The sequence below is a fragment of the Solibacillus merdavium genome, assembly GCF_014836935.1.
Taxonomy (GTDB): domain Bacteria; phylum Bacillota; class Bacilli; order Bacillales_A; family Planococcaceae; genus Solibacillus; species Solibacillus ferritrahens.
Window position 1 is genome coordinate 56510 of sequence record NZ_JACSPW010000012.1, and the last position, 57671, is coordinate 114180.

General features: G+C 37.4%; 56 protein-coding genes (2 of these 56 running past the window's edge). 35 read left to right on the top strand and 21 right to left on the bottom strand.

Features of this window, described 5'->3' with window-relative positions:
* The 3 genes in view from H9632_RS13085 to H9632_RS13095 are tightly spaced (at most 19 nt apart) and all read right to left on the bottom strand, a layout consistent with a single transcriptional unit that may run on beyond the window.
* Nucleotides 1-49, bottom strand: the beginning of a protein-coding gene (locus H9632_RS13085) for an LLM class flavin-dependent oxidoreductase (protein WP_191704511.1). The gene continues 1007 nt to the left of window position 1, outside the view; the window shows 49 of its 1056 coding nt (coding positions 1-49); its start codon is at nt 47-49; the stop codon falls past the left edge of the window.
* A 13-nt stretch (nt 50-62) separates the two neighbouring features.
* Nucleotides 63-1001 (bottom strand): ring-cleaving dioxygenase, encoded by a 939-nt coding sequence (locus H9632_RS13090; RefSeq protein ID WP_191704512.1) that lies wholly within the window; start codon nt 999-1001, stop codon nt 63-65.
* 19 nt (nt 1002-1020) lie between these two features.
* Nucleotides 1021-1455, bottom strand: coding sequence for a MarR family winged helix-turn-helix transcriptional regulator (locus H9632_RS13095; RefSeq protein WP_191704513.1), 435 nt, complete (start codon nt 1453-1455; stop codon nt 1021-1023).
* A 134-nt stretch (nt 1456-1589) separates the two neighbouring features.
* On the opposite strand from H9632_RS13095, the gene H9632_RS13100 reads away from it, so the two are divergent.
* The gene (locus H9632_RS13100) at nt 1590-1997 is read left to right on the top strand and encodes a hypothetical protein (RefSeq protein ID WP_191704514.1); all 408 of its coding nucleotides are present in this window, start codon (nt 1590-1592) and stop codon (nt 1995-1997) included.
* On the top strand, nt 1994-3124 hold the full coding sequence (locus H9632_RS13105; RefSeq protein ID WP_225223840.1) for a DUF4362 domain-containing protein: 1131 nt from the start codon (nt 1994-1996) through the stop codon (nt 3122-3124). The genes H9632_RS13100 and H9632_RS13105 overlap by 4 nt, the downstream gene beginning before the upstream one ends.
* A 464-nt stretch (nt 3125-3588) precedes the next feature.
* On the opposite strand, the gene H9632_RS13110 is transcribed toward H9632_RS13105, so the two are convergent.
* The gene (locus H9632_RS13110; protein ID WP_191704515.1) at nt 3589-4752 is read right to left on the bottom strand and encodes an aminotransferase class I/II-fold pyridoxal phosphate-dependent enzyme; all 1164 of its coding nucleotides are present in this window, start codon (nt 4750-4752) and stop codon (nt 3589-3591) included.
* Nucleotides 4749-5864, bottom strand: coding sequence for a methionine biosynthesis PLP-dependent protein (locus tag H9632_RS13115; RefSeq protein WP_191704516.1), 1116 nt, complete (start codon nt 5862-5864; stop codon nt 4749-4751). The genes H9632_RS13110 and H9632_RS13115 overlap by 4 nt, the downstream gene beginning before the upstream one ends.
* 655 nt (nt 5865-6519) lie before the next feature.
* Here H9632_RS13115 and H9632_RS13120 point away from each other — a divergent pair.
* Nucleotides 6520-7005, top strand: coding sequence for a DedA family protein (locus H9632_RS13120; RefSeq protein WP_191704517.1), 486 nt, complete (start codon nt 6520-6522; stop codon nt 7003-7005).
* 110 nt (nt 7006-7115) lie between these two features.
* Here H9632_RS13120 and mscL read toward each other — a convergent pair whose 3' ends face one another.
* Nucleotides 7116-7508, bottom strand: coding sequence for a large conductance mechanosensitive channel protein MscL (gene mscL / locus H9632_RS13125; RefSeq protein ID WP_191704518.1), 393 nt, complete (start codon nt 7506-7508; stop codon nt 7116-7118).
* Between the two features lie 144 nt (nt 7509-7652).
* On the opposite strand from mscL, the gene H9632_RS13130 reads away from it, so the two are divergent.
* Complete coding sequence (locus H9632_RS13130) at nt 7653-8348, top strand: lytic transglycosylase domain-containing protein (protein ID WP_191704519.1); 696 nt, start codon at nt 7653-7655, stop codon at nt 8346-8348.
* 68 nt (nt 8349-8416) lie between these two features.
* Here H9632_RS13130 and H9632_RS13135 read toward each other — a convergent pair whose 3' ends face one another.
* Both H9632_RS13135 and H9632_RS13140 read right to left on the bottom strand, forming a co-directional pair.
* The gene (locus H9632_RS13135; RefSeq protein ID WP_191704520.1) at nt 8417-8674 is read right to left on the bottom strand and encodes a GlsB/YeaQ/YmgE family stress response membrane protein; all 258 of its coding nucleotides are present in this window, start codon (nt 8672-8674) and stop codon (nt 8417-8419) included.
* 103 nt (nt 8675-8777) lie between these two features.
* Complete coding sequence (locus H9632_RS13140) at nt 8778-9320, bottom strand: cysteine hydrolase family protein (protein ID WP_191704582.1); 543 nt, start codon at nt 9318-9320, stop codon at nt 8778-8780.
* A gap of 739 nt (nt 9321-10059) precedes the next feature.
* On the opposite strand from H9632_RS13140, the gene ilvD reads away from it, so the two are divergent.
* The 9 genes from ilvD (at nt 10060) to H9632_RS13185 (ending at nt 21382) form a co-directional block, all read left to right on the top strand.
* Nucleotides 10060-11730, top strand: coding sequence for a dihydroxy-acid dehydratase (ilvD, locus tag H9632_RS13145; RefSeq protein ID WP_191704521.1), 1671 nt, complete (start codon nt 10060-10062; stop codon nt 11728-11730).
* A 447-nt stretch (nt 11731-12177) separates the two neighbouring features.
* Nucleotides 12178-13926, top strand: a complete 1749-nt coding sequence (gene ilvB / locus H9632_RS13150; RefSeq protein WP_191704522.1) for a biosynthetic-type acetolactate synthase large subunit — start codon at nt 12178-12180, stop codon at nt 13924-13926.
* Nucleotides 13923-14438, top strand: coding sequence for an acetolactate synthase small subunit (gene ilvN, locus H9632_RS13155; RefSeq protein WP_191698894.1), 516 nt, complete (start codon nt 13923-13925; stop codon nt 14436-14438). The genes ilvB and ilvN overlap by 4 nt, the downstream gene beginning before the upstream one ends.
* A gap of 85 nt (nt 14439-14523) precedes the next feature.
* Nucleotides 14524-15537 carry a ketol-acid reductoisomerase gene (ilvC, locus tag H9632_RS13160; RefSeq protein WP_191704523.1) on the top strand — a complete coding sequence of 338 codons (1014 nt, stop codon included), beginning with the start codon at nt 14524-14526 and terminating at the stop codon, nt 15535-15537.
* 1 nt (nt 15538) lies between these two features.
* Nucleotides 15539-17083 carry a 2-isopropylmalate synthase gene (locus H9632_RS13165; RefSeq protein ID WP_191704524.1) on the top strand — a complete coding sequence of 515 codons (1545 nt, stop codon included), beginning with the start codon at nt 15539-15541 and terminating at the stop codon, nt 17081-17083.
* 335 nt (nt 17084-17418) lie between these two features.
* Nucleotides 17419-18519 (top strand): 3-isopropylmalate dehydrogenase, encoded by a 1101-nt coding sequence (gene leuB, locus H9632_RS13170; RefSeq protein ID WP_191698897.1) that lies wholly within the window; start codon nt 17419-17421, stop codon nt 18517-18519.
* Between the two features lie 148 nt (nt 18520-18667).
* Nucleotides 18668-20077 carry a 3-isopropylmalate dehydratase large subunit gene (gene leuC / locus H9632_RS13175; protein WP_191704525.1) on the top strand — a complete coding sequence of 470 codons (1410 nt, stop codon included), beginning with the start codon at nt 18668-18670 and terminating at the stop codon, nt 20075-20077.
* A gap of 12 nt (nt 20078-20089) precedes the next feature.
* Nucleotides 20090-20680 (top strand): 3-isopropylmalate dehydratase small subunit, encoded by a 591-nt coding sequence (gene leuD / locus H9632_RS13180; protein ID WP_191704526.1) that lies wholly within the window; start codon nt 20090-20092, stop codon nt 20678-20680.
* A gap of 123 nt (nt 20681-20803) precedes the next feature.
* Complete coding sequence (locus tag H9632_RS13185) at nt 20804-21382, top strand: ABC transporter substrate-binding protein (RefSeq protein WP_191704527.1); 579 nt, start codon at nt 20804-20806, stop codon at nt 21380-21382.
* Nucleotides 21383-21454: 72 nt separating this feature from the next.
* On the opposite strand, the gene H9632_RS13190 is transcribed toward H9632_RS13185, so the two are convergent.
* Nucleotides 21455-23191 (bottom strand): ABC transporter ATP-binding protein, encoded by a 1737-nt coding sequence (locus H9632_RS13190; RefSeq protein ID WP_191704528.1) that lies wholly within the window; start codon nt 23189-23191, stop codon nt 21455-21457.
* 165 nt (nt 23192-23356) lie between these two features.
* Here H9632_RS13190 and H9632_RS13195 point away from each other — a divergent pair, with 165 nt between their 5' ends.
* The 4 genes from H9632_RS13195 (at nt 23357) to H9632_RS13210 (ending at nt 30770) form a co-directional block, all read left to right on the top strand.
* Nucleotides 23357-24754: an ABC transporter permease gene (locus H9632_RS13195; protein WP_191704529.1), complete on the top strand. Its 1398-nt coding sequence runs from the start codon at nt 23357-23359 to the stop codon at nt 24752-24754.
* A 13-nt stretch (nt 24755-24767) separates the two neighbouring features.
* A complete protein-coding gene (locus tag H9632_RS13200) occupies nt 24768-26264 on the top strand; it encodes an ABC transporter permease (RefSeq protein WP_191704530.1) in 1497 nt (498 codons plus the stop codon).
* Nucleotides 26265-26283: 19 nt separating this feature from the next.
* A complete protein-coding gene (locus H9632_RS13205) occupies nt 26284-28092 on the top strand; it encodes an ABC transporter substrate-binding protein (RefSeq protein ID WP_191704531.1) in 1809 nt (602 codons plus the stop codon).
* 869 nt (nt 28093-28961) lie between these two features.
* On the top strand, nt 28962-30770 hold the full coding sequence (locus H9632_RS13210) for an S-layer homology domain-containing protein (protein WP_191704532.1): 1809 nt from the start codon (nt 28962-28964) through the stop codon (nt 30768-30770).
* Between the two features lie 100 nt (nt 30771-30870).
* On the opposite strand, the gene H9632_RS13215 is transcribed toward H9632_RS13210, so the two are convergent.
* The gene (locus H9632_RS13215) at nt 30871-31353 is read right to left on the bottom strand and encodes a YusW family protein (protein WP_191704533.1); all 483 of its coding nucleotides are present in this window, start codon (nt 31351-31353) and stop codon (nt 30871-30873) included.
* A 353-nt stretch (nt 31354-31706) separates the two neighbouring features.
* On the opposite strand from H9632_RS13215, the gene H9632_RS13220 reads away from it, so the two are divergent.
* From H9632_RS13220 to H9632_RS13230, 3 genes are all read left to right on the top strand, one after another.
* Nucleotides 31707-33059, top strand: a complete 1353-nt coding sequence (locus H9632_RS13220; protein ID WP_191704534.1) for a TraB/GumN family protein — start codon at nt 31707-31709, stop codon at nt 33057-33059.
* Between the two features lie 109 nt (nt 33060-33168).
* Nucleotides 33169-33687 (top strand): RNA polymerase sigma factor, encoded by a 519-nt coding sequence (locus H9632_RS13225; RefSeq protein ID WP_318247700.1) that lies wholly within the window; start codon nt 33169-33171, stop codon nt 33685-33687.
* Entirely contained in the window at nt 33674-34921 is a 1248-nt protein-coding gene (locus tag H9632_RS13230; RefSeq protein WP_191704535.1) for a hypothetical protein, read from the top strand. The genes H9632_RS13225 and H9632_RS13230 overlap by 14 nt, the downstream gene beginning before the upstream one ends.
* Nucleotides 34922-34961: 40 nt before the next feature.
* Here H9632_RS13230 and H9632_RS13235 read toward each other — a convergent pair whose 3' ends face one another.
* Nucleotides 34962-35300, bottom strand: coding sequence for a GlpM family protein (locus H9632_RS13235; protein WP_191704536.1), 339 nt, complete (start codon nt 35298-35300; stop codon nt 34962-34964).
* Nucleotides 35301-35565: 265 nt separating this feature from the next.
* Here H9632_RS13235 and H9632_RS13240 point away from each other — a divergent pair, with 265 nt between their 5' ends.
* From H9632_RS13240 to H9632_RS13270, 7 genes are all read left to right on the top strand, one after another.
* Nucleotides 35566-36372 (top strand): AraC family transcriptional regulator, encoded by an 807-nt coding sequence (locus H9632_RS13240; RefSeq protein ID WP_191704537.1) that lies wholly within the window; start codon nt 35566-35568, stop codon nt 36370-36372.
* A 120-nt stretch (nt 36373-36492) separates the two neighbouring features.
* Nucleotides 36493-37491: an ABC transporter substrate-binding protein gene (locus H9632_RS13245; protein ID WP_191704538.1), complete on the top strand. Its 999-nt coding sequence runs from the start codon at nt 36493-36495 to the stop codon at nt 37489-37491.
* A gap of 110 nt (nt 37492-37601) precedes the next feature.
* A complete protein-coding gene (locus H9632_RS13250) occupies nt 37602-38612 on the top strand; it encodes a FecCD family ABC transporter permease (RefSeq protein WP_191704539.1) in 1011 nt (336 codons plus the stop codon).
* Nucleotides 38602-39630, top strand: a complete 1029-nt coding sequence (locus tag H9632_RS13255; protein ID WP_191704540.1) for a FecCD family ABC transporter permease — start codon at nt 38602-38604, stop codon at nt 39628-39630. Before H9632_RS13250 ends, H9632_RS13255 begins: the two co-directional genes overlap by 11 nt.
* A gap of 6 nt (nt 39631-39636) precedes the next feature.
* Nucleotides 39637-40422 carry an ABC transporter ATP-binding protein gene (locus tag H9632_RS13260; RefSeq protein ID WP_191704541.1) on the top strand — a complete coding sequence of 262 codons (786 nt, stop codon included), beginning with the start codon at nt 39637-39639 and terminating at the stop codon, nt 40420-40422.
* A gap of 9 nt (nt 40423-40431) precedes the next feature.
* On the top strand, nt 40432-41166 hold the full coding sequence (locus H9632_RS13265; protein ID WP_191704542.1) for an alpha/beta hydrolase: 735 nt from the start codon (nt 40432-40434) through the stop codon (nt 41164-41166).
* 167 nt (nt 41167-41333) lie between these two features.
* On the top strand, nt 41334-41789 hold the full coding sequence (locus H9632_RS13270) for a hypothetical protein (protein ID WP_225223842.1): 456 nt from the start codon (nt 41334-41336) through the stop codon (nt 41787-41789).
* Between the two features lie 52 nt (nt 41790-41841).
* On the opposite strand, the gene H9632_RS13275 is transcribed toward H9632_RS13270, so the two are convergent.
* From H9632_RS13275 to H9632_RS13300, 6 genes are all read right to left on the bottom strand, one after another.
* Nucleotides 41842-42099, bottom strand: a complete 258-nt coding sequence (locus H9632_RS13275; protein ID WP_191704543.1) for a translation initiation factor 2 — start codon at nt 42097-42099, stop codon at nt 41842-41844.
* Between the two features lie 89 nt (nt 42100-42188).
* A complete protein-coding gene (locus H9632_RS13280) occupies nt 42189-42854 on the bottom strand; it encodes an HAD hydrolase-like protein (RefSeq protein ID WP_191704544.1) in 666 nt (221 codons plus the stop codon).
* A 2-nt stretch (nt 42855-42856) separates the two neighbouring features.
* Nucleotides 42857-43408: a DUF5412 family protein gene (locus H9632_RS13285; protein ID WP_191704545.1), complete on the bottom strand. Its 552-nt coding sequence runs from the start codon at nt 43406-43408 to the stop codon at nt 42857-42859.
* Between the two features lie 109 nt (nt 43409-43517).
* Entirely contained in the window at nt 43518-44045 is a 528-nt protein-coding gene (locus tag H9632_RS13290) for a YceI family protein (protein ID WP_191704546.1), read from the bottom strand.
* 128 nt (nt 44046-44173) lie between these two features.
* Nucleotides 44174-44776 (bottom strand): FMN-binding negative transcriptional regulator, encoded by a 603-nt coding sequence (locus tag H9632_RS13295; RefSeq protein ID WP_191704547.1) that lies wholly within the window; start codon nt 44774-44776, stop codon nt 44174-44176.
* A 10-nt stretch (nt 44777-44786) separates the two neighbouring features.
* Nucleotides 44787-45302: a GNAT family N-acetyltransferase gene (locus H9632_RS13300; RefSeq protein ID WP_191704548.1), complete on the bottom strand. Its 516-nt coding sequence runs from the start codon at nt 45300-45302 to the stop codon at nt 44787-44789.
* A 572-nt stretch (nt 45303-45874) separates the two neighbouring features.
* On the opposite strand from H9632_RS13300, the gene rsgA reads away from it, so the two are divergent.
* From rsgA to H9632_RS13320, 4 genes are all read left to right on the top strand, one after another.
* Nucleotides 45875-46936 carry a ribosome small subunit-dependent GTPase A gene (gene rsgA, locus H9632_RS13305; RefSeq protein ID WP_191704549.1) on the top strand — a complete coding sequence of 354 codons (1062 nt, stop codon included), beginning with the start codon at nt 45875-45877 and terminating at the stop codon, nt 46934-46936.
* Nucleotides 46937-47046: 110 nt separating this feature from the next.
* The gene (locus H9632_RS13310; protein ID WP_191704550.1) at nt 47047-47679 is read left to right on the top strand and encodes a hypothetical protein; all 633 of its coding nucleotides are present in this window, start codon (nt 47047-47049) and stop codon (nt 47677-47679) included.
* Nucleotides 47680-47845: 166 nt separating this feature from the next.
* The gene (gene cls, locus H9632_RS13315; RefSeq protein WP_191704551.1) at nt 47846-49294 is read left to right on the top strand and encodes a cardiolipin synthase; all 1449 of its coding nucleotides are present in this window, start codon (nt 47846-47848) and stop codon (nt 49292-49294) included.
* A gap of 471 nt (nt 49295-49765) precedes the next feature.
* Nucleotides 49766-51562 carry a M3 family oligoendopeptidase gene (locus H9632_RS13320; protein WP_191704552.1) on the top strand — a complete coding sequence of 599 codons (1797 nt, stop codon included), beginning with the start codon at nt 49766-49768 and terminating at the stop codon, nt 51560-51562.
* Nucleotides 51563-51851: 289 nt separating this feature from the next.
* On the opposite strand, the gene H9632_RS13325 is transcribed toward H9632_RS13320, so the two are convergent.
* Entirely contained in the window at nt 51852-52910 is a 1059-nt protein-coding gene (locus tag H9632_RS13325) for a nucleoid-associated protein (RefSeq protein WP_225223843.1), read from the bottom strand.
* A 918-nt stretch (nt 52911-53828) separates the two neighbouring features.
* Between H9632_RS13325 and H9632_RS13330 the strand changes: the two genes are divergently transcribed.
* Nucleotides 53829-54422 carry a YpjP family protein gene (locus tag H9632_RS13330; protein WP_191704553.1) on the top strand — a complete coding sequence of 198 codons (594 nt, stop codon included), beginning with the start codon at nt 53829-53831 and terminating at the stop codon, nt 54420-54422.
* A gap of 85 nt (nt 54423-54507) precedes the next feature.
* Here H9632_RS13330 and H9632_RS13335 read toward each other — a convergent pair whose 3' ends face one another.
* Nucleotides 54508-54969 (bottom strand): DinB family protein, encoded by a 462-nt coding sequence (locus H9632_RS13335; protein ID WP_191704554.1) that lies wholly within the window; start codon nt 54967-54969, stop codon nt 54508-54510.
* 163 nt (nt 54970-55132) lie between these two features.
* On the opposite strand from H9632_RS13335, the gene H9632_RS13340 reads away from it, so the two are divergent.
* The 3 genes from H9632_RS13340 to H9632_RS13350 all read left to right on the top strand — a co-directional run bounded on the left by H9632_RS13340 (nt 55133) and on the right by H9632_RS13350 (nt 56493).
* Nucleotides 55133-55543: a VOC family protein gene (locus H9632_RS13340; RefSeq protein ID WP_191704555.1), complete on the top strand. Its 411-nt coding sequence runs from the start codon at nt 55133-55135 to the stop codon at nt 55541-55543.
* 361 nt (nt 55544-55904) lie between these two features.
* Entirely contained in the window at nt 55905-56129 is a 225-nt protein-coding gene (locus H9632_RS13345) for a transcriptional regulator (protein ID WP_191704556.1), read from the top strand.
* Entirely contained in the window at nt 56122-56493 is a 372-nt protein-coding gene (locus tag H9632_RS13350) for a hypothetical protein (protein WP_191704557.1), read from the top strand. The genes H9632_RS13345 and H9632_RS13350 overlap by 8 nt, the downstream gene beginning before the upstream one ends.
* Before the next feature lie 56 nt (nt 56494-56549).
* Here H9632_RS13350 and H9632_RS13355 read toward each other — a convergent pair whose 3' ends face one another.
* Together H9632_RS13355 and H9632_RS13360 are read right to left on the bottom strand one after the other, a co-directional pair.
* Entirely contained in the window at nt 56550-57269 is a 720-nt protein-coding gene (locus H9632_RS13355) for a hypothetical protein (RefSeq protein ID WP_191704558.1), read from the bottom strand.
* Nucleotides 57270-57506: 237 nt separating this feature from the next.
* Nucleotides 57507-57671: the 3' portion of a translation initiation factor 2 gene (locus H9632_RS13360; RefSeq protein WP_191704559.1), read on the bottom strand. Its footprint extends 90 nt past the window's final position; only the last 165 of its 255 coding nucleotides appear in the window; its start codon lies beyond the right edge, outside the window; its stop codon occupies nt 57507-57509.

Here is a 57671-nt window from a genome sequence, read left to right on the forward strand (position 1 = left end):
ACAACCCAAATTCCATTCCTTTTTTTTCATCAATTCGATATTGTTCCATCATTCATTTCTCCTTAAAAAATTGGTTTTAGTTTTGCAGCAATTTCTTCGCGTTTCTCTTCCAAAAAGTCCGGTAGATCTAGCTGTTCCCCGAGTGTTTCGATATCGCCGTCTCGTAAAAAGCCTGGACCATCAGTTGCTATTTCAAATAAAATTCCGTTCGATTCACGGAAATATAAGCTTTTAAAATAATATCGGTCTACAATGCCTGATGAGGTGAATCCACGTTTTTTTACTTGTTCATCCCAATAGGCGAGTTCTTCGTCATTTTTCACACGAATCGCCAAATGGTGGATGCTACCTCGACCTGGTTTTTCGGAAGGACCATCCTGTTCGTTGATGAAAATCTCACCAAATATTTCACCTTTAACGGATTGGAGAAGGGCAGTGGTTTCTGTCTGTTCCTTTACTTCATAACCGAATATTTCTGTTAATGTATGGATCAGTTTCCCCATACTTTTTACGGTCATTTCTACAGGACCCATACCTTGTATTTGATGTTCAGCCGGTACTACCGACTTTTCATACGTTTCCCAATAGGGCACTTTTGTATTGGGCGCGGCAATTAGTGCCATTCGTAAACCTTCTTCATCCTCAAATAGCACAGCAGGACGGTTCGTAAATGTAGAGCGCCCCTCATGCTTTACACCAAACTCATCAAACCGCTTCACCCAATAGTTCAGGCTCTCTTCGGAAGGGACGATTAAACCGATTTTCGTAATCGCATTCGTACCGCGATGAGTGCGTCCGACTAGTGGAATTTCAAAAAATGATAACTCGGTGCCTGGACTGCCTGTTTTATCTCCGTAGAATAAATGATACATTGAAGTTTCATCTTGATTAACTGTTACTTTTACACGGCGCAACCCTAGAACATCTCGGTAAAATGTATTATTTTGCTGTGCATTTTTCGTAATCATAGAAATGTGGTGATGTCCTGGAATTGTATACATATATGTTTCCTCCTATATTTTACTTACTCCGCTGTTCACTATTTTTTTGAACACGGGAAATCAGTTTATACAATGTTTTTTGTTCTTCTTTTGTTAATGTTTCATCAAAAAAAGAAGATTGAAAGGCGAGCTGGGCTTCAAAAGCATTGTTTAACTTTTCGTTGCCTTTTGGTGTTAATGAGATAAATTTCGTTTTCCAGTCCTGATGTCTTACAATAAGCTGTTCCTGTTCAAGACGTGTAAGCATTCGGGAAATACCACCTTGTGTAACCGTTACTTTCTTTGCAAGCTCGGATTGTGTAATCGGCTCGAATATGGAGATTTGCAAGAGCACATCGAATTGCGCAGTCGTTAAGTCAAACTGTTTTAAAAACTCATTTGAAAGGTTATTACTTTCATGAGTAAAACGCATCATACGAAGCCATATAAGAGAGCCTAAAGTATTTTTCTTCATCGTACACGTCCTTTCTTAATTATCACTTTACTACTCAAATGATAATAATGCAATGAAAATATCTCGAATTCGAAATAAAATAAATTGTAACTTTTTTACTTTTCTTGCGACCAATATAGAAAGGGGGATGACAAATGCGAAAATGGTTTATTTTATGCGTTTTTGTTTTATTAGGTGGCTGTCATTCACCACAGCAATCCGGTTTTATTAAAGCGCTGGAGGAACTGCAAGTACCTGTAAGAGTAATGGAGAAAAAAGAAAAATCGATTTTCACGCAGGATTTAAATGGGGAAAAGCCGAAAACGTATTTACTGAATGATAAATTACTCTCGGTATATACATTTGACCAGAGCAAAGATCGTTCAAAAGCGAAGCAGCTATTTTACGAAAAAACCGCATCACAAAATGTCGTCTCTTATGAACTGTATGAGCTAAATACAATGCTCATTTTTTATGTCCATGAACAAAATTTACATGTTGCCATTCCATACGATGAGCAGATCCGCAAAGCTCTAACACAACTAGGGGAGGACGAAGAATGAAAAGAATACTTGTATTTGCGGTGTTGCTGCTGTTAGTCGGATGTACAGATGAACAGAACGATTCAGGTTTAATTCAGCGCGCGGTAATTGAACGGGTAGTTAGCGATAATAATATTGGGACAGAAGAGATCATGGTTTTTGATCAAGAGGAGCTTGATGACATCCAGGGTTATTTGTCCGAAACAAAATGGCAGCCAAATGTCGAGGCCGAAATGGCAAGGAAAGAAGATGTAGTATTGAGATTATTTATTGAATTGGAGAAAAACTTGCCCGAACGAATTAACACGTACCGCATCTGGTATGAGCAGGATCAGTCCATGACGATTCTAAGTAATGTTGAAACAGAAGGATACGGACGGCTGAATGCTGAATTTGGCAAACCATTTAAAGAGCTGCTTCAGCCATTGATAAATGAAAAAAAGCAGGTCATTGATATCCACGGTCAGCTTGAAAATGAAGAACTGTTTGAACAGTTTTTAAAAGACATCGAAGCAAATAACGAAACATTACTTGAAATGACCCGTTATACAATCGAAGGGGATCCGATTTATTGGACAATAGAATATGACGGACAGCAATTTGCGATTGAAATTGATAACCGGGAAGATGCATTTGGAAGTAAAACGGTTGAAAACTATCAATGCACAAAACTAGATGAGGTTGTGACAGGTTCTTTAATCGATTATAACTTTACAGGGTGTGAAGAAGGCTATGATATTAATTTGCTGTCGGTTGAAAAAACTACAGAGGCATCTACTAAGCTTGAAATTCCAAATATAAACTTCGTAATTGGTGATCAAACAATTAAAACTTATAAAGGGGCATATTCCTGGAGCTCATTTGATGCATCGACCGGAGAAACGACTACAACTATGACAGACCATGCATCGCCCAATCAAATGATGGAGGCAGTTCAGGAAATAGAAGTGAATTTAAATGAACCGGTTGAGATCACTTTTGATAGTGAACCGACAAAGGTAGAATTCAACATTTGGAATGAAGCGGGAATCATCTCAACGTATCATTCATTGGAAGAAATTAAGGAAACAGGGCCTATCATTCTGGAAATTGTAGGCTATTGGAATGAGAGTCGCGCAACGTATGTGACGGCGTTAATAAATGAATAGGGGACAAAAAAGGCGATGGGAAATGAATTCTAGTGAAAGTAGATAAAACAGTTTTCTCACAAATATACAAAAGGCCTCAAGAGTTTGTCTCTCGAGGCTTTTTGTCTTTTTATTATGAATTTAACTAGATGCTTAGCAGAAACAAGTTGTTCACGTTCATTAATTTGAATAGATTAATAATCATTGTAGATATCGTATCTACTTTATTTAAAGCGATGAATAAGTTGATTGGAATGGAGGGACCGTGACTCCACCGGGAACAGCAAAATTTATTTTGCGACGAGTAACCGCAGGAGCACCGCGCGGAAGATCCATTAAATTGTGCCTGCCGTTGTAGGCACAATTTAGTTAGCTGGAGCCGTGCCCGGGGAAAGCTTCGGTCCCGGAATGGAAATCAACGGTTTAATATTAATATAATTTTTAACTAACACTTTTTAAGAGTTTGTCTACAGTCTCAACAATAATTATTTAAATTGACCAGCAATCGCTAATGCTTGTGTGAAATCTTCAATTAAATCATCTTCATTTTCCAAACCGACTGAAAAACGTAGCAAGCCATCTGTTATACCACGCTTCGCACGCTCTTCCGGCTCCATTGCCGCATGACTCATTTTGGCAGGGTACGATAAAATCGATTCGACACCACCAAGACTGACAGCAAAAACGGGAATTTTCATTGCATCAACAAACACTTTGGCAATTTCATAGTTCGGTAAACTAAAGGACAATACCGCACCAGCAGAAGTTGCTTGCGCTGCATGAATTTCATAGCCAGGGTGAGTAGGAAGACCAGGGTAATACACTTTTTCTACTAACGGATGGTCATGTAAAAACTGTGCAATACGCATCGCAACACGTGATTCTTCATTAAAACGGACAGCAGTTGTTTTCATGTTCTGAATTAACGTGTAGCAATCCTGAACACCAAGTACAGACCCAAAAGAATTTTGAATGAAATAAATTTGATTGCCGAGCTCCTCATCCTTCGTTACGACTAGTCCAGCCACAATATCCGAATGTCCCGACAAAAACTTAGTCGCAGAATGAATGACAACATCTACACCCATATCAAGTGGCTTTTGATGCAGTGGTGTCATAAATGTATTATCCAAAAATGTCATGGCACCGTGGTGTTTCGCAATATCGACAACAGCGTGAATATCCGTAATACCTAACGTTGGATTTGATGGTGTTTCCATATAAATTAATTTCGTTTCTGGACGAACTGCTGCTTTCACTGCCTCAATATCCGTAAAGTCTACAAATGTATGGGTAATACCATAGCGAGGCAATACTTTTGTGACAAAACGGTAAGTCCCGCCGTATACATCCTCTGTAATGACAATATGATCACCGGCAGATAAAATCATAAAGCATGCTGATACGGCAGCCATACCTGTTGCAAAGGCGAAACCTCGATTTCCGCCTTCCAGCTCGGCGATTGCTTTTTCCAATGCGGCCCGTGTTGGGTTACCGGAGCGGGCATAATCATATTCGCCAAATTCATCGATCGATTCTTGATGGAAAGTGGAAGATAAGTACATCGGTACATTTACGGCACCTTTTTTATCGGCATAGCCTTCTCGAATGGCTCCGTGAATGAGGGCTGTTTCAATGCGATTTGTCATGCGAACTCACCTCGTAACGTATCGAAAACTTGCTTTAGATCGGCAATTAAATCATCCGCTTCTTCAATTCCTACAGAAAAACGTAGCAATCGGTCACATACACCACGTGCTACTCGCTCGTCATACGGCATATCGGCATGAGTCTGTGTGGCAGGATACGTAATAAAGCTCTCCACACCACCTAGGCTTTCCGCAAATGTAATAAGTTTCATGCCTTTTAAAAATGGATTGACCATTAACGCTTCCTTCACGCGGAATGAAAGCATACCGCCTTTTCCTGTATATAGCACATCTGTAACAAGTGGTTCAGTCTTTAAATAGTCAGCAATTTTTTTCGCATTCGCATCATGCTGCTTCAGACGAAGATGCAACGTCTTCAGTCCACGAATAAGTAGCCATGAATCCATCGGTGCTAACACCATACCGATTCCATTATGATAATAGGCTAGCTTCTCACATAGCTCCGAACCTTTTGCAACGACAAGTCCTGCCAATACATCATTGTGTCCGCCAATATATTTCGTCGCACTATGTAAAACAATATCCGCACCTAATTCAATTGGACGCTGGAAATAAGGTGTATAAAATGTGTTATCCACAATTAAAAGTAATTGATGCTTTTTAGCCAATGCTGCATATTGAACTAAATCAATTTCCTGCATTAAAGGATTCGTTGGTGTCTCAATAAACAGGGCTTTCGTATTTTCGTTAATTGCACGCTCTACATTATTTACATCTGTAAACGCATTATAGATAGGTTTAATGTTGTAATTTTCTGAAAACGTTTTAAATAGTCGGTACGTCCCACCGTATAAATCTTCCGGTACGATTAATTCATCATTCGGTTTAAATAATGACATGACAAGCTGAATGGCTGCCATTCCTGAACTGCAGGCAAACCCAGCATCTCCACCTTCAAGTTCTGCAATTCCTTCTTCTAAAATGGAACGTGTCGGATTTTTTGTACGTGTATAATCATAGCCCGTAGATTCACCGATTCCTGTATGCTGGTAGGCTGTTGACATATAGATTGGAGGGTTAATTGCTCCTGTTTTTGCATCACTTAAATTCCCAAGCTGTACTAATTTTGTTTCTATAGAGCGCTGTGACATGAAAACACTTCCTTACACTAAATTTACGAAACATTTTAAATGAATCGATTATTAAATCAATTTAACATGAACAACTGAAAGGGACAATAGAGGAAAGGGGGAATTAACGAAATGAAGAGTAAAACGTGTAAAAAAGAACAATAACGCAAGTCTGCAACTTATATTCAGCTATTAATATGCTACTGAACTTCAAACGGTATTTATAAATATTTGCAAAAACGAAAGCATATACTCCCAAAAGGTGTACGACAACAATCGACATTTTTGTTTGGCAATATACGATGGTTCCCGATGATAAGAACCTTTCTTGTTAATTCCTCATCTTTCCGCTTCTTCTTAACCCTGGAGTAATTCCACATTTTATGATTGATATATAGTGAAAATAACACGTAAAACAACAAAATATAGCAATATACTGATAACGGATATGCAAGATTGGCAGCATGCCTTCTATATGGATTTCAAAATAAATGAAGAGGAGAAGGTAATTTAATGATATATATATTTCTAATAGATGCATTCGGTCTCATTGAAACAGCCTTTGTTATAAAGTCATACTTTTTAGCTGTTGCAACATGTTTTCTAGTATATTTGAAGATTACTCGGGCTAATTTGCCACACTTAAAAAAACACGTAACTGAATGGGAACTTCAAAATGGAAGTCCTTAATCAGCTTGTGTCGCAATATGGGTACTTGGCTATTTTCGTAATTCTTTCATTAGGGCTTTTCGGACTCCCAATTCCTGATGAATTACTCGTTTTATGGATAGGGTATTTTACTAAAATCGGCACGCTGAATTACACCTATTCTCTTGTCGTCTGCATTATCGGCACGTTTCTCGGGATGATGTTCAGCTATTATGTCGGAAAAAAAGCGGGGCGTCCTTTAATTGAGCGAATTGGCCGGTGGATTGGATTAACAGATAAAAGAATAGGAAAGACCGAAAAATGGATTCATAAGTACGGTCCGTCTTCTATTGTCATCAGTTTCTTTATACCAGGCATACGGCATGTTACTGGCTACTTTTTTGGTGTTTCTCAGATGAGATTAAAAACCTATGCGATCTATGTAGGCATCAGTGCAATTATTTGGTGTTGTTTACTTTTAACTTTAGGAAGAATTGTAGGTCACTTTGATTAATAACACGGGGGAGAGTTAAAAGAGCAATGGTTAATATTCATTATGAAAGCCACGAAATGTTGAATCAATAACATTTCATGGCTTTTTTAGTTTTTCTGATTAAGATTTGATTATTTGGCTTGTTCGTTCTTTAATAAATCACGAATTTCTTTTAATAGTTCTTCCTTCGTATCAAGTTCCGGTGTAGGCTCTTCTACAATTTCCGATTCCTTTTTCCGATTTAATTTTGTTAATAGTCGTAGAGCCATGAAAATGGCAAACGCAATAATAAGAAAATCAATGATCGATTGGACAAATACTCCAAGCGCTATTTGTGCCTCACCTGAACCAAATTTCCACTCATTCTTTAAATCAATTCCACCTGTAAGCATCCCTACAAGGGGCATTATTATATTTTCTACTAAGGATGTTACGATTTTTCCAAATGCAGATCCAATTACAACTGCAACAGCTAAATCAATAACATTTCCTTTCATAGCAAATTCCTTAAAGTCTTTCCACATGTTCAACAACTCCCAATATCAATTATTAATGCAGTATACTATACTAACGATTACCTCTATAATTATCAACTATGAAATAAAGTTGAAATTTAGTAAAATGAATAGAATAATAGGGTATTAATAAGTTAAAGATTGGTGGAGGCTATGACAAAAAGCAAAAAGAAACAACCTTTATTATCACCCAAAGTAAAAATCTACATAATCGTACTGCTCATCCCGATATCATTAACGATATACATATTTGCTTTTTTTAGCTGGCAGCAAATTCGTGGATTACCTTTTATCGAACGATTTACCGAAAAGTCGGTCTACCAGCAAATTCAGGATCAGTTTGATTTAGAAATCCCAATCGAATACATACCGGTATATGTGGCTGCGGAACAAAAGTACAATGTACCATGGACACTTCTCGCTGCACATCATCGTGTGGAAACACGCTTTTCTACAATGAGAACACTTATTTCTCCTGTGGGAGCAGAAGGGCATATGCAATTTATGCCTTGTACATTTGTCGGCTGGAAGCATCCATCATGTAAAGACTTAGGTTTAGGGGAAATCCCAGAAAAGGATAAAACAAATCCAGCGGTAATTAAAAAATATGGTGGGTATGGGGTAGATGCAAATGGCGATGGTATTGCAGATCCATTTGACATCGAAGACGCGATCTATAGTGCGGCAAAGTTTTTATCAATTGCCGGTGTAAGGAATGGGGAATTGAAAAAAGCAGTTTTTCAATATAATCACAGCGATGCATATGTAGAAGATGTTTTATATTATTACAAACAATACCGTGATTATGGCGATCAGCTTAAGCAAATCGCAATGGGTGATACCAAATAAAAAAGTGTGACGTGAAGTCACACTTTTTAAAATCTTAGATGCAGAAATTAATTTTGATTGAGTGTTATTTACATTGCTTTTCGCATAGATCGTAAAATGAAGCTTACAATGAAAATTAATACAATAGCACCGATTAAAGCTGGGAATACGTAGAAGTCTGAAACTCTCCAACCCCAGTTTCCTAATAACATACTACCGATCCAAGAACCGACAATACCAGCAATAATGTTACCAATAATGCCTCCTGGAACGTCCTTACCTAGAATAACTCCTGCTAACCAACCTAAAATACCTCCGATAATTAAAAACCAAATGAAACTCATCATAATTGTCCAACTCCTTCTGAAAATAGTGAATGATAATTGCATCTAGTTAGTTATTTCCTTTCTTCAGAAGGGTTAAACATTTTTATTGTTATGCTATGGATTATTATAGAATGGTAGCGCCTAGACAGCCTTTAAAATGTTGCAGCGCCCAGGCATGTCCTGCCTCATTGAAACTAGCTACCGCCTTTTCTGGAATTGTGATTTTATAGCCAAGGTTGTAGCTGTCAACGGCTGTATGCAATACACATATATCTGTACAAACCCCGACAAGAACAACTTCTTCAACACTTCGCTCACGAAGAAGGATATCCAAGTTTGTCCCTGCAAAAGCACTATAGCGGGTTTTATCGAAAGAAATGACTTGTTCTTTGTATTTTTCATACATATCCTTTACAGATCCGTACAGATCACGGCCTTTTGTTCCTCGAATATTATGGGGAGGGAACAATTTCGTTTCAGGGTGGTAAGGATCATTTTCCTCATGTAAATCATTTGCGAAAATAACTACTTCATTTTGTTCAACAAATTGTTCAATTAACGTGCTTATGTTCTGTTCAATAGCCTGGCCAGGTGCTCCACAAGTTAATTTTCCATCCGATGCGACAAAATCATACGTATAATCAATTACAATTAACGCTTTTTTCACCATAAATATCCTCCTTAAGTGTTATAAAACTATTATGCCATGGTAAGAGAAATAAAGATAAAATAAAATATTAACTAAATATTCAAAATATTTTGATTTATTTTGTGCGATACTGTATATTAAGAATATCAAAAAAAATGGGGTGGATAAGATGGATCAGGCATTAATGAGAAAGTTAAACCGTCAGGCACTTATTTTTGTAGGAATCCACAGCTTTATAATCATGAACTTTGCAATTGAATTACTACTACTCAAATAAAATGGGATATTCTTAACCTAGCATCAGTTTGCTAGGTTATTGTTTTTTTGTTAATCATTTTAAACTGTTTAACGACAATGCTAACAAGGCATGTAAGCATTTAGGACAAGTACGGTGATGAGCTTCAACACAATTTTTAAATAAAAATAAATTAAATTTTTAAAAAATTCAAATTTATAAAAATTGAACTGAAAGAGAATAAAAGGCACAGTAATCACTATGAAAACGGTTCCAAAAAAATCGAACATTTAGAATTGTATAAAAAATTCAAAAAATAGTGTTGACGGTAGCACTCATTCCGTACTATGATAACAACAATTTAGTACACCACATCATTCAAGCACACAAACATGTTACATGAATGATGTGACCAAATCGATTCCCTGTACAATTAAAAGTTAGAAAATTCTTACTTTTAATTGTTGGGAAGCGAAATATATAACAACAAGAGTGAAAGCTTTGCGTTGAGGGGCGTTTAATATGAGAAGTGATATGATCAAACTTGGAGTTGACCGAGCTCCACACCGTAGCCTTTTATATGCTACAGGTAAAGTAAAGGCGAAAGATTTAGAGAAGCCGTTTATCGGTGTTTGTAACTCATATATTGATATTATTCCAGGTCATGTGCATTTACGTCAGTTTGCAGACGTTGTAAAGGAAGCCATTATAGAAGCAGGCGGTATTCCATTTGAATTCAATACAATTGGTGTTGATGACGGAATAGCAATGGGTCATATCGGCATGCGTTATTCATTGCCATCTCGGGAAATTATTGCAGATTCAGCCGAAACAGTTATTAATGCACACTGGTTCGATGGCGTGTTTTACATTCCGAACTGTGACAAAATTACACCGGGTATGCTAATGGCGGCTGTCCGAACGAACGTACCATCAGTATTCGTTTCTGGCGGTCCGATGGAAGCTGGTATTTCATCAACTGGTAAGCAATTATCATTGACGAGTGTATTTGAAGGAGTCGGCGCACATAAGGCAGGAACGATGTCAGCAGAGGAACTTCTTGATATTGAAAACAATGCATGTCCAACATGCGGATCATGTTCAGGAATGTTCACAGCCAACTCAATGAATTGCCTAATGGAAATGCTAGGTTTGGCTTTGCCAGGTAACGGAACAATTGTTGCAACTAGTGACAAGCGGAAAGAGTTAATTTATGAAGCAGCCAAACACTTGGTACGCATGATTAAAGAAGACGTAAAACCACGCGATATCGTAACAAAAGAAGCTATTGATGATGCATTTGCATTGGATATGGCAATGGGTGGTTCAACAAATACAGTACTTCACACATTGGCAATCGCGAACGAAGCTGAAATCGAATATAACATTGAAGAGATTAATAAAGTCGCAGAACGCGTTCCTTATATTGCGAAAATTATGCCGGCATCGGATATATCGATGGATGACATTGCAAAAGCAGGCGGCGTACAGGCAATTATAAATGAATTAACGAAAATTCCAGGTGCGATCCATCCAGATCGTCCAACAATCGCAGGCGTAACGATGCGAGAACTTGTAAAAGATTACGAGATTACGAATGATAAGGTTATTCGTACAAAAGATAACCCATATAGTGCTGTAGGTGGGCTTTCCGTTCTATTCGGAAATATCGCACCTGAAGGATCTGTTATTAAGGTAGGTGCTGTTGACCCTTCTATTAAAACATTTACAGGTGAGGCAATCGTATTTGAATCACAGGAAGAAGCACAAAAAGCAATCGATGAAGGCATTGTACGTGAAGGGCACGTAGTTGTCATTCGCTATGAAGGGCCAAAAGGTGGTCCGGGTATGCCGGAAATGCTTGCTCCTACATCAGCGATTCAAGGACGCGGATTGGGAACGAAAGTAGCTTTAATTACAGATGGTCGTTTCTCAGGCGCATCACGCGGAATTTCCATCGGTCATATTTCTCCAGAGGCTGCTGAAGGAGGTCCAATCGCTTTAGTAAACAATGGAGATATTATCGAAATCGATTTACCAGGTCGAACAATTAATTTACAAGTTTCTGATGAAGTTCTTGCAGAGCGTCGTCAAAACTTACAACCATTTGAACCAAAAATAAAGCGCGGTTGGCTTGCACGTTACTCAGCTTTAGTAACGAATGCTTCCCAAGGCGGCGTAATGAAAATATAAAAAGAATAATATAAATCGTTGATGAGGTTAAAGAATATAGAGTCTTGTATTTACCAGAGAGCCGGTGCTGGTGGAAGCCGGTGATACAACTATATTCGACATCCCCTCGGAGTGAGCTATTAAACGCATTCGCCATTAGATAGCTCCGGGCATAATCGAAATGCTCGTTATTAATGAATCGCTCTCTTTATTAGTTGCACAAATTTCTTATGGAATTTGGTAATAGAGAGGTCAAGGCGGTTCACGAGGTAGCAAGGTGGACATTGGTTCTTTTAAAGGGACCTTTGTTATCTTTGCTATAAATAAGGGTGGTACCATGAAAAGTCTTTTTCATCCCTACGTAAGAGGTTTTCTTTTGCGTGCGGATATAAGAGGCTTTTTCTTTTTATATAAAATTAGTCCATGAGTTAACATATAAAGTTTTTTAAAAGGAAGGAGTATTAAAAAATGAGTACAAATGTTTCAATCAGTAAAGAAATTGAAATGCCTGAGGAACAGCCACAAGTAATTAAATCTAGAGATGGTGCCGATATTTTAGTGCAGGCATTACATGATCAAGAAGTAGAAATTATTTTTGGATATCCAGGTGGGGCCGTATTACAGATTTACGATGCACTTTACCGTAACCCGATTCGCCATATTTTAACACGACATGAACAAGGTGCTATTCACGCAGCTGAAGGGTATGCACGTGTTATGAATAAGCCCGGTGTAGTCATTGCGACATCTGGACCAGGGGCAACAAACCTTGTAACAGGTATTGCGGATGCGATGATTGATTCCATTCCACTAGTAATTTTTACAGGTCAGGTAGCGACGTCAGTCATCGGTACGGACGCTTTCCAGGAAGCAGATATTATGGGGATCACAACACCAATTACAAAGCACAACTATCAGGTACAGGATGTAGCGGATATTCCACGAATCGTTAAAGAAGCATTCCATATTGCGAATACAGGACGTAAAGGGCCGGTAGTTATTGATTTCCCAAAAAATATTTCACAATCTGTCTTCCTTGAGGATATAAAAGCACCTGAAGATATTTATTTACCAGGATATCAACCAACGACAAAACCGAACTATTTACAAATTCAAAAAGCGATCCAGGCGATTACTTTAGCTAAAAAACCTTTAGTACTTGCAGGTGCAGGTGTATTATTCGCAGATGCGTGTGAACAATTAACTGAATTTATTGAAAAATACAATTTACCCGTTGTAAACACATTGCTTGGTTTAGGAAGTATACATGGGCAGCATAAACAATTTTTCGGAATGGCGGGAATGCATGGTTATGCAACAGCTAATGATGCCATAACAAAATGCGATTTATTAATCAATATCGGGGCACGATTTGACGATCGCCTGACAGGGAAATTAGCAACATTTGCACCGAATGCAACGATCATTCATATTGATATCGATCCAGCAGAGATTGGGAAAAATGTTCCAACAGACATTCCAATTGTAGCGGATGCAAAAGAAGCACTCTATGCATTATTGAAAAAAGATTTCCAAGGACCAGATACAACGGAGTGGATGAGTTATTTAAATGATAGTCGCGATAGATACCCACTTTGGTATGAAGATGCTGGTGAGGAAATTTTACCGCAGCAAGCACTGGAAATCATCCATAGGCTAACTGGTGGCGATGCAATTGTCACAACAGACGTAGGTCAACATCAAATGTGGGCAGCACAATATTATCATTTAAACAATCCACATGGCTGGGTTACATCAGGTGGATTAGGAACGATGGGCTTCGGTTTCCCCGCAGCAATCGGTGCACAATTTGCGAAACCTGATAAGAAGGTTATTTCCATCGTAGGTGATGCAGGATTCCAAATGACAAACCAAGAGCTGATTCTATTAAAAGAATTCAATTTACCTGTAAAAGTTGTCATTTTGAATAACAGCTGCTTAGGAATGGTACGTCAATGGCAGGAAACTTTCTATGAAGAGCGCTACTCTCAAAGTCTTATGCCGATTCAGCCGGATTTCGTAAAACTTGCTGAGGCATATGGAGTAAAGGGCTATCGAATTGATAATTTATCGGAGGCAGAAGCAATTTTTGCCGAAGCAATTAATTCAGATGAACCAGTCGTAATTGACTGTCGAGTTAAACAGCTCGTGAGCGTCTTCCCAATGGTCGCACCAGGAAAAGGATTACATGAAATGATTGGAGTGGAAAAACCATGAAACGTGTGCTCACAGTAACAGTAATTAATCAAAGCGGAGTATTAAATCGAGTGACAGGTTTGTTAATGAAACGCCAATTCAATATTGAATCAATTACAGTTGGTCACTCAGAACAGCCGAACTTCTCGAAAATGACGTTTATCGTTCATGTGGAAGATGAAAATAAAATCGAACAGTTAATTAAACAGCTATCGAAGCAAATTGACGTATTAAAAGTAAATGATATTACAGAAAAATCAATCGTTCTTCGTGAGCTGGCACTCATTAAAGTAGTATCACCACCGAATATGCGAATGGAAATGAATGCAATTGTTGAGCCGTTCCGACCGCAAGTTGTAGATACCTCAAAAAATGTTGTCACATATGAAGTTGTTGGTCATCCGGAAAAAATCGATGCATTTATCGAACTGATTAGACCATACGGCATTAAAGAATTAACACGTACCGGCGCAACTGCATCGATTCGTGAAGCACAAAAAATCGAAGGTCCACAACTATCAATTTTAAAATAACCGGCATTCCATACGGGGCGGAGGATGTCATCTGATGCCCGTATATCAAAAAATATATAATTCAACTTAATTGGAGGAAATGAAAATGTCTAAAATGTATTATGAAAATGAAATCAACGAGCAAGTACTAAAAGGGAAAAAAATCGCGATTATCGGTTATGGTTCACAAGGCCATGCCCATGCGCTTAACTTAAAAGAATCAGGTTTTGATGTAGTAGTAGGTATCCGTCCAGGTAAATCTTATGATGCAGCAAAAGAAGACGGCGTAGAAGTAAAATCAGTTGCTGAAGCAGCAGCAGAAGCAGATGTAATCCAAATCTTACTTCCGGATGAGCGTCAAAAAGCAGTTTACGAAGCAGAAATCGCACCGTACTTAACAGCTGGTAAAGCGTTAATGTTCGCACATGGTTTCAACGTACACTTCGGTCAAATTCAACCACCAGCAGATGTAGACGTATTCCTAGTAGCTCCAAAAGGCCCAGGTCACTTAGTACGTCGTCAATTCACTGAAGGTGCTGGCGTACCAGGATTATTCGCAATCCACCAAGACGCGACAGGTCAAGCACGTGATTTAGCTCTTGCATACGGTAAAGGAATCGGTTCAGCACGTGGCGGATTACTTGAAACAACATTCGCTGAAGAAACAGTAACGGATCTATTCGGTGAGCAAGCAGTACTTTGCGGTGGTACAACTGAACTTGTAAAAGCAGGTTTCGAAACATTAGTAGAAGCGGGCTACCAACCAGAATTAGCTTACTTTGAAACATTACACGAATTAAAGCTAATCGTTGACCTAATGTTTGAAGGCGGTATGGCGACAATGCGCTATTCAATCTCAGATACAGCTGAATGGGGAGACTATGTATCAGGTCCACGTATTATCGACGCATCTGTAAAAGCACGTATGAAAGAAGTGTTAACAGATATCCAGGATGGTACTTTTGCAAAACGATGGATCGAAGAAAATGAAACGGGTCGTCCAGAATATACGAAGTTTAAAGAAGCTGGCGCTAACCACCAAATTGAAGAAGTAGGCGAAAAATTACGCGCAATGATGCCATTCATCAACAAAGGAAAACAAAAGGTTACAGTGAAATAATATGAGAAAAATTGACATTTTTGATACAACATTGCGCGATGGTGAACAGTCTGCAGGTATTAATTTAAATACAGCAGAAAAAGTGGAAATCGCAAAACAACTAGAGCGTTTAGGTGTCACAATTATTGAGGCGGGATTTCCTGCCTCATCTCCAGGTGACTTGGAAGCTGTTTCGTTAATTGCGAAAACAGTGAAAAATTCAATTGTAACAGGCTTAGCGCGTGCCGTGAAAAGTGACATCGACGCAGTTTGGGAAGCAATTCGCCATGCAGAACAACCACATGTTCATACATTTATTGCAACAAGCCCGATTCATATGGAATACAAATTAAAGAAAAATCCGGATGAAGTAGTCGAGCAGGCAGTAGCCGCTGTGAAATACGCAAAGGAAAAGTTCTCGCTTGTAGAATTTTCCGCAGAAGATGGCTTCCGTTCCGATAAAGAATTTTTAGTACGCATTTGCCAGGAAGTAATTAAAGCAGGTGCAACAACAATTAATATACCGGATACAGTTGGTTACGCATCGCCGGAAGAATATGGCGCATTATTCCGCTATTTACGTGAAAACGTCATCGGAGCAGAGAAGGTTAAATTTTCAGCCCATTGCCACGATGATTTAGGAATGGCAGTAGCAAATTCATTAGCAGCCGTTCAAAATGGTGCGGATCAAGTAGAATGTACGATTAACGGTATCGGTGAACGTGCCGGGAATGCGGCATTAGAGGAAATTGGTGTGGCTCTTCACATTCGTAAAGATTTTTACGGTGTTGAAACAGGGCTTAACTTAAAAGAAATTAAACGTACATCTCAAATGGTAAGCCGCCTGACGAATGTTGTTATTCAGCCTAACAAAGCTGTTGTTGGGAAAAATGCATTTGCTCATGAATCGGGTATTCACCAGGACGGTGTATTGAAAAATCCGGAAACATACGAAATTATTTCTCCGGCACTTGTAGGAGAAGACGATATTCCATTAGTTTTAGGTAAGCATTCCGGACGCGCAGCATTCCGTGATCGTGCTGAAACAATGGGCTTCGAGCTATCGGATGAAAAACTGAACAAAGCATTTGCTGAGTTCAAAAAATTGGCCGACCGCAAAAAAGAAGTGACTGAAGACGATTTAACAACGATTTTAACTGAGCAGCAAGTTTCAATAGAAGATGTTCCGTTATTTGAATTGAAATCAGTTCAAGTTCAGTACGGTACCGAGAATATTCCGACTGCTACTGCATCGATTGTTACTCCTGAAGGCGAAACGAAAACACTCGCTTCAACAGGATCAGGTTCAGTAGAAGCAATCTTCAATACTTTGGAATTACTTGTTGGAGGAAAGGTGAACATACTGGATTACCGAGTACAATCAGTCGGCAAAGGGCGCGATGCACTTGGAGAAGCGGTCGTTAATTTAAAATACAATGGTTATACCTCTACAGGACGCGATTCAGCACAAGATGTACTAGAAGCAAGTGCAAAAGCGTACTTAAATGCAGTCAATCGCCAACTGATTCAGCAGCAAGTACGCGCTGAAAATGCAATTATGGTGTAATAGATTATACAAACTAAATTGTTGTTTGGAGTGAAGGTGGCGAGTGCAACTGCCGGCTATGCCTTTCGTTGCAGAGCGAAGAGGGAGTCAAAGATGCCAATCAAAGCTTCCTGGGGAAATAGCACGATGCCTGAGACTAGGAAAGGAACAAAAGCTAAGAACGCCACGTCCTGTGGCAACGCTTTTGTGACCGACATCGTGTCGGCCTCGTGCCCCCGGAAAGCGTCCGCCGTAACGAAAAACAACGCTAAAACTTTATGAGCAAAATAGCGTCATCACAGCAGATGGCGCTTCTACATCAAGTAACTTCACGTAGAAAGAAAGGTGTTTTACAAATGGAAAAGAAAATTACAGTACTACCAGGTGACGGCATTGGTCCAGAGGTTGTTGCAAGTGCAGTAAAAGTATTACAAGTAATCGGGAAACGTTTTAATCATACATTTCATTTAAACTACGCGGCAATCGGTGGAGCAGCAATTGATCAGTACAACAATCCATTACCGGATGAAACAATTGCTATGTGTGAAGCAAGTGATGCCATTTTATTAGGCGCTGTCGGTGGACCGAAATGGGATAATAACGCACCAAGCCTACGTCCGGAAAAAGGTTTATTAAAAATTCGTAAGCACTTCGATTTATTTGCGAATTTACGTCCTGTGAAAGCATTCCCTAGTTTACTTGCATCTTCTCCATTAAAGCGTGAAGTTGCGGAAAATGTAGACTTAATGATCGTCCGCGAATTAACAGGAGGGCTTTACTTCGGAGAGCCACGTAAAAAAACAGATGCAGGTGCTATTGATACATGTGTGTATTCACGTGAAGAAATTGAGCGTATTGTTGAAAATGCTTTCGAATTAGCTCGTTTACGTCGTGGAAAACTTTGCTCAGTAGATAAAGCAAATGTACTTGATACATCACGTTTATGGCGTGAAATTGTAGAAGAGAAGAAAAAGCAGTACCCAGATGTAGAAACAGAACACAACTTAGTTGACTCAGTGGCGATGAAGCTTATTACAAATCCTGGTCAATATGATGTCATCGTTACAGAAAACTTATTCGGTGATATTTTAAGTGACGAAGCCTCTGTTATTACAGGTTCACTAGGTGTATTGCCTTCAGCGTCAATTCGTGGCGATAACTTCGGTCTTTACGAGCCGGTACATGGTTCAGCACCGGAAATTGCAGGGCAAGGTGTTGCCAACCCGGCAGCAACAATTCTTTCAGTAGCGATGATGCTCCAATACTCATTTGGTTTAAAAGAGGAAGCAGCAGAAATTGAACGTGCGGTTACAGCAGTATTTAATGATGGGTATTTCACAGCAGATTTAGCACAGGAACATACACGTTCACTATCTACTGAAGAATGGACTGAACAAGTACTAAACGAAATCGATGCAAGCTTCGTTTCGGACAGCATTATGATTTCATATAATTAATAGATTTGGATTGAGGATACTGTTGATTGGAATGTGTGGGGGTCGGCGCTTCTGCTGTGGTCGCAATAAATTGCCACCATCCTCAGCGTCAAGTGTCCGACCTGGAATGGAAATCAACACTATATATGGGTAAGGAACGGTGAAAACTATGGGGAAAAATATTATTGAAAAAGTGTGGGAACAGCATGTCGTACATCGTGAAGAAGGGAAACCTGACCTACTTTATATCGACTTACATTTAATTCACGAAGTGACAAGTCCGCAGGCGTTTGAGGGTTTACGCTTAGCAGGACGAAAAGTACGCAGAACAGACTTATGTTTTGCAACAATGGATCATAACGTACCTACTAAAAATTTACCGACGATTAACGATCCAATCGCCAAAAAGCAAATCATGACACTTGCTGAAAATGCGAAAGAATTTGGCATTGAATTAGCAGATATCGGACACCCGGATCAAGGGATTGTCCACGTAATCGGACCAGAACTAGGGTTAACACAACCTGGTAAAACGATTGTTTGCGGAGACTCGCATACAGCTACACACGGTGCTTTCGGTGCAATTGCATTCGGTATCGGAACATCGGAAGTGGAACATGTTCTATCAACTCAAACATTATGGCAATTAAAGCCACCTACAATGGAAATTCGTGTTAACGGTGAGCTAGGTCTTGGCGTAACAGCAAAAGACATCATTTTAGCGATTATCGCCAAGTGGGGAATCGGCGTAGGAACTGGCCATATCGTTGAATATACAGGAGAAGCAATTCGCAAACTTTCTATGGAAGAACGAATGACAATCTGTAATATGTCAATTGAAGCCGGAGCAAAAGCCGGTCTTATTTCTCCAGATGAAATTACAGTCGAATTCCTTCGTGGTCGCCGCCATGTACCACAGGGCGAACAGTTTGAAGAAGCAGCAAAGTACTGGTTAAGCTTAGCGTCTGATCAGGATGCTACTTATGATGTGGTACTTGAAATTGATGCAGACGAAATCGAACCAATCGTAACATGGGGTACGAATCCAGCAATGGGTGTAGGTGTTTCGAAAACGGTACCAACTGCTGCAGACTACAATAACGAGGCTGATAGAGCAGCATTAAATAAAGCACTGGAATATATGGATTTACAAGAAGGACAAAATATTACTGATATCGAGATTCAGCACGTATTTATCGGTTCTTGTACAAACTCACGCATTAATGACTTACGCGCAGCAGCAGATATCGTTAAAGGTGACAAGATAGCTCCAGGTGTTAAAGGTATTGTTGTTCCAGGATCTTGGTCAACAAAACGTCAGGCAGAAGAAGAAGGCCTTCACCAAATTTTTCTTGATGCAGGCTTTGAATGGCGCGAATCAGGATGCTCGGCTTGCCTAGGCATGAACGAAGATGTCATTCCATCCGGTGAACGTTGTGCATCGACGTCAAACCGTAACTTTGAAGGACGTCAAGGCGCGGGTGCACGTACGCATCTTGTATCACCGGCAATGGCCGCAGCTGCCGCAATCCATGGGCGCTTTGTTGATGTCCGTAAGCTACAAAAGCAGGAAGCATAAGGAGAGATTAGTATGGAACCGATTAATATCGTCAACAGCATTTATGCACCACTAGACCGTAAAAATGTCGATACTGACCAAATTATTTCAAAAGAGTTTTTAAAGCGTATTGAGCGTACAGGGTTCGGACAATACGTATTTTATCACTGGCGTTTTGATAAGGACGGCAAGCCAAATGAGGATTTCGTATTAAACAAGCCTGAATATAATAGTGCTGAAATTTTAGTCGCACAGGATAACTTCGGCTGCGGTTCTTCACGCGAACATGCACCATGGGCCATTCTTGATTACGGCTTCCGCGTAGTCATAGCACCGAGCTTTGCAGATATTTTCCATAATAACTGCTTTAAAAACGGTATTTTACCGATTAAATTAACAGAAGCTGAATGTGATGAACTATTGGAAAAAGGCTTAGAAAAAGCACAGGCCATTGAAGTGAACCTGGAGCAACAAACAGTTACTACAGGTTATGGCAAAACGTATTCATTTACGATTGACCCATATTATAAGCAAATGCTGTTAAATGGCTGGGATGAAATTTCGTTGACATTCCAGTATGAAGATCAAATAGCGGCATATGAGAAAAAGCGTATAGCATATTAAAAAACAAGTCTGTTACTTAGGGATAAAACCTATGTAGCAGACTTTGTCTTATTTTTCCGCTTGTTGCCGAAAAATGATATGTTATAATTTTTATAAAAGGTTTAAATAGGTGAGGTGTGGCTGATGAATAGTTTTTGGAGCTGGTTCGGCATTATTTTTGCTATATTATTTGTTATTGGTTTTATAATGAGCTACTGGATGTATATTGTTGGTGCGATTGCGCTGTTTTTCGGAGTTAAAAGGCTTATTGCGTACACTAAAGAAAAACAGCATCAAAAAGTTTTGATAGCTGAATCAAAGCGAATTGAGGAAAATCAGTCAACGATTGAATATAAAATGGACAGACTATTAACGTTAACGAATAATACTGATCCAAACGGCTATAAGCGACAGCAATATAAAAATAAGCAGCAATTGGATTTGCGGGATTACTGGTATAAATACTTAGATTTACGTGCGAAGTTAATTTTAAATAACACGTCTACATATCGTGAAGAGGAAGTACTACATATCATGTGTGATGAATTGCTTAATCGTATGGACAACCTGGAAATCGAAGTGACAGATGCGGTAAAAAAGGAATTCATTGAGGAAAACTTGACGCCCTTATTACGAGATGTAGTTGAAATAATGGAAGGTATTAGTCCAATAAAAACTATTAATATTAATGCATACCAATTATTAAAAGCGACTAGTCAATAATACAAAGAATCCAAAGAAAGAGACTCAAACTATATTTTACATATAGTCTGGAGTCTCTTTTTAATACCATATTTATATCGCAACCCAATGTCCCTTTGATACTTCAACAAGCTCTGTATTTTCCACATCAAAGCGATTTGCAATAAGCTCCTCTTCAGTCATTACTTTGCGCTTTTTCAGTTTTTCAATCGCAGGATCAGGTATTGGAATGGAATCAAGCAGCATTTTCGTATACGGATGCAGAGGATTAGCATAAAGCTCTTCACTTTCTGCTAATTCGACAATTTTCCCGCCATACATAACAGCTACTCGATCACTAATATGCTTTACCATAGATAAATCATGAGCGATGAATAAATAGGTTAATCCAAGTCGCTGCTGCAAGTCTTTTAATAAATCCACTACTTGCTTTTGAATCGAAACATCCAATGCTGAAAGTGGCTCATCGCACACAATAAATTGTGGTTCTACTGCAAGTGCACGGGCAATTCCGATTCGTTGGCGCTGACCACCGCTGAATTCATGTGGGTAACGAAGTGCATGCTCTTTATTCAGACCGACAAGTTCTAATAGCTCTTCAACTCGATTACGGCGAGCTTCTTTAGAAGGGGATAGTTTATGCACATCAAGCGCTTCTCCAATAATATCCAAAACCTTTTTCCGTGGATTTAAGCTTGAATAAGGATCCTGGAAAATCATCTGCATATAACGGCGCATGCTTTTCAACTCGTTTTTCGAAAGACGGGTAACAGGTACACCTTTATAAAGTACCTCTCCATCAGTCGGTTCATGTAATTGTAATAATGTCCGTCCTGTTGTAGATTTACCGGACCCTGATTCACCGACTAGCCCAAGTGTTTCCCCAGGATATATATAGAAGGATAAATCATCCACTGCTTTTAATACATTGCCTTTAGCTAATTCAAAATGCTTTGAAATGTTTTTCACTTCCACTAAAGGAACATTCACATCCAGATCTGACGATAAATTAGGCATTACTTTTGGTTCTTTCTTTTCATGGAGCTTTGGCAGTGCATTTAATAATCGCTTAGTATAAGGATGCTTTGGATTGGCGAAAATTTCTTCCGTCTTACCATGCTCAACTACTTCTCCTTCCTTCATAACAACAACACGATCGCACATACCCGCTACGACACCTAAATCATGCGTAATTAATATAATGGATGTACCAAATCGTTCTTGCATATTTTTCATTAAAGAAAGAATTTGTGCTTGAATTGTTACATCGAGTGCTGTTGTCGGTTCGTCTGCAATTAAAAGGGAAGGGTTACACGCTAAAGCCATGGCAATCATTACCCGTTGACGCATTCCACCACTAAATTCATGTGGGTATTGATTATAGCGCTCTTCACTGTTCTTAATGCCGACAAGCTTCAATAATTCAATTGTTTTTGCATATGCATCCTTTTTTGAAGCACCTTGATGCTTAATAATTCCTTCTGCAATCTGGTCACCAATACGGATAGTCGGATTGGTTGATGTCATCGGATCCTGAAAAATCATACTAATATCTTTTCCGCGGATAGATTCCATTTCTTTTTCAGATTGGGTAACTAGGTTTTTTCCTTGAAATTCGATTATGCCGTCTTTCAAAAAAGAAGGGGGAGACGGAAGCAGGCGCATAATGGAACGAGCAGTAACACTTTTGCCACTACCGGATTCCCCTACAATACCAACAGTTTCTCCTTTATTTACATGAAAACTTACGCCTTTTACTGCTTCGAATTCTTGTTCACCAGTAATAAAAGAAACCCGTAAATTTTTTACTTCAAGCAACTTCTCACTCATAAATGTTCATCCTTTATAAAATTAAATAATATTGTTGACTTATCGATTTTCGTTCTACATAATACATTACTATACAGGTAGGAATTATACAATATTTAAAGTTTATACGACTCTCTTCATTTATTGAGTCGAAAGATTATAAGTTAGAAAGGAGCTTTAAGTTCCATGCAGCAATTGTTTTTTGAAAGCTTTCAAAAAAATGCTTCTAGGAAAAGCTATTATTTTACCTATGTATTGCTCGGCCTGCTTGTTCACATTATCACCTTTCCAATCTATATGGTGAATCGTTCTAAATCAACGTATGCTGAAAATGCAATGAATGTGAAACAGCAGATAATAGACAGCGGCAAAGTCATACAATGGCAGCAGCAATATGAAGCAGAAGAAAGAACGAAAGCACAGTTTTTCAAACAAAGTATTATAGAGCAGGAAATTGCAGTGAAAGCAAAGCAGTTAGCGCAAATGAAATTAGAGCGGGAAGCAGAAAAAACGCTTACTACTACCGGTATACTGAAAAACTCCTATAAAAATTACTTCAGTAATCTTCTAAAACAACCACTATTTTTACTGATTACTATAATTCCAGGTATTTTTATGTACGCTCTACTACTTATTACGAGTAATCCTTTTATTCGTTTTATATTTGAACGCTTATTGCAAAGCGTGTTTGTCATTATTGGGGTGGCAACACTTGTATTTACAATTTTGTACATTTCACCATTTGACCCGGCGCGGAATTTACTAGGGGTAGAAGCAACACCTGCACAAATCGAAAACTTTAATAAGCTTTACGGGTTGGATCAGCCGTATTTAGTACAGCTTTGGCATTCATTATCCGGGCTTTTTACTTTTGATTTAGGAACTTCTTTCGCAGGGAAGGAAGATGTCACACAAAGTATTTTAAATAAATTCCCCGTTACCTTGGAAATTGCAATGTTTTCACTCTTGATGGCGATTGCCATTGCGATTCCTGTAGGGATTATTTCTGCAGTAAGACCGAACTCATTTATTGACTACGTATTCATGTTTGTAGCGTTAATCGGTTTATCTATTCCAAGCTTTTGGCAAGGATTAATATTTATTTTAACGTTCTCATTAGAATTAAAATGGTTCCCGGCAACGTACAACCCGAACAATTGGATGTCGATTGTTTTGCCGATTATTGTACTCGGAACATCGATTACCGCATCGATCGCGCGTATGACACGTTCAAGCATGTTGGAAGTCATTCATGAGGATTACATTATTACTGCAAAAGCAAAAGGGTTAAGTGAGCGTAAAGTCATTACGAAACATGCGATCCGTAATGCAATGATTCCTATTATTACAGTAATCGGATTGTTATTTGGCGGAATGCTTGGCGGTGCTGCAGTAACAGAGAAAGTATTTAATATTAGCGGGATTGGAAGCTATATTGTCGACAAACAATTCATTCCCGACATTCCGGCAATTTTAGGCGGGGTTGTCTATATTGCAATCACGATTTCTGTGGTCAATATGTTGATCGATATTTTATACGCATTCTTTGACCCAAGAATCCGTTCAAAAATGAAAAAATCATAGGAGAGAGTAACACGTGAAATTTATATCAGATGTAAAACTGCTGTTGAAAATAACACAAGAGTATGTAAATGCACAGTTTACCATTGCTTTTTCTGCGATTTTTTCATTGCTGTTTTTACTTTATTGTTTTAACTTTTCAGAAGGTGTTTGGAGACCGATTGTATTGGTGTTCTTTGCAATCTATGCTGCAACAACCATTTACGTATGGCTCACATCACTAGTTATAAAAAAGGATTTGGCGAAGCATCGTGAAGTGACTAAACGGAGTCGATTGCTCGGCATTCCGCTTATTTTAACAGTTTTCGCTGGGAATGTTTTTGCAGCGGGCTATGGTTTTATGCTTGCTTCAAAAAATAAGACGGCCGAATACACATTTGCCGTCTATGCATTTCTAACGCAAATCTTTATTTTAATGATTTCAGGTTTAAACATATTCAAGCCATACGTTGTGGACACATTTATACTCGCGATGGGTACATTCATCATTTTAGCGGCGTTGTATTTAGTTACAGCTATTTTAATAGCGAGACATGTAACGGTTGATACGGCTCCAAAATGGATGTTGCCTCTAGGGATCGTATTACTTATTCCAACATTAACAGGTAATTTCTTTTCATTACTTCTAGGAATTACGTTAATACGGAAAGCACGTAACACGGACCCGTCTGCTGTAGAGAAATGGCAAAAAACGTGGAACAAAATATTGCGTAATACGATGGCAGTGTTCGGTTTATTTTTCATCGTATTTATGTTCAGTTTATCGGTTGTCAGCTCATGGACATTTGACTATGACTTTGCAGTTGAAAACAACTATGCTGTGTTATTGCAAACACCAACCCTTGAATATCCATTAGGTACTGATAATTTTGGCCGAGATTTATTCTCACGTATTGTGTTTGGTGCGCAGATTTCATTAATTGTAGGTTTTTGTGCAACGATTATTCCAGCTTTAATCGGTGGGGCACTTGGTGCGATTTCAGGGTATTACGGTAAAAACACAGACAATATTATTATGCGTGCACTTGATGTGCTCTATGCTATCCCGGGTATTTTACTGGCAATTGCCATTATCGCAGCTTTTGGAGCAAATACGACGAACTTAATTATCGCGTTAAGTGTTGGCGCGATTCCGACTTATGCGCGTACGATGCGTGCAAATGTAATGCAAATCTCAAACTACGAATTTGTGGAATCTGCCAGGGCATTAGGGGCAAACGATCGCTCGATTATTTTCAGGCATATCGTTCCAAATGCTTTAGCACCAATGATTGTAAAGGCGACTTTAACAATTGGGGGGGCGGTAATTTCCACAAGTAGTTTAAGCTTCCTTGGCCTCGGCATTGAGCCACATATACCGGAATGGGGCAATATTTTAAAAGTAGGAAGCACTTATTTGGAATCACATTCTTATTTAGCGATTTTCCCTGGGCTGTGCATCATGCTGCTTGTTTTATCGTTTAACTTCTTTGGCGATGGACTGCGTGACGCACTAGACCCGAAATCAAATTAATTTTTTGGAGGAACTATTCATGAATAAAAAGTTATTTACATTAGCATCAACAGCAACAGTAGCAGCAGTAGCATTAACAGGTTGTGTAGAAACAAAATCGGATGTAAAAGAAAATGATGGGGCAGAAAGCACTGGAACGAAACCAGTTATTGAATTATTAGGTATGGGTTCTTCTGAGCAGGATATGAACATCGTACGCGATCAATTAGTGAAAAACGGCTTTGATGTAAAGCTGAACATTCAACCGGATTACGGTTCATTTACAGCGCAACAAGATGCAGGCAACTTCGACATTGCGATTTCAAGCTGGACGACAGTTACAGGGAACCCTGACTATGCAGTGCGCGGTCTATTTAAATCAGGTGGCGACTACAGCCGCACAGCAGACAAAACAGTTGATAAATTAATCGACGAAGCAAGTACTTTAACAGGTGATGAAGCGAAAGAAAAATATAAAGAGCTTGAACAAGCACTAGTATTCGATAATGCTTACATTGCACCACTTTACATTTCTCAAAAGTTCCAAGGAATTTATAAAACAGAAGTTAACCCGGATACAGTGCGTTTACCAAAATCACGTGCCCAGGCTTGGGAAACAATTTCGTTTAATGATGAAGGTAAAAATGCTTCTGAAACTTTAGTATTGCACCAAGCAATTGCATCATTAACTTCACTTGACCCAGTAAAAGCAAACGACGGATCAATTAACACGTTAAATACGAATATGTATGTGCGTTTAGTAAATTTATCGGATACAGATGATGTCGTTTCTGAAGGTTCATTATCGTATGACCATGCAATTGCAGAAAACAACGAAGAGTATTATTTCGTACTGCGTGATGACATTAACTTCGCGAAAGTAGAAGGTGAGAAAGCGGTTGATACGGGTGATTTAGTATCGGCAGAAGATGTTGTATTCTCACTAAACCGTGCAAAAGATGAAAATTCTGTACCGGATCACCGCACATATTCAATCCATGAAAATATCGATACAGTCGAAATCGTTTCGGATCTTACTTCATTGGAGTCAGTTAAAACAGCTGATGGTAAATCGATTTTAGAAGAATTATCGGATGAATTACCAGCAGCTATTTCTGAAGTTGTAACAGATGAAAAAGATGTAGACAACGCAGCAGGTAAGTACCAAGTTGTTAAACTAACAACGCCAAATCCTTTCCCGCAAGTATTAAATTACTTAGCTCACCAATCTGGCGGTATCGTATCGGAAGCTGCAGTAACAGCAGTAAATACATTTGATGTAGCAAGTTATGATCCGAACTCAGATATTGCTTACGGTGATCAATCAACAATTACGGAAGGTGGCAGCTACGCTAACCATCTAGCTGCATCTGGTCCATATATTTTAGTGAAGAAAAATGACTATGAAGCTACATTCGTGAAAAACCCGGCTTATCAAGCAGGAACTGAAAACGAACCGAAAATTGAAAACATCAGCGTTCGTTTCATCCAAGATAATGATAGTGCACTTTCTGCATTGCGTAACGGTGAAATTCACGTATTACAATCAGTACCTGAAACGAAAACAGACGTAGTAGAAGGCGATGAAAACCTACAATTGAAAACTGCAGACAGTAACGCCGTATCTTATTTATTGTTCAATACAAGCGGCCGTGAAACTGCTAAATCAGCAGACTTACGTAAAGCAGTACTATATTCAATTAATCAATCAGAGTTCATCAGCTACTATCAAGACAAGAAAAAGCCAGCAGTATCAACAGTTACACCTTTAATTGACACAGGATTAAAACTAGAGGCTGACAGCGCAAAAGTTAAAGAGTTTTTAAACGCTTATAACGAATCAAAATAATAGAATTGTAACCGGAGTATTCTTAATTGAGTGCTCCGGTTTTTTTGGTGCACCTGTTAAGTCCTTATTTGGTTCATCACCATAAGTCGGGATGATAAAACTGAAAAAATAAGATTTTCTCATTAAAACCGTTCTGCTGCGCTACGGGAAAGGCGTTGAAGCAAGTGTTTTTGAATCTTGGGGCAGGCTTTCCGGGTGGCGTGGTTCCAACTAACTATTGATGCCTCTGACGGTGGCATCAATAGTGGAATTTCCGCGCACGCTTAATCGCCAAGGAGTCCGCCCTACACTTTGCACAACTCTTTTTGTTGAAGCAAGTATGTTGGCGGCTTCAGGAAGATTGAATTCCTTATTGAGGTAAATAGAGGAAGGAATTTCCGTTATTTCGAAAACAACATAAAAAATAGTGAAAATAAGGGAAGGAATTTCCGTTATTGACCTAAAAAACATGAAATTTCGGGATTTTATTTAAAATAACGGTAAAACGTTCCCTTATTTATCCCAAAATGAGCAACAACATTAAAATAACGGTAAAATCTTCCCTTATTGAAAACTGATGGCGAATTATTTTTTTTTTGCAAAAATAAGGCGCTTTCTATCTGCTAAGGCGTTGGTCGGACGCTTCAGCACTTTTGTTCCATCATTTTATAACGAGGGAAATGTGCCTCACAAGCAGCAATGCAATGATAAAAACACGTATTACCGGTTTTTAGCGCTGTCTTGCCGTAGCCCAACAATCTATCAAGTGAAAGTTTTATTAGAAAATCAACCCCATGTTTTGTTGAACCCCTTATTTAGAATATTTAACATCAACTTACTTTTTCATGGTACAATTTACATGCGAGTTTAATTAAGAAAGGTTGATTTTCATGACTAATAAAAAATCAGCAGCACTATTTTCCATTCTTTCCATTCCTGCTGCAATTGTAATTACGGATGCACCTGCTTATGCAAATAGCAGTAATTCCTATGATTGGCAAGTATATAACGTAGAGAGCTTAATCGATCAGATTAATTCTGCAAGCAGTACATATGATTACTACTTAAAAGAAGCACGAAATGCCTACAATGCATTAACGTATTACCAGCAGACGCAAGTAAGGAATGCGGCGACATTATTTTATTATTTAGATACATATGAAAACCATCAAGACATTTTGAATATATTTGTTGGAAAAATGAATGCAATTTCAGCTAGAAACAGTACATTTATTCGAGATATAGAAGACGCGAATCGTTATTACAATTCATTAACGTATTCACAGAAAAATGCTATACCGAACCATTTATACATACAACTTCAAAATTATGTAGAGAACCTGAAAAAAATGGAGGCTGTACAACTCAGCTTCGAACAATTAAATACAAAAGATTGGAACTATCTATCGAACTATCAATCCGCGATGCAAGCGTACAATTTATTGCCTTATGATTTCCGTACTTTACTGTCACCGATTGCAAATGAAAAAATGCGTGAGTATGAACAGCAACAGTCACCTGCCTACAATCGTTCAATCGCGCAAAAGGTAATGACAGCCATATCGAAATTGAACACTTCCTCAACACAGCAGCAAGTAGAAGCGGTACGTAAGGAATATAATGCCTTAAACACAGTGCAGCAAAGATTAGTAACAAATTTAGAAGATTTATTATATATAGAAGAAGCTCAGCGCAATATCGCGTTTGGTTGGGACCCGTACTATTATGAAGATAATCGACAAAAGGAAGATCCAACGTCGATTGAAGTTTCAAAAAAAGAGAATTCGTATTCAGTGTTAATTCCTGTATCGGATATGAAGTGGAATACACCAACTAAAATAACGGTTTCTGACAGCATTTCGCTTTCCATTCCTCGAAGTGCAATACCTGCTTCTTACAATAATGGAGTAGTTGCGGTGAGTATTGATGAAGTAAAAGGGGGGTCCATTTTGTTTTCAGCAAGTATGGATAACGAAAATTTACAGTTTTCATCCTATATTGATATTGAAGTAAAAAATATCCCTGCATCAGCAACAATACTTCGTTTAGGTAATGACGGTGAATTTGAAGCAACGCCCTATACGAGAGTGGCGAACAAGCATGTGTTAAAGACAAAAAATTCAGCAGAATATATCGTTTCCGAGCATAATCCAAAGTTCTTTGATATTCAGGGAGACGGTCACCGCTATCAAATTGAGCAGCTAGCGAAACGTAAAATTGTATCAGGAGTTGAAAATAACTATTTCAAACCGAGTGCTCATGTTACGTTAGCGCAATATGCTGCAATGATTTCCCGCTCAATGGGTTTAAAGGCTAATGAAGATTCTACTTATCAAGATGTTCATGGGAAATGGTTTGAGGCATCTATCCAATCACTACTTGAGGTAGGGATATTGGACAATAAAAATTCAAATTATTTTAATGCTGAACAAGTGGTGACACGTAAACAAGCTGCACTACTATCTATCCGTATGCTGCAGCATGCAGGAGTGACAATTTCTGATCCAAACTTAAGTAAAATTCCTTTCACGGATCTTAAACAGCTTTCTTCTTCGGAGCGCTACTATATCGCATTGGCATATGAATATGGCATTTTCGGAGGGAAAGAGAATGGCCAGTTTGATCCAAATGGAAAATTAACACGATCCCAAATGGCGAAAGTATTACACCGCACTTTACAAATTGCTAAGATGATTTAGTTTGTGTGAAAAATAAGTCTATCTGGATACCTCAAAAAGAGAGATTGCAAGGAAGCAATCTCTCTTTTGTCATGAACTGAAACAATTATGCTGCAGTTACTTATGATTGGGGTTGTTGTGTACGATGGTATTCTTTCACCGTGCCATCTGCATACTTAATTTCAATTTCAACTTCCAAGAAGCTGTCAGGCTGATTGAACTTTTCTAAAACTTCATCAATGACCGCATCTGAATCTGTGTTCGCATCAAAAGTAAAGCTTTCAAAAATCGGTACTAATGTATTTGTAGCTTCATTTCCTTCAATTTTAGAATTATTTACTTCATCATGGATGGATGCCTCAGCACGGGATGCCTCATTTTCATAATCCACTTCATAGCTTTTATTATCTGCATATTTAATATCCAAATCAAAGTGAGTAAAGTTATACGGTGCGTCCGTTGTTTCTGTAACTTTACTTGTCTGATCCATTGTATTTTGTTCTGTTGGAGCATTGTCCGGTAAATTAGTTGCTTCTTCTTTATCTCCACAAGCTACTAAGAATGCACTGGTACCTATTGCTAGGAATAAAGCTATTTTTTTCATCTTTTTTACCACCTTTCGATTATCTACAGTTAAATTACCCTGAATGTTAAAAAATAATCATCAAAATATTATTTTAAAAGATGTATTTTAATGAAAAAATTATGCGTGTTTAATAGTATCTTATCCAAATCAGCCTTTTTAATGTGAATCAGATTTTGAAATTAGATCGGACGTATAAAAAATATTCCAAGATTATTTGAATAAATAAATAAATAAATAAATAAATATTATAAAAATTCCCAACAATTGAAATATTTATAAAAATATATGTTACAATAATTCGGTTAGATATAATTTTATTTTCATATTTTTATTTTGAAAAAGCGATTTTATCGTTTTAGGAGGATGTTTACATGAGAAAGTTTACAAAAACGGCTATTGCAACAACGTTAGGAACGACTCTAATGCTTACAACAATTATGCCCGTCGTTAAAGCAGAGCAGGTTATTCCCGATATTAGTAATTGGGCAATCCAAACATTAAATGATGGCGAAAAGTTCGGCATTTTCCCAATTGAATGGTATTATGATGGCTTTCGATCTACCATTTCCACTGAACGTTTAAATTCATTAATGACATTAACAGAAAAGAAAATTGCAGGTTTAAATTTAGCGAAAAATGATGCCTTTACCCCATTAAAAGTCTCTAATGACAAAACACGTGGGGATATCATTAACCAACTTTATAACATTGTCGCACAATACGATTTGAATGTATCAGAAGATGCGGTTAAATATATGCAGGAGCGCAAAGTATTGCAAGGTTCTGAAAGTGGATTAATGCTTGATGCTAAAGCAACGACTCAGCATGCTGTAATTTTTGCCGTACGTTTAATTCAAGATACTTTTGAACAGGCAAATGCAGGTGCAAAAGGTGTTGCATGGGTAGTAGAGGATGAAGATACAAAAGTATACTTATTGGGCTCGATTCATGTAGGTACACCAGATTTACATCCAATGCACAAAAAGTTAACAAATGCCTTTAATGATTCGGATGGTTTATTTGTTGAGGTGAACTCATTGGACCCATCTGGTTTAGAATATTACATGGAAAAGGCGATGTTTACGGATGGTCGTACAATTAAAGATGTCGTAAGTGAAGAAACGTATGCGAAACTGGAAAAGGTAGCGCAACAGTTGGGAGTGCCAATGGAAGAGTTGGAATTACACAAACCATGGTTTATCTTCAGTAATTTTTCAACACAATCGTTAGATGGAGTCTTTGGCTTAACACCAGAGGAAATGGCGATGCATGGAGTAGATATCCAATTTTTACTGAGTGCTTATTTACAGCAAAAGCCTATTTATGAGTTGGAAGGGATGAATGCTCAAGTCGATATGTTTGATGGCTTGTCTCAGGAATCACAGGAACAATCCTTAATAGAGGCACTTGATAGTATTTTAGAGCCTTCTGAGCAAACAGATGAAGATGTTAAGATCATGGCCGATTGGTTTACGAACTGGGTCAATGGCGACATTGAAAAATTTGCAGAAAGCTTAAAAGAAATGAATGAAGATACTTCGGAATTTAACGAAATGCTATTCGGTAAACGTGACGAACAAATGGCTGCCAAACTTGTAGAAGTATTGGAAAAACAACAAGGTACGTTCTTTGTAGTAGTTGGGGCAGGTCACTTTTTGGTAGACAAAAATATCCGCTATCATTTAGAGCAAAGCGGATATGAAGTAAAACCGTTTTATCAATAATATAGTCAGCACGGAGTCGTTTACGAAAGTAAATACTCCGTGTTTTTTTTCTTAATTTTCAACTATGCGCTAGTTATAATCGTTATTGTAGTAGAAGGGAGTGAAATGGGTGGATGAGCAGCAACTTAATTTATTAATGCAACAACATACAGCAAGGCTTTTTCGTATTGCCTACTATTATTCTAAAAACTTACATACCGCCGAAGATATTGTTCAAGATGTTTTCATTAAATTTTATGAAAGAAATATTGAACTCGATTCTACTTCAGTAGAACGGTATTTGATTACGATGACAACAAATAAATCAAAAGACTATTTAAAAAGTTGGCACTATCGAAAAATCATTATGCAGGAAAAATGGCTTCATACATCTTCTCACAAGCAACGTGATGCATTAGTCATACAGGATGAGGAGCAACTCATTAGTGAGGCCGTATTAAGCTTACCGTTAAAGCAGCGTGAAGTAGTAGCCTATTATTATTTGGAAGGCTATTCGATAAAAGAGCTTGCAGAAATTTTAAATTTAAATGAAAACACTGCTAAATCGAGACTTGTAAAGGGCAGGGATTTATTGAAGGATAAATTACAGTCAATCGAATGGGAGGTGCTAAAAAATGACACGTTATAAACTGAAAGAGTTGAAAAATACGACACTTCATGAAAAGAAAATTCAACAAGCCGTACAAACGAAAATTCAGCAAAGAAAACCGAAACGATTTGTTCATATCTCTTTAATTACAGCTCTGATAAGTACAGCCATTATATTATTTGTACTTAATCAATTGAATCCTGAACAAAATCGCCAAAATACAAATGCAACAGAATCATCAACACTTTTAAATATATTCCATGAAATCGATGGGGCTGGTGTTGCTTACAGCGAAAACTTCAAGGAGCGTGATATGCAGCATATCCGAACATTACGCTATTATAGGGAAGTTTCATTAACTCATTTTCTGAATAGAAGTGGTGTCACTTTTCCGTATTTACCGAAGCCATTTAATTGGGAAAACGGAACGGTCATTGCAGTAAATGATGGCTATTTTACAGAACTGCAGTTTCATTTTAAGTCGGATGATCATTTTTTTAATATTTCAATTGCTCCATCAACGATTAACCCTTTAAATGTAGAAGAACTTGAGGATAACTTAGTCGATGCAGCCGGAAATCCAATGGAGATAGAACGAATAAACGGATCTACAGCGATAGTAAAACAGAAGATAAATAATGGTTCCGGACTCGTATATAGGCATTACTTTTATAATAAAAAAAATGATGCTATAAATGTGATGGCTGGTTCAGCAAATGAATACTACAGCTATTATAATGGTCTAATTTATCATATTGGCTATAGTGAGGCAGCACCGGTTGATGAACAGCAGATGGATGGATTTGTGAAGAATTTCATCGTCAATAATGAAATTCATATGTTAAATTTAGAGGAAGCAACGATTGAGGACAATTGGTTAAATCGCGGCGGAAAGACGATGCTTATTTGTCTGCTTTTTTCAATTGGTAGCTTCAGTATTTTGCATTTTTTATTGAAAAATGCCTCCAAAAAAACTACGAAAATTACATGCTCCATTGTTTGGGTATTGCTTCATACACCAATATTAACTTGGCTCGTTACATTCGGTTCAGCGGTATTATATGGAGATGGCTTTATTGGGGTAGGCATGCTTGCTATAAGTTTCCCATTACTATTAATTATCGGCTTGTGTATTATATTGCCGAATAACAGAACATTTAGAAGACAATTAATGCTAATTCATATTCTTGTCTATCTATTTACATTTAGCTGTTCCATCTATAATGAGATAGAAAGAACATCTGCAATAGAACAAATTGAAGAGACATTATAGTCAAAAAGCTGCGTAGAGAAAATCTATGCAGCTTTTTTTATTATGCTTGTATAAATGCTAAAACCGGTTTGCCAATCAACATAAAAATGACATAGATTGAAAGCGCACTAAGAACAGCTTGGCCAGGTTTCCAGTAACTCGAAAAATAAAACACGAGCGCGGTAAACAAAACCATCCCTATAGCTCCAAAAATAGCATTTTGCTGAACAATATGAAATGTCTCAGTTGTCATACTTTTCATTTGTAGCCTCATATTAAATAATGTCAAAATCGGCAAAAGTGTTATGACTCCAGATAAAAAATGCAAATTTGAACGACTTAGCCATGATGCCAGCAGCATCACAGTACCGCCTATAATAAATTGAATAATATAAAACACGTCCACTTACCCCGATTCCATTAAAATATCATTAATATAAATCATTGTCCTTAAACTATCAATATCAATTTTTGAAAATAGAATCAATTAGGAAAAGTGAGATTTAATAAGTGTGAATGCAGAATTTTAATTACGAATTTTTCTTTACGAATCGTTAATTATTCTCTATTTTTATAAAATACCTTGTATTGGCATAGCAATGTAGTGTACCCTATTTGAAAATGATTATCATTTGCATATGAAAGTTTATAAAAAGAAGGATGCGATGACAATTCAAACGAACGAATTAATTAAATACTTCGCCAATACTACTATACAATATGTAGATTTATTTGTTACAAGCTTAGGTGCGAATGAACATGATCATAATCGAAATACCGCACCACGTTTAAATGGACTGGTAGTTACGCTCTCAGGGAGTGCTGATTTTTCATTGAATGGAGAAGTGTACGCGCTACATAAAGGCGTTATATTACACGCCGGACCAACAATGGAAATTGATATTTTGGTTACAAGTCAGGAACCGTGGCGTTATACCGTCATTCATTATGAAGCGATGAACGGAACAAATTCAATACATAAAGGCCATTTTGAAATAGATACAGGTCAACATAATAAAATGGATTATTTAGTCCAACAATTGATTCATTACGAAAAAATTCCGGGTGATATAAATAAGCTGAAATGCAAATCGTTATTTTTGCAGCTGTTAGAATTGATCGTCGTTTGCGCTAAAATGCAAACGTCCAACAATGTAGTCGATCAGGCGATTACCTTTATGACTGAACATTATACCTCACAGATTTCCATTGCAGAAATCGCAGAAGAAGTGGGGTGTGATCGTCGAAGATTAGCCTATTTATTCGATAAGCAAACCGGTATGTCGCCGATTCAGTTTTTAACAGAATTCCGTTTAAAGCATGCTAAAGAGTTATTACGAACAACATCCATACCGATAAAGGACATTGCTGAATTAGTAGGTTATCAAGATGCATTTTATTTTTGTCGAGTATTTAAAAAGCAATATGATCAAACACCGACCAATTACCGCAAACAATTTTTTAGTGATTAAGCAAAAGTCCATTTCTATTGTAAAAAACTCCATTTACGTACATACAGACGTTTGATAACATCAGACTTGTAAATAATCGATAATGATAATCGTTATCATTGATACGAGGAGGAAATGATTATGAAAAAATATTGGCCGTTAATAAGTGCTGCAGCAATTACATTAATGCTAGTTGCGTGTAATGCAGACGAAGAGGTGGAATCTTCATCCGCAGCTAAATCGGAAGCAACTACAGAACAAGTGTCTAAAGATGAAAAACCTGTTACTGATGAGGCAAATGTACAAAAAGTATCGTATTTAGGAAACGACTACGAAGTGCCTGCAAAAATTGATTCAATTATTGCAGCAAGTTTAGAGGCAATGGAAGATGCAGCAGTACTTGGTGTTAAACCAGCCGGCGTCATTTCTAATGATGGTACGACAATTCCTAAATACTTGGAAGCCGATTTGGTAGGATCGACTGTTGTTGGTTCCAAAAAAGAGCCGAATACTGAGGCGATGCTTTCATTAAGTCCAGATGTAATTTTAGGGACAAGTAAATGGGATGAAGCGCAAATGACAAATTATAATAAAATCGCGACAACATTCCCGTATTCTCATATTTCTACAGATTGGAAAGAAAATTTACTATTGTTTGGGCAATTAGCGGGGAAAGAAGCCGATGCGCAAAAAGCATTGGAGGACTATGATGCAACATTAGCGAATACGCAAGAAAAGATTGCTAGTAGCGATTTAAAGGACAAAAAGGTAATAATAATTCGCGTACGTGGTGGCTTGGCGGTTTACCCGGCTGGTGTCTATTTAAATCCTTCAATCTATGAGGATTTTGGTTTTACAGTACCAGAAGAATTAAATGCGATTGAAGCACAAACGGTTATTACATATGAAACGCTGGCTGAGTGGAACCCGGACATAATTTTCCTACAATTTGCGGATGATGAAAACAAAGAAACACCTGAATTGTTACAGGAGATTTTAGACAACCCAATCTTCAACAGTACAACTGCTGCTAAAACGAATAATGTCCATGTCAATTTAATTGATGCTATGGCGCAGGGTGGCACAGCTTGGTCAAAAATTAATTTCTTAAAAGCCTTTAATGACACTGTCTTAAAATAATCTTTATTTTTTGATGGTCTCAAAAAACAACGTATCATTGAATAGTTGCTGTCCTGAATGATTTTACGGACAGCTTCTTTCTTTTATTCGTTAAAAGGAGGGCTTTAAATTTGAAACATACTTATAGGAAATTAGTTTTATTCTCAATTTTCATACCTATTTTACTTTTGTTTGTTACCACTATATCGATTTCATTGGGTACTAAACCGATTCCAATTGAAACAATTATTGAAGCAATTTTACATTATGATAAAGAAAATATAGATCACCAAATAATTTGGTCAGGCCGCATTCCACGAGCACTTGCTGTATTATTTGTCGGAGCATTTTTGGCAGCAGCAGGTGCGCTTATGCAGGGGGTTACTCGCAATTTTCTTGCTTCTCCTTCTATTATGGGGGTAACAGATGGTTCTGCTTTTTTCATAACGATGGCATTCGTATTTTTACCAGGACTTTCAAGCTTTAATTTAGTATTGCTTTCAATGCTTGGTTCCTTGTTTGGTGGCGCTCTCGTTTTTGGTTTTGCCTCTATGATTAAAAATGGGTTATCGCCGGTACGGTTAGCTATTATCGGCACGGTTATTGGCACGTTTATTAGTAGTATTGGAACGGCAATCGCCATGTATCATCAAGTCTCGCAAACGGTCACAATGTGGTATAACTCAAAAATACATATGGTTGAAATGGATTTAGTTTTGTTATGTGTACCAATTGGATTATTTGGACTTATATTAGCGATATCATTAGCTCGTGCTGTTACAATTACAGCACTTGGGGAAGATGTGGCAGTGAGCTTAGGACAAAATACGCGTAGTGTAAAAGTATTAAGTATGCTAGCTGTTGCCATTTTAACTGGTACCGCAGTAGCTCTTGTCGGGAAAATTGCATTTGTTGGGTTAGTCGTCCCACATATTGTACGGATGTTAATGGGGGTAGATTATCGAATCATCATTCCATGTTCTGCGATGATGGGTGCATTCTTCTTAGCAGCATGTGATTTACTAAGCCGTTACATAAATTTTCCTTATGAAACACCGATTGGAGTTATTACTGCAATCATTGGCGTTCCATTCTTTTTATATTTGATTCGTCAAAAAGGCGGTGAAAAATATGCAGCTTAAAAAATCAAAATGGTTACTTATGATAGGTGCATTTACGTTCCTCCTTTTTGGGGCTATGTATATTCATTTAATGAGCGGGGCTTTTGCAATGACAACACCCGAAGTTTTGAAAACGTTGCTGCGTATAGAGTCGACAGAGCAATTTGATTTAGTTATATTTGACTTCCGATTGCCTAGAATTATAACGGCAGCTCTCGTTGGAATGGGGCTTGCAATGGCTGGCGTCGTACTACAGGGTATTACGAAAAATGCACTTGCTGATCCTGGAATTATTGGTATCAATGCAGGGGCGGGCTGTGCAATTGTTATTTTTATGTTCTTTTTCCAGGTGGAGCTAATAAACGTTGAAATAAATAGTATTCTAAAAATATTGATTGTACCGTTATTTGGTTTTGTAGGAGGGGCCATTGCAGCTGCTATCATACTAGCCATTTCGTATAAGCAAGGTCGTATGGATATGCAAAAGCTAATACTGACAGGTATTGCGATAAATACGGGTTTTAGTGCAATCACGCTTTTATGGTCATTAAAAATGGATGAAGGGGATTATCAGGCGGCTGCCATATGGATGAATGGCTCGATCTATAATTCCAACTGGTATTTTGTATGTGCGATGCTGCCATGGCTATTAATATTAGGGATCTATATTTATAGAAAGTCCTATTTACTCGATTATTTTCAACTGGAAGAAGAAACGATTACAAGTTTGGGCATTTCTCTTGAAAAGGAAAAAATCAAATTATTGCTAGCGAGTGTTGGTCTTGTCAGTGCCTGTGTATCCGTTTCCGGGAGTATTGGTTTTATTGGATTAATGGCACCACATATCGCTCGTCAGCTCGTTGGAATTCATCACAGATATATGATGCCGGTAAGTCTTTTTATAGGCGCTATTTTACTCGTGTTTTCAGATTATATTGCGAAAACAGTATTTTCACCTGTAGAGCTTTCAGTTGGAATTGTTGTGTCCCTTGTAGGCATTCCGTATTTTTTGTATTTACTAGTAAAATCGAAAGGATGAGGCGTTATGTATGCATTTCAAGTCGAGCGTTTAACAACAGGTTATGAAAATACGCGAATTATTGAGAGTTTAAATGTGTCGATTCAAACAGGGAAGATTACGACAATTATCGGACCGAATGGCTGCGGAAAATCTACCTTATTGAAAACAATTGGCCGGATTTTAAAACAAGAATGCGGTGAGATTTTCCTTCAGGAGGAAAATATGAATACGATGTCGACAAAGGAAATAGCTAAAAAACTTGCATTATTAGCGCAATCACCCGCTGCTCCTGGGCAGTTAAAAGTGCATGAACTGATCGCTTACGGCCGCTATCCCCATCGGAAAAATGTAGGGCGTCTTACGAAAGAAGACATTGAAAAAATTAATTGGGCTATGGAAGTAACACATACAGAGGAATTTCGTGATAGAGAACTCGCGGCATTATCAGGTGGGCAGCGGCAGCGTGTATGGCTGGCAATGGCATTGGCACAAGAGACAGATATATTACTGCTGGACGAGCCGACAACGTATTTGGATATGGCGCATCAACTTGAAGTATTGGAAATTGTGCAGCAGCTCAATAAAAATTTTGGCTGTACAATCGTTATGGTGCTACATGATTTAAACCATGCGGCGAGGTTTTCGGATGAACTCATTATAATGAAAAAGGGCGCGGTGCTTCATACCGGCACACCGGAGCAAATGATGACTGCAGAAATTTTAAAAGAAGTGTTTCAAATAGAAGCTAAAATTATACTCGATACGGAGCATCAAGTACCAGTTTGCTTTTCTTATAATTTAATGAAATAGGTGAAGAGAATGCGATCAAATTATAATAACTATCCCTATATTGTGGATATTTATGTACCAGATGAGGCACCGCCAGCAGATGGCTTTTCTGTCATTATTGTTTTGGATGGTACACGCTATAGTAAATTATTCTATGAAACCTTAACAAACCAACTTCGAAATCGCATAAAGACTGAAATAGAGCCTGCAATTATTGTAGGGATTGGTCATCAGGAAGAAGATATTCCAAAACAACGATTTTATGATTATACGGCACTTGCAGCAGAATATCATTTTCCGGTTCGTCGAGGCAGAGCAATGAAAGAAGTTCCTGCCGGTGGTGCCGAGTTTTTCATGGATTATCTTCTACATCAAATAATGCCGATGCTTTATGAAAAATATGCGATAGACAAAAAGAAAGTTTCCATTTACGGTCATTCACTAGGAGGATTGTTTGTACTGTGGAGCTACTTAGCTTATCCTAATGTATTTTATAAATACACTGCAATAAGTCCATCGATTTGGTGGAATAACCACGAGCTTTTAACCATGTTGCAGCACGTTAAGAATTGTTATAGTACCCCTTTATATATAACCGTTGGGGGCAATGAAGGCGATATGGTAGTCGATGCAGAAAATTTTTTTGAGAAAGCAAACCTAAAAGGTATTAAAAGTGAATTATATATAGCTGAAGGTGAAAATCATGCATCAGTCATTCCAACTACACTAAGCCGTGTCTTACGCTTTCTAAAATCAACTAAATGAATTAAAGGCCTTTTATAAGAGGGCTTTTTTTTTGCTTTTAATAAGAATAACGTTTTAGTTGTTTGAGCTAGTTAGGCAAAATGTTTTTATGTAGATTTTTAAGGGAATAGATAGTTACCAATGTTCCTAACTTGGTTTAGAAACTTTTATATCAGTAGGAGGAATAAATGATGGAAAATAATGAATTTGATACTAATAAAAAATCATACAACCGATTACCGGATGAACGTGACGACAGAAAAGTGAAGAAGTTTGATGAGACGAAACATGTAAATGTGCAAAACGAATCGATAAAAGATGACCTATTATTAAAGACGAATAAAGAATCTTTTAATCGCTTACCAGATGAACGCGATGATGAAGAGATGGAAAGTTACGATGAACGAAGTCATGTTGAAGGAAATGAGCAAAAAAAAAAAGTAGAAACCGTTAAAGAATCGTATAACCGCTTACCGGATGAACGGAATGATGAAGTAATGAAAAATTACAATGAACGAAGCCATGTAGAAGAAGTTCAGCAGGATAAAGAATTGATAACTGAGAAAGAATCGTATAATCGCCTGCCGGATGAGCCCATTCAGGAAACATCCGTCCATGAACAATATAAAAGCGGTAAGCAATAGATATAATATTTAAAGGCATCGGATGAAATAATCTCGATGCCTTTAAATATTGTTATTTATTTTTCATATGATACCAACTATATATCATAGCAAGGAAGCTACCACCAAATAAAATCCCGCCAATGACTAAAGAAGCGTTAGCATAGCTCGTCTTCATGAACAAATATTCCCCAGTATCCATAATGCCTCCATTTGATTGAAGCCAAACAGACCCGAAAGCATTTGCAAGATGACCATTAAATATAATGAGCACTATACCAATCATCGCAAAAATCACGCTTAACTTAAGTAAATCATTATTTTTGTTCATTTTATGACACCTCGATTCTATTGTAATAGGGTACCATAATTAAAAAGAGAAGTAATATGTTGCTGCAAAATTGAGAAGAATGAACGGTATTAAAGCTTCATCGTATGCTGACTATCTATAATATGTAAAATATTTAAAAAATGATCTACGACAAAATGTGCATTTCTTATTTCATCAAGTTGTGCAAAATCAAAGTTTATGGTAATGGAGGTTAAATTGTTATCAATTGCTGCATTGATATCTGAAGCGCGATCGCCAACTACGTAGCCATTGTTTATATGATGTTCTTTCATAATGTGCTGAACTAAATGAGATTTGTTATTTGTATCGACACAATCTATACTGTAAACCGCTTTTATCCAGCGGTCTAATCGGTAATGTGCTGCAATGGCCTGTAAATAAGCCGTTTGTCCGTTACTCGCGATATACAAAGGATAATGTTCACTCAACTTTTGTAAAGTAGGGAGTACATCCGGATATAATGCTCCGTTTCCTCGCTGGATTTGATCAATAAGCATTAACTGAAAATGTTCATTACTCTGCTCTCGGATTTCATCGGTAAGATCCGGACATAATGTCTCCCATACGACATTTAAAGGTACACCCATTATTTGACGGTATTGTTCGATAGGGGTAGCACCTGACCAGTGGCCATTTTGACGTAAATACTCAAATGTTTGCTCGAGTGCTGGTTCTAAAATAAGATTCGTTTGAAATAATGTTCCGTCCATATCAAAAATGATTGCTGTTTGCATCGTTATTTTCCTCTCTCCGGCACTGTATAACCGAAAGTGTCGCCACTTTTTAAATTTAGTTCATGACCATTAATCATAACTATTTCATCTGTAAGCCACTGAACATTGGCATCTTCTCCATGCCGTTCATAATAGATTTGCTTTTTAAAGCCTAAAGGACCATCAAGTTCAGCACGAATACCGAACGTTCCCATTGCACCTGCATCAAATGCATAAAAATCGAGTGTGTAATGTCTGTTTGGTGAATAGGAAGTGAATAAATGCTCTGCGCCACCAATGGAAAAAATGAGTATTTTTAATGCGAAATAGATTAAAATGAGTCCTGTAAAAATAAAGGATATTGTATTAATGATGATAGCAATAATTTTTTTGAGTCGGGTAAGTTGTTTAAATTCTTTCTTTAGAATATAAATGACGAATACAAAAAGAATGAATAAAACAATAAAGGTGGAATTAGAAACTGTCCATAACGTATACATGATTAAAAAATAGCAAAAAAACAGAAATGCAATGCTTGAACAAAATAATGCAATCGCCGAATAATAGTTTCGCAAAAAAGCACCTCACAATATGGGAAATAATGTTTGTAATGAGGACGGAAATAGGGGAGGAAGGTTGCATAAAAAAAGCAACCGTCCAAAAAAGGATCCGGTTGCTTATAAATTATTGTGCAGGGTTTAATTCAAGCTCTAATTTAATTTTAATATCTTTACCTACTAATACGCCACCAGTTTCAAGAGCGGCATTCCATGTTAAGCCGAATTCTTCACGGTCAATTTTTGCTTTTCCTTCAAAACCGTAAACCTCTACGCCCCATGGATTTGTCCCTTTACCGCCATATTCTACATCAAGTACAACCGGTTTCGTTACATCCTTAATTGTCAAATCGCCTGATACTTTATAATCGTCCCCATCTTTTGTAATGCTTGTCGATTTAAATTTAATTTCATGGAACTGCTCAATGTCAAAGAATTCTGCTGATTTTAAATGATTGTCTCGATCATCATTGTTCGTCGTAATACTTGTTGTATCAATTGAAATATCAATGTTTGCTGATGTTAAATCAGCTAAATCATCCGCTTCAATATCTGCTGAATAGTTAGTAAACTGTCCTTTAACTTTCGAAACCATCATGTGCTTTACTTCAAAACCTATTGATGAGTGTGCCTGATCGATTTGCCATTTTGCCATGTTAAATTCCTCCCAACTATTATGAAAATTCAAGTCTATTTATATCTTGAATTCGAGATAAGTTTACCATATTAGGATAAATGTGTAAAATTATTAACCCGGTTGCCTGTTAAATATTTTAATAGGGATTAATTTTCCATCATTAATTTTGCTATCTCAGCATCAAATCCGTTATTTCTCTTTAATAATTCTTCAATAACGAGTCCTTGTCGCTCCTTGGAATGACCTTGGCTTAACTTTGCGACAGCTTCTATAGAAGTAATGTGAAGTTTAAAAGGCACAATGCCCTTTAATAAGCTGTTCATATAATTCGAATCAACTGCATTGACGTCGTATGTACTATTAGGAGTTTCGTACTTATCAATTAAATGATGCAATGATAAGCGGATTTCTTCTTCATCTTTTAAAAGCTCAATAGATCCATTTACATGAACCGCTACATAATTCCACGTAGGTACCGAATCTTTCGTTTCATACCAGGAAGAGGAGATATAACTGTGCGGACCGCTGAAAATTGCAAGCACCTGTTGACCTTCAATGTCTTTCCATTGTGGGTTTGCACGTGCAAAATGTCCGTATAAGTATTGATGATCTGCACTTAAATAAAGCGGTAAATGCGTTGCAGCAGGCACGCCATCATGCATCGAAACAAACGATGCAAAACTATACTCTTTAATAAACTGCCGAATTTTTTGGTCATCTTTTAATAAGTACTGCTTCGGAATATACAATTTTTTTCCCTCACAATTGTTTTGTCATAATAAAATCGATTTGTTCCTCTTCACCCATGAAAAAAGAATGGGTGCCCGTTTTTTGAAAGCCAACTTTTTCGTAAAACGCAATGGCATTCGAATTTTGTTCCCAGACACCAAGCCAAACTTTAGCTTTCTGCATGTCTAGCGCAATTTTCATTGCCTCTTCCATTAAGACTTTCCCTAGACCTAATTTATGAAAACGACTTAAAATATATATCCGCTCAACTTCCAAATAGTCCGGACCTAATTTTTCTGATTGAGCTTCATCAGTATTCACTTTTAAATACCCTGCAAGTTCCTCATTTACATAAAGTAGCTTAAATAGCGAGTGTGGATTTTGGAGCTCGGCTGTTAGTTTTTCATTTGAAAAAGCTTCATCTAAATAAGTGGCCATATTTTCCGTATTATTTTGATCATGAAATGTTTCGTAAAACGTATCACGGCCTATCGATTGCAAGTCTGCTAAATTGTCGGTTGTACATTGTATTAGTTGAATGGTCATATGTAGAATCCCTCGCTTATGATAGTTTTCTAACAGTGAGTACTGTTAAAAAGAGAACGATAAAAATAATCAGAAGGGAAGTGATAAAATTAATTATAGAGGAAGAAAATGAAAACAGTGATTCAATAATCGTAAATAACACGATAAAATACATAACAAAAATTGCGATTGAAAAAATCCATCTCCGCATCGTTAAACTACTCCTTCCGATTTTGTTCTATCTGAATTGTTTCATAATTTTCTAAAACATTCAATTTTTTTGAAACCAAATTACCGAAGTAAAGAGCGTTCAAGTTTTAAAATTTTATATTGACAGAACTTTCTATAACTTGTTATAGTTAGGGTAATTATTGAAGGAAGATGGTGATGACAATGACAAAATTACATGAGATTGAAACGATGCAATTTAGCTTGTCATTTAACATTCGCCACCTTTGTGCCTTCTAATATAGAAGTGTCACGCTTCTTCACTGTGCGTATGAAACCTTATGACGGGCAAAATTGCTGGTCATAAGGTTTTTTGTTTGCCTAAAAAACAATACAATAACATACGCCATTAGGAGGCATTTCCATTGAATTTATCACAACTAGGCTTTACACAATATTTTGAAACACAATTACAAAGTGTACCATTTGACCAGACAACAAGATTAGTGGGACGTATTATTTTAGAGCATAAGCATTCCTACCGGGTTTTAACAGAACAAGGTGAATTTTTGGCAACAGTATCCGGAAACTTTGCGTACCATGCATTTTCAAGGAAGGATTATCCGGCAGTAGGAGATTTCGTTATAATCGAACAAATGCCGGGAGAAGAACGAGCAATTATTCATCATTTATTTGACCGTAAATCGAAATTCACAAGAAAAATGGCAGGCTTAGAAGTCGATGAACAAATTGTTGCCACAAATGTGGATTATATTTTACTCGTCATGAGTATGAACGCAGATTTTAACGTCCGTCGCCTAGAACGCTATTTAGTGGCAGCATGGGATTCAGGTGCGACACCGCTCATTGTTTTAACAAAAGCAGACCTTTGTGAAGATGAAAACGCACATATAGAAGAAGTGCAGTCCGTCGCATTCGGAGTAGACGTCTTAACAGTAAGTGCGGTTACAGGAGAAGGAATTACAGCATTAAAGGAATTTTTGACAGAAGGTAAAACAGCCGCTTTACTAGGCTCATCCGGTGCAGGGAAATCAACTCTTACAAATGCATTATTGAATACTGACCAAATGAAAGTATCCCATATCCGTGAAGATGATGCGAAAGGACGTCATACGACAACACATCGTGAGCTCGTAGTTTTACCGTCCGGAGCATGCTTAATCGACACACCAGGTATGCGTGAGCTGCAACTTTGGGATCAGGGGGACAGTTTATCTACTAGCTTTTCCGATATTGATCAACTGGCGGACAATTGCCGCTTCCGGGACTGCAAACATAAAAATGAACCGGGTTGTGCTGTATTGAAGGCAGTAAAAGTTGGGGAACTGGAATTGGCTAGACTAACAAGCTTTTTCAAATTGCAACGAGAGCTCGCATATATTGAGAAAAAGGCAAATACCGATGCCCAGCTTGCAGAAAAACGTAAATGGAAGCAGGTCTCAAAAAGCATAAAGAAAATGAAATAAATCTACGGGCAGATGTACATAGAAAGTGTGCATCTGCTTTTTTGATCCATGGATTGAATAACATTATTATTACGCTATAATGTATGGAGTGAATAAAGGGAGGTGAAAAAATGATAAATTGGGTTTATGTAGTAATATTAGGCTTAGCAGTAGGTTTCTTAAGTGCAATGTTTGATTGGCCATTTGTAGTATCTATCTCCATTATTCTAGTTTTTGCCCTTTGTTCAATTGGCTATATGTTTTACATTGCATATGGTTCTACAAATTTTGCGAAAATCAGAAAATATATTGAAAAGCATAGAAAAGATCCAGTAATGAATTATATACACACGTTGGAAGTCGGCACAAAAGAACAGGAAATCGAAGCAATGGAAAAAATCATTGCTCACTATAAACAACCGGTTATTAAAAATACATATGAAATGAACCGTGCAATTCGTCTCGACGATTTCGAACGTGCTCAATACTACGCAGATCAATTGATGGATAATCAGAATGGTCCATACGGTAAAGCATTAATTGCCGCAGTAGCAGGAAATCGGGAAGAATCTAATAGTTATTCCTTGAAGTCAGAATGGATGAAGTATGGGATTGAAGCACAATTAGCATTAGCAGAACGAAATTTGGAAGCATTTGACCATTTTGCACGACAGTCAGTTGAAGCGGCAAAAGGACTTCAACGATACTCATTGTACTATAGCTTTAAAAAAGCGAAGTTGGAGTATGACTTGGAAAGTAAATAGTAATAAAGGTACCGCTTGCTAATACAGTAAGCGGTATTTTAATGTTAGGACGAATAAAAAAATTTTGACTTACATGTCTTGATTTTTAAATTTGAGGGAATAGTTAATTACTTGAAAAAACTGCAAACATTTTACAAGTATTAAAAAGAGAAATGAGGTGATTTTAATGACGCTTATAGGTTTTTTGATGGTTACAGTGTACCTTTTGAATATTTTATTTGCACTCATGCTAATATTTATCAGTCGTAAAAGTGCTTCATCAACATGGGCATGGCTTTTTGTCCTATTTTTCTTACCGGTTATTGGGTTCGTTTTCTATTTATTATTGGGACGGAATTTACAAAAGAAGCATTTTGTTCGCTGGCATGCTGTTCAACAGGAAGAATCAATAGAGGCTTTCCAGGATCAGCATTCCGCCCTTGCAGAAGGAACCTATGAATTTCCAAACGAGATTACAAAAAGGCATCAAGGTTTAATAAAAATGAATGTCGATTACAATCACGCTTTATTAAGTTCTAAAAATGATGTTGCGATTTTAGCTGAAGGGAAAGAAAAATTCCGCTCTGTCATTGAAGATATTGAAAATGCAAAGTCAACGATTCATATTCAATATTATATTTATAAAATGGATGAAGTTGGAAAAAGTATTTTTAATGCGCTTGTTAAAAAAGCAAAAGAGGGGATCGAAGTAAAAATGATTTACGACGATTTAGGTTCCCGTACTTTACGTAAAAAAGACTTAAAGAAATTGATGGATGCCGGTGGACAAGTAGAAGCTTTCTTTTCCTCGTATTTGAAATTATTCAATCCTCGAATTAATTTCCGGAATCATCGAAAACTCATTATTATAGACGGTCGGATTGGATATATTGGCGGTTTTAATGTCGGTAAGGAGTATGCCTGTCTTGATGACGAAATAGGTTATTGGCGAGATACTCATTTACGTATAGAAGGCAATTCCGTATACAATATGCAGGCACATTTTTTATTTGATTGGCATCAGGCAAGGAATGAAGAACTTAAAGAAGTCGAGCAACGATACTTCCCCTCATTTACAGTCGATGCGGACACACCAGTCCAAATTGTATCGAGTGGACCGGATACAGATTTTGAATCAATTAAAAACAGTTATATTCGCATGATTTTAAGCGCTAAGAAATATGTATATATTCAAACCCCTTATTATGTACCTGATGAGGCATTTTTGCATGCAATTCAAATTGCTGCCTCTTCAGGTGTAGATGTGCGCATTATGACTCCTGAAAAAACAGACCATCCCTTCGTGTATGGCGCCAATTCAGCCTATGGGGGAGACTTGCTTGAGTCTGGTGGACGGGTATATCGTTATAAAAAAGGGTTCCTTCATGCTAAAATGCTTGTGATCGATGATGAATTAGCAACAATCGGTACTGCAAACATTGATGTGCGGAGCTTTAGTCTAAATTTCGAAATCAATGCGATTTTATATGATGAAGGATTGGCGATTAAGTGTAGAGAACTATTTGAAGCAGATATAAAAGAGAGTTTCGAATTAACAAAAGAGCTATACGAGAAGCGAAAAACATGGACAAGAATCCGTGAATCAGTGTCACGTCTATTATCTCCAATATTATAAATTTAACTAGATGCTTAGCAGAGACAAGTTGTTCATTCGTCCTATTTCAAGTTGTTCACGTTCATTAATTTGAATTGATTACTAGTCATCGTGGATATCGTATCTCACTATATTTAAAGCGATTAATAAGTTGATTGGAGTGGAGGGACCGTGACTCCACCGGGAACAGCGAAATTTATTTTGCGACGAGTAACCGCAGGAGCACTACGTGCGGAAGATCCACTAAATTGTGCCTGCCGTTGTAGGCACAATTTAGTTAGCTGGAGCCGTGCCCGGGGAAAGCATCGGTCCCGGAACGGAAATCAACGGTTCATTTTAACAAACCCTTTTTTAAGAGTTTGTCTACAGTTTTAAGCTAGTCTATATAAGGCTAGCTTTTTTTATTTCATAAACCGAAATATTTTCGAGCAATTTTATTTATTTTTTAGTAAAATAAGAATTGAACTACAATTCAGAAAGTGGGGCAATACTATGAAAAACGTAAAATATCCTGAAGTTTGGGACTTAGATGTATTTTTCGAAGGTGGCAGTGCATCACCACAACTAAAAGAACATATTGAAAATTTAAACCCTAAATTGGACGTATTAAAAGAAATGGTTGAAAAATTCGATGTTCCTACAAATACAGATGCAGCATTAACGATTCAATCTATATTAGAAAACATTAAAGAAGTAATGATGCACGTATCACAGGCCGGTGCTATGCTTTCTTGTTTAACAGCGCAGGATACGACAGATCGTGAAGCACTTTTATTACAAGGTCAGCTTTCAGGCATCTCTGCAAACTTCTCACCAATTTTAGAGAGCTTTAATCAAAAGCTTGGTAAAATTGACGAAGCAACATTTGCTGCTTTACTAAATACAGCTGAGTTATCGCAATTTGAATTTATTTTAACTGAGTGGCGCGAAAAATCGAAGGAGTCATTATCTGAGGAAGAAGAAGCACTAATTTCTTCTTTAGGGGTAGATGGCTACAGCTCATGGGGGCAGCTTTATAACTTGCTTATTGGTGACATTAAAGTGGAAGTCGAAGTAGACGGCGAGAAAAAATTAATGTCAGTAGGACAAGCAAATAACTTAAGCTCCCATAAAGATCGTGCTGTTCGTAAAGCAGCGTTTGATGCATTAGAGGAAGTATTTACAGACCGTGAAGAATTTTTCGCAAAAACATTGAACCATTTAGCAGGCTTCCGCTTAGCAGTATATAAAAAGCGCGGCTGGGACTCAGTTACGAAAGAGCCTTTACAAATTAACCGTATGAAGCAGGAAACAATCGATGCAATGTGGGGCGCAATTACGTCACGCAAAGCCAAATTTGCGGATTATTTAACACATAAAGCAACATTATTAGGCAGTGAAAAATTAGATTGGTTTGATTTCGATGCTCCTGTAACGGATTCGACAGCTACAATGTCATACCAAGAGGGCGCGGAATTTATTCTAAAACATTTCGGTCGTTTCGGTTCAGAAATGGAAAGCTTTGCACGTACTGCTTTTGAAGATGGCTGGATTGAGGCGGAAGACCGTGACAATAAACGTCCAGGTGGCTTCTGTACAGGAATGCCATTATCCGAGCAATCACGTATTTTCATGACATATTCAGGTTCAATGTCGAACGTTTCAACATTGGCACATGAACTAGGTCACGCATTCCATTCATATGCACTGCGCCCAGTACACCCATTAAACCGCCGCTATGCAATGAATGTTGCCGAAACTGCTTCAACATTTGCGGAAATGATCGTAGCAGATGCAGCGGTTAAAGAAGCATCAAATGAGCAAGAAAAAATCGCGCTTTTAGAAGATAAAATCCAACGTTCAGTAGCGTTCTTTATGAACATCCATGCACGTTATTTATTCGAAACACGCTTTTATGAAGAGCGCAAAAAAGGTATCGTATCTTCTAAGCGTTTAAATGAATTAATGGAAGAAGCGCAAATCGAAGCTCATGGCGGTGCATTGGGAGAAACACACCCTCACTTCTGGGCATCAAAAATGCACTTCTATATTACAGGCGTACCGTTCTATAACTTCCCGTACACTTTCGGTTATTTATTCTCTTTAAGCATTTACGCAAAAGCAAAAGAAGAGGGCAAAGGGTTCGAGGAAAAATATATGGCATTACTTCGTGATACAGCGATCATGACAGTAGAAGATTTAGCGATGAAGCATTTAGGTGAAGACATCACGACTGAAGATTTCTGGTTAAAAGGAATCGCTCTTTGTGAGAAAGATGTTGAAGAATTTATTGCATTAACATCGAAGTAATGAAAAAAGTTGCTGGGACATAATTCTTTGTCTTTTTCATGCTTGAAATTATGCAGAGATTTACTTGATATAGAAGTAAAAATTAGTTGTTCGGAGTGAAGGCGGCGACTCCTTGGGGACAAGCACGTGGGAGAGACTACAGGCTCGAGCCGTGCCCCCAGGAAAGCGTCCGCCGTAACGGAGAACAACGGCTACGAAGTAGACAAAAAAGCCTTTCAAATTTTACTCATTGTAAAATTTGAAAGGCTTTTGATTTTGAGGTGGTTTTTGTTCAAGCCCCGTTTTAATGTTATAGCGGTTTTTTATGCAAAGTAAAGTCAATTTTATCTGCATCACGAATCGTTATTGTATAAGTACCATTCACTTGATCATGATGGACCTCAATATTTTCAAGACGCTTATCATAGCGGAATAATATTTCCCCTTCAGCCGATTTATAAATTACATTTAAATCATCTCGTTTTACTTCAAAAGTAGGGGTGAAGTTCGGATTACGGTCTGTAAACTCATTGATAAATAATTTTGCCCCTTGTTCAACAAAATCATTGCGATTTTCGGAGGGAGCAATGGCTTCATATATATTATGTACAGAAGCATCAAGCTCAATATATTTGCCATTTTCAAATTCTTCATCAATCACTTTTTGAAGGTGGGGTGTTTGTTCCTCGTTTATCGATTCCGCAATTTTCTCATATAATTCCTTCATCAGCATTTTTGTTTTCTTTCTATCTGATGCAATTGGTGTAGCCTGTAAAAAAGTCTCCATGAAAAATTTGGCTGGTTCTCCATCTGATTGTCTATCTAGCACATAAACGTTTTCCTCAAGAGGATTATAGTTCATACGGATAAGCGCACATTTTTGCACACGGCTAGAGGCATCAGGTAAAATATTTTCGATCGTTTTCAAATTTAACGTTTCCAGATCAATTTGCACGGCCTCTTTCGGGTCGAGCTTTAAAAATAAAATATAAGGTTCATCAATAATTTCAATATGTGCAACAAAAACAGAGCCATTACTATTGGATACGTTTTGCATAATTTGATACAACTTATTCGATAAGTCGTTCGCTAAAGATAAAAAATGTGTATCATCCGGGTATTCTACATAGCGATTAATTTTTGTAATAATATCATTATCGCGATCTAAAAATTTACAGGCAACTGACTTAGGGCTGTTTAATGTCGTATCTATATAAGATTCAAAAAAGTTGCTATAAACTTCTGATTGTATTGCAGATAAATCCATCGTTTGACTGGCAGAGACGAAACGACTTTGCTCCATATCAAGTAATGTTACAGCAATACGTTTCATTTGGATTGCCAATGTTGTTTCTACTTCATTCATCATTCACTAACTCCTTTTGATTCCGATTTTTCAAGTATAACGGACATTGGAATCTTTTGCACGGACAATAAGGGTTTTACAAAAGGGAACATATGTGTTATTATAGTTAGGTGCTATTGTAGATAGTGCTATAAATGAATTGGCATTTCTGCTAGTGTTTTTGAAGATACTTATTCACACTGGCGCAAGCTTAAGGGCTGCAAGGACATAGTAGCAGGATGGGACTATGTTGCTTAAGTTAGAGAAGATTAGTAGAATTTTACCGCGGTTAAAACTGGAGCTATGCTACTCCGAATAAAATAAAATTCCCCGGACGATCGGGTTGAGACTTTCATTTATTTATATTGCTATCTATTAAATACTAAAGGGGTTCCCAAGCTATATTGGGAGCCCCTTGTCCAATTTAACGGGAAGTTCATGAAGGTGAAGCATAAAATAAAGGGAGAAATTCCCCTTATTTGCAAATAATTTAAAAAAACAGGCAAAATAGGAGAAGAATTTTCCCTTATTTACTTGAAAAACTGAAATTTGAGTGATAATTTCATGAATAAGCGAAATTAGTTCCTTTATTTAACGCTAATTTTCTTTCATGCGAAATTTAACGGGAAATCTTCCGCTTATTTAGAACTCCAGAAGGCGCAACATAATATTACAAAACAAAAACCACCCAATAATAATTTGGATGGCTGCAAAATAAATAGTATTAGTCCGTGAAGCATAAAGAAGTCATATAACCAAGCATTAATAATAAGCCAACACCCATAACAATGTCCATTTAAAAAAAACCTCCCTTAAATAACCTACAATATCTTCCTTTTTATTGTACAATGATTAATAGAAAGATGAAACCTTTTCGTATGTTATTCGTATAGATTTAATAACAGTGTTAAAAATTATACATAATTTAAGAAGGTGATAAACTTGAAGAAATGGATCTACAAATCTCTCGTTGTTTCCGTCGCTTTATTATCGTTTGGTTTAATTACACCAAAGCATGAGATATGGGCAAATTTTGAAGGGGAACGTCATGATCAATCGGCATTGGACCGCCCAAGTGACAACCATATCGCTTCTGCCTATCAACTTGATGATATTTTAATTGATGAAAAGCCTTTACCTACAACCGACTATTTTGTTTCAGCAGCTAAAGAGCAATCTTACATAAAATTTGGTACAAGAGTCGGTCCTGTCATTGAGCAGGAATTTGAAACAAAAATTTTCCCGAAAATTGAAGAAGCGATTGCAACTACTGTCGATCGAGTAGGAGAGGACAAGCTTCGCAATTTAACAATTACTGAAAAGCCAAGTGGTGACTATGCTGAGAAAATATTCCATTTAGTGGATGCAAATTCTCAAAAAGATATTATACGTTTTCACGTAAGAACAGAGAACCGTCCTTTTGAAGGCTATTATTACAATTTCCATTACCACACATTTGACGACAATTATTCAAAACATTATAACCTTGGCGATATATATTGGTCGAAAAACACACCACCGAAGTGGTTGTCATAACAATATTGCACACCTGTACTTGCTGCAGGTGTTTTTTTATGTCTGAAATCTATGTGATAGAGTGTGTATAGTGATCGCCAGAGGTTTATTTAATAAATTTTTTCAAATTTAATATGTTCTGAAAATGTATTCCTTCATGGAAAATTGTTCTTATTAGTACTTGTTCAATCGTATTCATTCCCATGTCGGTTGGCGAGTACACAATTTCTAATTTATCGGCAAATTTGTCTTTAATATCTTCAATTTGATTTTCTAGTAGTGTTTTTAATTCTTTATAAGAAGGTGTTTCAGAGCTGAAATCAGCAGGAGATGTACCATATCCAAACCAACTATTAAATTCTGATGGTGCATTTGTTTTTGCTTTTGTTAGTGTTTCTATCCATAAATATTGATCGAGATAAATATGTCCCATGTTCCAACGAATATTATTGTTAAACCGTTTAGGTATGATTTCCGCCTCTTCTGCACTAACATCCTCTAATAAACTAAGAGTGTCATTACGGTAACTTTTTAACTGGTTGAATATTATTTCATGTCTTTCCTTCATTAATAAAACTCCTTTCTATATAGCTAGTAAATTAATTTCGTCAATAGTTAAGGTATTTCCTTTTCAAGTATGCTTTTACTGACTCTATGATAGTAAATTTCATCCAAATGTTGTAGGGCATTTTCCTTCCTTGCTCTTTAAAATGAAAGTAGGGGGGATGATCATGAATCAATGGACAGAAACATTGCATATTGCACAATTTCGTATCGCACGACCAACAGATAAACTAGAACAGGTAGAACGTTTTTATTGCGAAGGTCTTGGTCTTAAAAAACTTGGTGGATTTAAGGGACATCGTGGTTACACTGGCATTATGATTGGCTTGCCTGATGCATCGTATCATTTGGAATTTACTGAGCATATTGATGGAAGTCCCTGTCCTGCACCGACAGAGGATAATTTGCTCGTTTTTTATATGCCTGATTCCGAACAAATTCAAGCTGTACAGTCCCGTCTTGCTAAAATGGGCTATCCTAAAGTTCCACCGGAAAATCCATATTGGGAAGAAAAAGGCGTGACAATTGCAGACCCTGATGGCTGGCGCATTGTACTGATGAACACAGAGGGGATTTAATAGAATCAAAAGTAAAGAGGCTGGGACGGAAGTAGAAATATCTTTGGATATGGAAAAGACCCTTATTAAGAAACGGATATTATATAAAATTGATTGGAATGGAGGGCGACTCCAGCGGGAACAGCACGACGCCTGAGACTACAGGCTCAGGCCGTGCCCGCGGAAAGCGTCCCGGAATGGAAATCAATTTTTACACCAGCAAAAAAATGCCATTTTCCTCAGGAAGGAAAATGGCATTTTTGGCTTATGTCCCAGTCGCTTTTTCTATTTATCCAACTATTTACTGTAATCTATAAAAATTACCGGTTCTAAAAAGAGAACATTTGTTCTATAATGTAATAAAAAAGGACGGAGTGTAGTTATGAAAGAGCAAATAATGAAAGCAATGCAGTATAACCAAACTCTAGACATTATGTACTTATCCAAAACTCACGCGATCTCAAAACGACGTATTAAATTAATTAAAATTGCAGGGAATACCGTGCAGGCTTATTGTTTTACACGTCATGCAAAGCGTACATTTATTATCGATAACATTTTAGCAGCATATCCTGCTATTCAAAGGGTGAGTGTCGTTCATGCATAAAGAAATTATGAATTTTAGCGATGATATACACCGTTATATTATTTTGGAGATGTTTTTAAAAACGCTTGACCGCGACAAAGTGCACGTTTCGCAATTGAAAATGGGCAAAATTTTAGAAGAATGGTATGATCAAAAATCCAATGAGACATTTCAGGATTTAAAAAAGTTAAGGGATTATTTATATAAACAAGGGTGTAAGATTGAAAAACAACGCTCAGATGAATTTGTAACGGAGTATTTTGTTTTGTTTAGAGGAGTAACAGAAACAAGAACTTACACGAACATCGCCATCCGTAACTGGGTATCCCACGAAATGAGACGGGTCCTAGGAATGGAATACTTAACACCTCAAGATAGAAAGTGAACAAAAGGGCATATTAGAAAAAAGCCTTCCACCATATACGAGCGGAAGGCCTTACTTTATTCGTCTCTATCTACACCTAAAGACATTTCAAGTGTTGTTAAAGCTAGGATGGCTAACATCATCTCATTGTCTGCATATGAAACATCTGTTTTCACCTTATCGAATTTTGAAGGACTATAATTTCCTTCATCAAACATTTTACGTGCTTTTTCGGCTGCTTCACCTCGCCACATAGCGGCATTTTTCATGTTTGTTATAAATTCATTGAATTTCTCTTCATTTTCTTTAGACAAACCACTGCCGTCGATTGATCCAATAGTTTTGTATAGACTATCATAGCGCTGCTCAAGCTGTTTCATATTCCCGTAAGCTGTATAGACATCCACAGTTGTACCTAGACCTTCAAAAGTGGGTTTCCAAAGCTCATTCCATGCTTTATCATACAAGCTCATCATAGTATCAACTTTCGGTTTTACGTCAGTTAAGTAATATTTTTTTTCAGCTGCTAATTTATCAGCATCTTTTTTGGCATCAGCGTCGGCTTTTGCTTTTTTATTAGCTTCAACCTTCTCTGCTGATTCAGGTATCGCTTTTTCTTCCTTTGATTCATCTTTAGAATCTTCTTTACTTGCAGTAGCTTCCACTTTTTCAGGTTCGTTAGCTGCTTCCAAGTCATCGCTTGTTACACCAAAACCTATAAATGATGTAATCAAGACTAAAAATGCTATTCCGCTATATTTAAACATTTTGACTGATTTTGATCGATTCCTTTTCACAATGTTAACAAATGCACTAAGAATGCACACCAACATAACTAGCAAAGCTATAATTAATATGATTATAAATATTGTATCCAGTTTAAACACTCCTTTTCAATTATTATATTACTATAAAGTAATTATTGGTGCACTATAAATATGTAAAGTGTAAAAAGTCAAATAATTCAAATTAAAAAACCCTCCGCAAATTAAATGGGCGAAGGGCGGTTTGGAGATTTACTATAGAAAAGTATTTTACATCATTTTCTTTATTTGTCTTAATTCATTTATTAAATAATCCAGCTGTTTCTGCATATCCTTAGACTGAGTCGGTGGGGTGCCCGAATCCCCGTTTTTAGATTTTTCCAAAGCATCCAGTGCAAGACCGGCAGCAATTGCAGCAATTGCATCTCCTAATGT

Bases quoted from the DNA above. Each gene is read 5' to 3' on its own strand.
- H9632_RS13090 (WP_191704512.1), bottom strand. From the start codon at position 1,001: ATGTATACAATTCCAGGACATCACCACATTTCTATGATTACGAAAAAT.
- H9632_RS13095 (WP_191704513.1), bottom strand. From the start codon at position 1,455: ATGAAGAAAAATACTTTAGGCTCTCTTATATGGCTTCGTATGATGCGT.
- H9632_RS13100 (WP_191704514.1), top strand. From the start codon at position 1,590: ATGCGAAAATGGTTTATTTTATGCGTTTTTGTTTTATTAGGTGGCTGT.
- H9632_RS13105 (WP_225223840.1), top strand. From the start codon at position 1,994: ATGAAAAGAATACTTGTATTTGCGGTGTTGCTGCTGTTAGTCGGATGT.
- H9632_RS13110 (WP_191704515.1), bottom strand. From the start codon at position 4,752: ATGACAAATCGCATTGAAACAGCCCTCATTCACGGAGCCATTCGAGAA.
- H9632_RS13115 (WP_191704516.1), bottom strand. From the start codon at position 5,864: ATGTCACAGCGCTCTATAGAAACAAAATTAGTACAGCTTGGGAATTTA.
- H9632_RS13120 (WP_191704517.1), top strand. From the start codon at position 6,520: ATGGAAGTCCTTAATCAGCTTGTGTCGCAATATGGGTACTTGGCTATT.
- mscL (WP_191704518.1), bottom strand. From the start codon at position 7,508: ATGTGGAAAGACTTTAAGGAATTTGCTATGAAAGGAAATGTTATTGAT.
- H9632_RS13130 (WP_191704519.1), top strand. From the start codon at position 7,653: ATGACAAAAAGCAAAAAGAAACAACCTTTATTATCACCCAAAGTAAAA.
- H9632_RS13135 (WP_191704520.1), bottom strand. From the start codon at position 8,674: ATGATGAGTTTCATTTGGTTTTTAATTATCGGAGGTATTTTAGGTTGG.
- ilvD (WP_191704521.1), top strand. From the start codon at position 10,060: ATGAGAAGTGATATGATCAAACTTGGAGTTGACCGAGCTCCACACCGT.
- ilvB (WP_191704522.1), top strand. From the start codon at position 12,178: ATGAGTACAAATGTTTCAATCAGTAAAGAAATTGAAATGCCTGAGGAA.
- ilvN (WP_191698894.1), top strand. From the start codon at position 13,923: ATGAAACGTGTGCTCACAGTAACAGTAATTAATCAAAGCGGAGTATTA.
- ilvC (WP_191704523.1), top strand. From the start codon at position 14,524: ATGTCTAAAATGTATTATGAAAATGAAATCAACGAGCAAGTACTAAAA.
- H9632_RS13165 (WP_191704524.1), top strand. From the start codon at position 15,539: ATGAGAAAAATTGACATTTTTGATACAACATTGCGCGATGGTGAACAG.
- leuB (WP_191698897.1), top strand. From the start codon at position 17,419: ATGGAAAAGAAAATTACAGTACTACCAGGTGACGGCATTGGTCCAGAG.
- leuC (WP_191704525.1), top strand. From the start codon at position 18,668: ATGGGGAAAAATATTATTGAAAAAGTGTGGGAACAGCATGTCGTACAT.
- leuD (WP_191704526.1), top strand. From the start codon at position 20,090: ATGGAACCGATTAATATCGTCAACAGCATTTATGCACCACTAGACCGT.
- H9632_RS13185 (WP_191704527.1), top strand. From the start codon at position 20,804: ATGAATAGTTTTTGGAGCTGGTTCGGCATTATTTTTGCTATATTATTT.
- H9632_RS13190 (WP_191704528.1), bottom strand. From the start codon at position 23,191: ATGAGTGAGAAGTTGCTTGAAGTAAAAAATTTACGGGTTTCTTTTATT.
- H9632_RS13195 (WP_191704529.1), top strand. From the start codon at position 23,357: ATGCAGCAATTGTTTTTTGAAAGCTTTCAAAAAAATGCTTCTAGGAAA.
- H9632_RS13205 (WP_191704531.1), top strand. From the start codon at position 26,284: ATGAATAAAAAGTTATTTACATTAGCATCAACAGCAACAGTAGCAGCA.
- H9632_RS13210 (WP_191704532.1), top strand. From the start codon at position 28,962: ATGACTAATAAAAAATCAGCAGCACTATTTTCCATTCTTTCCATTCCT.
- H9632_RS13215 (WP_191704533.1), bottom strand. From the start codon at position 31,353: ATGAAAAAAATAGCTTTATTCCTAGCAATAGGTACCAGTGCATTCTTA.
- H9632_RS13220 (WP_191704534.1), top strand. From the start codon at position 31,707: ATGAGAAAGTTTACAAAAACGGCTATTGCAACAACGTTAGGAACGACT.
- H9632_RS13230 (WP_191704535.1), top strand. From the start codon at position 33,674: ATGACACGTTATAAACTGAAAGAGTTGAAAAATACGACACTTCATGAA.
- H9632_RS13240 (WP_191704537.1), top strand. From the start codon at position 35,566: ATGACAATTCAAACGAACGAATTAATTAAATACTTCGCCAATACTACT.
- H9632_RS13245 (WP_191704538.1), top strand. From the start codon at position 36,493: ATGAAAAAATATTGGCCGTTAATAAGTGCTGCAGCAATTACATTAATG.
- H9632_RS13255 (WP_191704540.1), top strand. From the start codon at position 38,602: ATGCAGCTTAAAAAATCAAAATGGTTACTTATGATAGGTGCATTTACG.
- H9632_RS13260 (WP_191704541.1), top strand. From the start codon at position 39,637: ATGTATGCATTTCAAGTCGAGCGTTTAACAACAGGTTATGAAAATACG.
- H9632_RS13265 (WP_191704542.1), top strand. From the start codon at position 40,432: ATGCGATCAAATTATAATAACTATCCCTATATTGTGGATATTTATGTA.
- H9632_RS13270 (WP_225223842.1), top strand. From the start codon at position 41,334: ATGATGGAAAATAATGAATTTGATACTAATAAAAAATCATACAACCGA.
- H9632_RS13275 (WP_191704543.1), bottom strand. From the start codon at position 42,099: ATGAACAAAAATAATGATTTACTTAAGTTAAGCGTGATTTTTGCGATG.
- H9632_RS13280 (WP_191704544.1), bottom strand. From the start codon at position 42,854: ATGCAAACAGCAATCATTTTTGATATGGACGGAACATTATTTCAAACG.
- H9632_RS13290 (WP_191704546.1), bottom strand. From the start codon at position 44,045: ATGGCAAAATGGCAAATCGATCAGGCACACTCATCAATAGGTTTTGAA.
- H9632_RS13300 (WP_191704548.1), bottom strand. From the start codon at position 45,302: ATGACCATTCAACTAATACAATGTACAACCGACAATTTAGCAGACTTG.
- H9632_RS13310 (WP_191704550.1), top strand. From the start codon at position 47,047: ATGATAAATTGGGTTTATGTAGTAATATTAGGCTTAGCAGTAGGTTTC.
- cls (WP_191704551.1), top strand. From the start codon at position 47,846: ATGACGCTTATAGGTTTTTTGATGGTTACAGTGTACCTTTTGAATATT.
- H9632_RS13320 (WP_191704552.1), top strand. From the start codon at position 49,766: ATGAAAAACGTAAAATATCCTGAAGTTTGGGACTTAGATGTATTTTTC.
- H9632_RS13325 (WP_225223843.1), bottom strand. From the start codon at position 52,910: ATGATGAATGAAGTAGAAACAACATTGGCAATCCAAATGAAACGTATT.
- H9632_RS13335 (WP_191704554.1), bottom strand. From the start codon at position 54,969: ATGAAGGAAAGACATGAAATAATATTCAACCAGTTAAAAAGTTACCGT.
- H9632_RS13340 (WP_191704555.1), top strand. From the start codon at position 55,133: ATGAATCAATGGACAGAAACATTGCATATTGCACAATTTCGTATCGCA.
- H9632_RS13345 (WP_191704556.1), top strand. From the start codon at position 55,905: ATGAAAGAGCAAATAATGAAAGCAATGCAGTATAACCAAACTCTAGAC.
- H9632_RS13350 (WP_191704557.1), top strand. From the start codon at position 56,122: ATGCATAAAGAAATTATGAATTTTAGCGATGATATACACCGTTATATT.